The 55973-nt window shown below is 64.6% G+C and carries 53 protein-coding genes, 9 tRNA genes and 1 pseudogene (1 of these 63 running past the window's edge); 32 read left to right on the top strand and 31 right to left on the bottom strand.

What is annotated here, in order from left to right; translation table 11 throughout:
• Both GTP90_RS17325 and GTP90_RS17320 read left to right on the top strand, forming a co-directional pair.
• On the top strand, nt 1-1020 hold the 3' end of the coding sequence (locus tag GTP90_RS17325; RefSeq protein ID WP_161084722.1) for an AAA family ATPase. Its footprint begins 2835 nt before the window's first position; only the last 1020 of its 3855 coding nucleotides appear in the window; its start codon lies off the left edge, out of view; its stop codon occupies nt 1018-1020.
• 32 nt (nt 1021-1052) lie between these two features.
• Nucleotides 1053-2204: a serine hydrolase domain-containing protein gene (locus GTP90_RS17320; protein ID WP_161084721.1), complete on the top strand. Its 1152-nt coding sequence runs from the start codon at nt 1053-1055 to the stop codon at nt 2202-2204.
• Nucleotides 2205-2210: 6 nt separating this feature from the next.
• On the opposite strand, the gene GTP90_RS36440 is transcribed toward GTP90_RS17320, so the two are convergent.
• Nucleotides 2211-2366 carry a hypothetical protein gene (locus GTP90_RS36440; RefSeq protein WP_175048123.1) on the bottom strand — a complete coding sequence of 52 codons (156 nt, stop codon included), beginning with the start codon at nt 2364-2366 and terminating at the stop codon, nt 2211-2213.
• A 147-nt stretch (nt 2367-2513) separates the two neighbouring features.
• On the opposite strand from GTP90_RS36440, the gene GTP90_RS17315 reads away from it, so the two are divergent.
• From GTP90_RS17315 to GTP90_RS17290, 6 genes are all read left to right on the top strand, one after another.
• Entirely contained in the window at nt 2514-3092 is a 579-nt protein-coding gene (locus GTP90_RS17315; RefSeq protein ID WP_161084720.1) for a putative metalloprotease CJM1_0395 family protein, read from the top strand.
• 57 nt (nt 3093-3149) lie between these two features.
• Nucleotides 3150-3359 (top strand): hypothetical protein, encoded by a 210-nt coding sequence (locus GTP90_RS17310; RefSeq protein ID WP_008449977.1) that lies wholly within the window; start codon nt 3150-3152, stop codon nt 3357-3359.
• 77 nt (nt 3360-3436) lie between these two features.
• On the top strand, nt 3437-4345 hold the full coding sequence (locus tag GTP90_RS17305; protein WP_161084719.1) for a hypothetical protein: 909 nt from the start codon (nt 3437-3439) through the stop codon (nt 4343-4345).
• Nucleotides 4346-4458: 113 nt separating this feature from the next.
• Complete coding sequence (locus tag GTP90_RS17300; protein ID WP_161084718.1) at nt 4459-5628, top strand: methyltransferase; 1170 nt, start codon at nt 4459-4461, stop codon at nt 5626-5628.
• A 77-nt stretch (nt 5629-5705) separates the two neighbouring features.
• Entirely contained in the window at nt 5706-6299 is a 594-nt protein-coding gene (locus tag GTP90_RS17295; protein ID WP_161084717.1) for a DUF6630 family protein, read from the top strand.
• A gap of 104 nt (nt 6300-6403) precedes the next feature.
• Nucleotides 6404-6480 (top strand) — tRNA-Met (locus GTP90_RS17290).
• A 116-nt stretch (nt 6481-6596) separates the two neighbouring features.
• Here the strand turns inward: GTP90_RS17290 and GTP90_RS37600 are convergent.
• Together GTP90_RS37600 and GTP90_RS36975 are read right to left on the bottom strand one after the other, a co-directional pair.
• Nucleotides 6597-6791, bottom strand: coding sequence for an integrase core domain-containing protein (locus GTP90_RS37600; protein WP_161084716.1), 195 nt, complete (start codon nt 6789-6791; stop codon nt 6597-6599).
• Between the two features lie 43 nt (nt 6792-6834).
• Nucleotides 6835-7050: pseudogene (locus tag GTP90_RS36975) on the bottom strand (transposase); the annotation flags it as partial.
• Between the two features lie 189 nt (nt 7051-7239).
• Here GTP90_RS36975 and GTP90_RS17280 point away from each other — a divergent pair.
• From GTP90_RS17280 to dbpA, 6 genes are all read left to right on the top strand, one after another.
• Nucleotides 7240-8283: a type II toxin-antitoxin system RnlA family toxin gene (locus GTP90_RS17280; protein ID WP_161084715.1), complete on the top strand. Its 1044-nt coding sequence runs from the start codon at nt 7240-7242 to the stop codon at nt 8281-8283.
• Nucleotides 8280-8663, top strand: a complete 384-nt coding sequence (locus GTP90_RS17275) for a type II toxin-antitoxin system RnlB family antitoxin (protein WP_161084714.1) — start codon at nt 8280-8282, stop codon at nt 8661-8663. Before GTP90_RS17280 ends, GTP90_RS17275 begins: the two co-directional genes overlap by 4 nt.
• 321 nt (nt 8664-8984) lie before the next feature.
• Entirely contained in the window at nt 8985-9218 is a 234-nt protein-coding gene (locus tag GTP90_RS17270) for an AbrB/MazE/SpoVT family DNA-binding domain-containing protein (protein ID WP_161084713.1), read from the top strand.
• A 72-nt stretch (nt 9219-9290) separates the two neighbouring features.
• On the top strand, nt 9291-10955 hold the full coding sequence (locus GTP90_RS17265) for an acid phosphatase (RefSeq protein ID WP_161084712.1): 1665 nt from the start codon (nt 9291-9293) through the stop codon (nt 10953-10955).
• A gap of 136 nt (nt 10956-11091) precedes the next feature.
• Complete coding sequence (locus GTP90_RS17260; RefSeq protein WP_161084711.1) at nt 11092-11316, top strand: hypothetical protein; 225 nt, start codon at nt 11092-11094, stop codon at nt 11314-11316.
• Nucleotides 11317-11389: 73 nt separating this feature from the next.
• Complete coding sequence (gene dbpA / locus GTP90_RS17255; RefSeq protein WP_161084710.1) at nt 11390-12799, top strand: ATP-dependent RNA helicase DbpA; 1410 nt, start codon at nt 11390-11392, stop codon at nt 12797-12799.
• A gap of 6 nt (nt 12800-12805) precedes the next feature.
• Here dbpA and GTP90_RS17250 read toward each other — a convergent pair whose 3' ends face one another.
• A complete protein-coding gene (locus tag GTP90_RS17250; protein WP_217431994.1) occupies nt 12806-13960 on the bottom strand; it encodes an MFS transporter in 1155 nt (384 codons plus the stop codon).
• Between the two features lie 113 nt (nt 13961-14073).
• On the opposite strand from GTP90_RS17250, the gene GTP90_RS17245 reads away from it, so the two are divergent.
• Nucleotides 14074-14877, top strand: a complete 804-nt coding sequence (locus tag GTP90_RS17245) for an AraC family transcriptional regulator (protein WP_161084708.1) — start codon at nt 14074-14076, stop codon at nt 14875-14877.
• Here the strand turns inward: GTP90_RS17245 and GTP90_RS17240 are convergent.
• Nucleotides 14874-16367 carry a sensor histidine kinase gene (locus tag GTP90_RS17240; protein ID WP_161084707.1) on the bottom strand — a complete coding sequence of 498 codons (1494 nt, stop codon included), beginning with the start codon at nt 16365-16367 and terminating at the stop codon, nt 14874-14876. The genes GTP90_RS17245 and GTP90_RS17240 overlap by 4 nt on opposite strands.
• Nucleotides 16364-17080 carry a response regulator transcription factor gene (locus GTP90_RS17235; RefSeq protein WP_161084706.1) on the bottom strand — a complete coding sequence of 239 codons (717 nt, stop codon included), beginning with the start codon at nt 17078-17080 and terminating at the stop codon, nt 16364-16366. The genes GTP90_RS17240 and GTP90_RS17235 overlap by 4 nt, the downstream gene beginning before the upstream one ends.
• Nucleotides 17081-17231: 151 nt before the next feature.
• Between GTP90_RS17235 and msrB the strand changes: the two genes are divergently transcribed.
• The 9 genes from msrB to GTP90_RS17190 all read left to right on the top strand — a co-directional run bounded on the left by msrB (nt 17232) and on the right by GTP90_RS17190 (nt 25217).
• Complete coding sequence (msrB, locus tag GTP90_RS17230) at nt 17232-17726, top strand: peptide-methionine (R)-S-oxide reductase MsrB (RefSeq protein WP_161084705.1); 495 nt, start codon at nt 17232-17234, stop codon at nt 17724-17726.
• A gap of 15 nt (nt 17727-17741) precedes the next feature.
• Complete coding sequence (locus GTP90_RS17225; RefSeq protein WP_161084704.1) at nt 17742-19604, top strand: cytochrome c biogenesis protein DipZ; 1863 nt, start codon at nt 17742-17744, stop codon at nt 19602-19604.
• A gap of 15 nt (nt 19605-19619) precedes the next feature.
• Nucleotides 19620-20333 carry a peptide-methionine (S)-S-oxide reductase MsrA gene (msrA, locus tag GTP90_RS17220; protein WP_161084703.1) on the top strand — a complete coding sequence of 238 codons (714 nt, stop codon included), beginning with the start codon at nt 19620-19622 and terminating at the stop codon, nt 20331-20333.
• A 35-nt stretch (nt 20334-20368) separates the two neighbouring features.
• On the top strand, nt 20369-21418 hold the full coding sequence (locus GTP90_RS17215; RefSeq protein WP_161084702.1) for an ABC transporter substrate-binding protein: 1050 nt from the start codon (nt 20369-20371) through the stop codon (nt 21416-21418).
• Nucleotides 21415-21999 (top strand): SCO family protein, encoded by a 585-nt coding sequence (locus tag GTP90_RS17210; protein WP_161084701.1) that lies wholly within the window; start codon nt 21415-21417, stop codon nt 21997-21999. The genes GTP90_RS17215 and GTP90_RS17210 overlap by 4 nt, the downstream gene beginning before the upstream one ends.
• Nucleotides 22000-22040: 41 nt before the next feature.
• A complete protein-coding gene (locus GTP90_RS17205) occupies nt 22041-22445 on the top strand; it encodes a cupredoxin domain-containing protein (RefSeq protein ID WP_254451908.1) in 405 nt (134 codons plus the stop codon).
• Nucleotides 22446-22454: 9 nt separating this feature from the next.
• Nucleotides 22455-23213, top strand: a complete 759-nt coding sequence (locus tag GTP90_RS17200) for an ABC transporter permease (protein WP_161084700.1) — start codon at nt 22455-22457, stop codon at nt 23211-23213.
• Entirely contained in the window at nt 23203-23937 is a 735-nt protein-coding gene (locus GTP90_RS17195; protein WP_161084699.1) for an ABC transporter ATP-binding protein, read from the top strand. Before GTP90_RS17200 ends, GTP90_RS17195 begins: the two co-directional genes overlap by 11 nt.
• 113 nt (nt 23938-24050) lie before the next feature.
• On the top strand, nt 24051-25217 hold the full coding sequence (locus tag GTP90_RS17190; RefSeq protein ID WP_161084698.1) for a hypothetical protein: 1167 nt from the start codon (nt 24051-24053) through the stop codon (nt 25215-25217).
• Here the strand turns inward: GTP90_RS17190 and GTP90_RS17185 are convergent.
• From GTP90_RS17185 to earP, 3 genes are all read right to left on the bottom strand, one after another.
• The gene (locus tag GTP90_RS17185) at nt 25214-26821 is read right to left on the bottom strand and encodes an amidase (protein WP_161084697.1); all 1608 of its coding nucleotides are present in this window, start codon (nt 26819-26821) and stop codon (nt 25214-25216) included. The genes GTP90_RS17190 and GTP90_RS17185 overlap by 4 nt on opposite strands.
• 191 nt (nt 26822-27012) lie before the next feature.
• The gene (locus tag GTP90_RS17180; protein WP_161084696.1) at nt 27013-27588 is read right to left on the bottom strand and encodes an elongation factor P; all 576 of its coding nucleotides are present in this window, start codon (nt 27586-27588) and stop codon (nt 27013-27015) included.
• A 121-nt stretch (nt 27589-27709) separates the two neighbouring features.
• Nucleotides 27710-28864, bottom strand: coding sequence for an elongation factor P maturation arginine rhamnosyltransferase EarP (gene earP, locus GTP90_RS17175; RefSeq protein WP_161084695.1), 1155 nt, complete (start codon nt 28862-28864; stop codon nt 27710-27712).
• Between the two features lie 156 nt (nt 28865-29020).
• On the opposite strand from earP, the gene GTP90_RS17170 reads away from it, so the two are divergent.
• The 3 genes from GTP90_RS17170 to GTP90_RS17160 all read left to right on the top strand — a co-directional run bounded on the left by GTP90_RS17170 (nt 29021) and on the right by GTP90_RS17160 (nt 32456).
• Nucleotides 29021-30031 (top strand): hypothetical protein, encoded by a 1011-nt coding sequence (locus tag GTP90_RS17170; protein ID WP_161084694.1) that lies wholly within the window; start codon nt 29021-29023, stop codon nt 30029-30031.
• An 86-nt stretch (nt 30032-30117) separates the two neighbouring features.
• The gene (locus tag GTP90_RS17165; RefSeq protein WP_161084693.1) at nt 30118-30414 is read left to right on the top strand and encodes a hypothetical protein; all 297 of its coding nucleotides are present in this window, start codon (nt 30118-30120) and stop codon (nt 30412-30414) included.
• A gap of 11 nt (nt 30415-30425) precedes the next feature.
• A complete protein-coding gene (locus GTP90_RS17160; RefSeq protein WP_161084692.1) occupies nt 30426-32456 on the top strand; it encodes a S8 family serine peptidase in 2031 nt (676 codons plus the stop codon).
• Nucleotides 32457-32509: 53 nt separating this feature from the next.
• On the opposite strand, the gene GTP90_RS17155 is transcribed toward GTP90_RS17160, so the two are convergent.
• From GTP90_RS17155 to apbC, 13 genes are all read right to left on the bottom strand, one after another.
• Nucleotides 32510-32585 (bottom strand) — tRNA-Glu (locus GTP90_RS17155).
• A gap of 51 nt (nt 32586-32636) precedes the next feature.
• Nucleotides 32637-32712, bottom strand: a tRNA-Glu gene (locus tag GTP90_RS17150).
• A 151-nt stretch (nt 32713-32863) separates the two neighbouring features.
• Nucleotides 32864-32939: transfer RNA gene (locus GTP90_RS17145), tRNA-Glu, on the bottom strand.
• 22 nt (nt 32940-32961) lie between these two features.
• Nucleotides 32962-33037: transfer RNA gene (locus GTP90_RS17140), tRNA-Ala, on the bottom strand.
• A 56-nt stretch (nt 33038-33093) separates the two neighbouring features.
• A tRNA-Glu gene (locus GTP90_RS17135) sits at nt 33094-33169 on the bottom strand.
• Nucleotides 33170-33210: 41 nt separating this feature from the next.
• Nucleotides 33211-33286: transfer RNA gene (locus GTP90_RS17130), tRNA-Ala, on the bottom strand.
• Between the two features lie 121 nt (nt 33287-33407).
• A tRNA-Glu gene (locus GTP90_RS17125) sits at nt 33408-33483 on the bottom strand.
• A gap of 23 nt (nt 33484-33506) precedes the next feature.
• Nucleotides 33507-33582: transfer RNA gene (locus tag GTP90_RS17120), tRNA-Ala, on the bottom strand.
• 84 nt (nt 33583-33666) lie between these two features.
• Nucleotides 33667-35076: a glutamate--tRNA ligase gene (gene gltX / locus GTP90_RS17115; protein WP_161084691.1), complete on the bottom strand. Its 1410-nt coding sequence runs from the start codon at nt 35074-35076 to the stop codon at nt 33667-33669.
• Between the two features lie 54 nt (nt 35077-35130).
• On the bottom strand, nt 35131-35520 hold the full coding sequence (locus tag GTP90_RS17110) for a VOC family protein (protein WP_161084690.1): 390 nt from the start codon (nt 35518-35520) through the stop codon (nt 35131-35133).
• 142 nt (nt 35521-35662) lie between these two features.
• Complete coding sequence (locus GTP90_RS17105; protein ID WP_161084689.1) at nt 35663-36280, bottom strand: TetR/AcrR family transcriptional regulator; 618 nt, start codon at nt 36278-36280, stop codon at nt 35663-35665.
• 58 nt (nt 36281-36338) lie between these two features.
• Nucleotides 36339-36731, bottom strand: coding sequence for a DUF4399 domain-containing protein (locus tag GTP90_RS17100; RefSeq protein ID WP_175048122.1), 393 nt, complete (start codon nt 36729-36731; stop codon nt 36339-36341).
• A 14-nt stretch (nt 36732-36745) separates the two neighbouring features.
• The gene (gene apbC / locus GTP90_RS17095) at nt 36746-37834 is read right to left on the bottom strand and encodes an iron-sulfur cluster carrier protein ApbC (RefSeq protein WP_161084688.1); all 1089 of its coding nucleotides are present in this window, start codon (nt 37832-37834) and stop codon (nt 36746-36748) included.
• 122 nt (nt 37835-37956) lie between these two features.
• Here apbC and metG point away from each other — a divergent pair, with 122 nt between their 5' ends.
• A complete protein-coding gene (metG, locus tag GTP90_RS17090; protein ID WP_254451907.1) occupies nt 37957-40128 on the top strand; it encodes a methionine--tRNA ligase in 2172 nt (723 codons plus the stop codon).
• A 10-nt stretch (nt 40129-40138) separates the two neighbouring features.
• Nucleotides 40139-40618 carry a GNAT family N-acetyltransferase gene (locus tag GTP90_RS17085; RefSeq protein WP_161084686.1) on the top strand — a complete coding sequence of 160 codons (480 nt, stop codon included), beginning with the start codon at nt 40139-40141 and terminating at the stop codon, nt 40616-40618.
• 9 nt (nt 40619-40627) lie between these two features.
• Here GTP90_RS17085 and GTP90_RS17080 read toward each other — a convergent pair whose 3' ends face one another.
• The 6 genes from GTP90_RS17080 to GTP90_RS17060 form a co-directional block, all read right to left on the bottom strand.
• Nucleotides 40628-41095 (bottom strand): cache domain-containing protein, encoded by a 468-nt coding sequence (locus tag GTP90_RS17080; protein WP_175048121.1) that lies wholly within the window; start codon nt 41093-41095, stop codon nt 40628-40630.
• A 17-nt stretch (nt 41096-41112) separates the two neighbouring features.
• Nucleotides 41113-41247 (bottom strand): hypothetical protein, encoded by a 135-nt coding sequence (locus GTP90_RS37320; protein ID WP_256369109.1) that lies wholly within the window; start codon nt 41245-41247, stop codon nt 41113-41115.
• Nucleotides 41248-41408: 161 nt separating this feature from the next.
• Nucleotides 41409-42485, bottom strand: coding sequence for a porin (locus GTP90_RS17075; RefSeq protein ID WP_161084685.1), 1077 nt, complete (start codon nt 42483-42485; stop codon nt 41409-41411).
• A 69-nt stretch (nt 42486-42554) separates the two neighbouring features.
• On the bottom strand, nt 42555-46166 hold the full coding sequence (locus GTP90_RS17070) for a hydantoinase B/oxoprolinase family protein (protein WP_161084684.1): 3612 nt from the start codon (nt 46164-46166) through the stop codon (nt 42555-42557).
• Nucleotides 46167-46182: 16 nt separating this feature from the next.
• Nucleotides 46183-47454, bottom strand: coding sequence for an MFS transporter (locus GTP90_RS17065; protein WP_161084683.1), 1272 nt, complete (start codon nt 47452-47454; stop codon nt 46183-46185).
• Nucleotides 47455-47535: 81 nt separating this feature from the next.
• A complete protein-coding gene (locus GTP90_RS17060) occupies nt 47536-48309 on the bottom strand; it encodes a putative hydro-lyase (RefSeq protein ID WP_161084682.1) in 774 nt (257 codons plus the stop codon).
• Between the two features lie 156 nt (nt 48310-48465).
• Here GTP90_RS17060 and GTP90_RS17055 point away from each other — a divergent pair, with 156 nt between their 5' ends.
• Together GTP90_RS17055 and GTP90_RS17050 are read left to right on the top strand one after the other, a co-directional pair.
• Nucleotides 48466-49401, top strand: coding sequence for a LysR family transcriptional regulator (locus GTP90_RS17055; protein ID WP_117013642.1), 936 nt, complete (start codon nt 48466-48468; stop codon nt 49399-49401).
• A 116-nt stretch (nt 49402-49517) separates the two neighbouring features.
• On the top strand, nt 49518-51257 hold the full coding sequence (locus GTP90_RS17050) for an extracellular catalytic domain type 1 short-chain-length polyhydroxyalkanoate depolymerase (RefSeq protein WP_161084681.1): 1740 nt from the start codon (nt 49518-49520) through the stop codon (nt 51255-51257).
• Between the two features lie 11 nt (nt 51258-51268).
• Here GTP90_RS17050 and GTP90_RS17045 read toward each other — a convergent pair whose 3' ends face one another.
• Together GTP90_RS17045 and GTP90_RS17040 are read right to left on the bottom strand one after the other, a co-directional pair.
• A complete protein-coding gene (locus GTP90_RS17045) occupies nt 51269-53293 on the bottom strand; it encodes a 2Fe-2S iron-sulfur cluster-binding protein (RefSeq protein WP_161084680.1) in 2025 nt (674 codons plus the stop codon).
• A gap of 12 nt (nt 53294-53305) precedes the next feature.
• Nucleotides 53306-53929, bottom strand: a complete 624-nt coding sequence (locus tag GTP90_RS17040) for a glutathione S-transferase family protein (RefSeq protein WP_161084679.1) — start codon at nt 53927-53929, stop codon at nt 53306-53308.
• A 122-nt stretch (nt 53930-54051) separates the two neighbouring features.
• Between GTP90_RS17040 and GTP90_RS17035 the strand changes: the two genes are divergently transcribed.
• Nucleotides 54052-54957, top strand: coding sequence for a LysR family transcriptional regulator (locus GTP90_RS17035; protein WP_161084678.1), 906 nt, complete (start codon nt 54052-54054; stop codon nt 54955-54957).
• A 7-nt stretch (nt 54958-54964) separates the two neighbouring features.
• Here the strand turns inward: GTP90_RS17035 and GTP90_RS17030 are convergent.
• Nucleotides 54965-55973, bottom strand: a 1009-nt coding sequence (locus tag GTP90_RS17030; RefSeq protein ID WP_217431992.1) for a hypothetical protein, incomplete at its 5' end; no start/stop codon positions are given.

Raw genomic sequence — 55973 nt, 5'->3', positions numbered from 1 at the left:
GCCCAGGCCGCGCAACGGCTGGCGGCGCTGCAAGGCGCATCGGCTGCGGCGGCGACGAAGCTGTCCGACTGGGTCGCCGCATTCCAACAGCGCCAGCCCGACGCCGGCCTGCGCGACCTGGAGCACCTGCACGAACTGCTGGCCCATTCCGCCGACGACGTGGACGCCGAACGCGCCGCGCTGCAAGCCATCGACCGCGCCGCCGACAACGCCGCCGCCGTGCTGAATGAACGCCAGCGCCAGCGCGCCGAGCACCAGTTGTCCGCGCCGCCGGAACGCGCATCGCCGGCAAGCGCTCCGCCGGCCGAAGAACATGGCGGCCATGATGCGCCCACCGCCGCGCCGTCGCCGATCGCGCAACTGGCTGCGGCGCTGAACGCGCTCGCCACGGAACGCGGCACCGCGCAGGACCACGCGACCGCGCTGCAACTGGCGCTGGCACAGGACGACGCCAAACGCCGGCAATCGCAGGCCATGCTGGCGCAGATCGAACAGCAGGAAACCATCGAGCAGCGCTGGGCGCGCATGAACGACCTGATAGGCTCCGCCGACGGCAAGAAGTTCCGCAACTACGCCCAGCAGTTCACGCTGGACGTCCTGCTGGGCTACGCCAACGCCCACCTGAACCACCTGGCGCGCCGCTACCAGCTGGAACGCATCAGCAATCCGGCCAACCCGTCGCTGGCGTTGCTGGTGCGCGACCTGGACATGGGCGGCGAGATGCGCTCCGTGCATTCGCTGTCCGGCGGCGAATCGTTCCTGGTGTCGCTGGCGCTGGCGCTGGGACTGGCCTCGCTATCGTCCAACCGCGTGCGGGTCGAATCGCTGTTCATCGACGAAGGCTTCGGCAGCCTCGATGCCGAAACGCTGCGCGTCGCAATGGACGCGCTGGACGGCCTGCAGGCGATGGGCCGCAAAGTCGGCGTGATCTCGCACGTGCAGGAAATGACGGAGCGGATCGCCGTAAAAATACTGGTGCAGCCTTCGGCCGGTGGTAAAAGCGCGGTCACAGTGCAGTAGAATGCTGTTTTATTGCTAACGCACGCCAGCCCATGAAACTGCTGCTTCGCTTGTGCCTCTGCCTCTCGTTCGCGCTGCCCGCGGCGCATGCCGCGCCGTGCGCCGCGCCATCCACACTGGCCGATGGCTGGGAAGTGGCCGCGCCCGAGGCGGAAGGCTTCAACGCCAACGCCTTGTGCGTCACGCTGACCGCCCTGGCCGAGGGCGGAGACAATATCCACGGCATCGTCGTCGAACGCCACGGCAAGCTGGTGGCGGAAATGTACCGCACCGGCAAGGACCGCTCAATCCGGCGCGGCCTGGGCATCTGGCCGCCGTTCGCGCCGACGGTGGAATTCGGGCCGGATACGCTGCACGACGTGCGCTCGATCGGCAAGAGCGTCATCAGCCTGCTGGTGGGCATCGAGAAGCAGCGCGGCAAAATAGGCGCGCTCACCACGCCGGTACTGGACTACTACCCCGAGCTTCAGGACCTGCGCTCGCCGCAGCTCAACGCCATCAATCTTGAACACCTGCTGACCATGAGCGGCGGCTGGAAGTGGGACGAAGGCATGCAGCCCAATAACGAGCTGCGGTTGTACTGGAAATCCGACCAGCTGCGCTATGTGCTGGAGCGCCCCATCGTGGCGCCACCGGGCACCGTCTGGAACTACAACGGCGGCGGCACCACCATCCTGGCCGACATCGTCACCCGCGTCAGTGGGCAGCCGTGGATCGAGGTGGCGCGCAAGGACTTGTTCGAACCGCTGGGCATCGTGCAATGGGAATGGGTGACCGACCTGCGCGACCGGCCGGCGCCCTTCTCGGGACTGCGCATGCGTCCGCGCGACATGGCCAAGCTGGGACGGATGATGCTGAACCACGGCCGCTGGAACGGGCAGCAGATCGTGGCCGGGGAATGGGTGGATGAGTCGCTCAAGCCGCGCCTGAGCGTGGGCTTCAAAAGTCCCGGCAACCAGCCGGACGAGCTGCATTACGGCTACCAGTGGTGGGACGGCACGGCGGCCTGGCACGGGCACCGCACGCCGTGGAGCGCGGCCTTCGGCAACGGCGGCCAGCGCATCTTCATCGTGCCGGAGCTGGACCTGACGGTGGTGATCACCGCCGGCGACTACGGCTCCGAGGCGATGGCCGCCAAGGCCAACCAGCTGCTGCACACACTGATCGCCACCGTCAGCGACTAAAAAATCCTAGCGTTCGCCCCGCTCCTTCCGTTCCATCTTCAGCATATCCCAACCGAGTTCGCGGCGGATCTGCTGTGCATCCGGCGGCGGACGCCGCCCGGCGATCTGCGTCTGCAGCCATTGGCGAACGGACTCCTTGCTCGGTTGCTTGTTTTGGTTCATGGTCTTGCCTCTTTGCGGAAGAATGATCGCCAGTAGGCCTTCAACGCCGGCCGGCCCGCACAGTTGACGCGCCGGCCGCCGCGAATTTGCAACCATTTGCTACAATTTTGCTATCATTAAGACAAGCACGAGGCAGCGCGGGTCACCATGAGCATAGGCGCCATATCACCGAGTTCCGCCAACCAGCCACCGGCGCGCGCGACGCCGCCGGTGCAGGGGACGTCGCCTGCCGCTCCTGGGCGCACCTCGTCCGCCAGCGGCTCCACCACCAACCTGACGCCGGAAGCGCTGGCCCTCGTATCCCAGCTCAAAGCCCGCGACACCGAAGTGCGCCAGCACGAACAGGCGCACCTGGCCACCGCCGGCGGCCTGGCCACATCCGGCGCCTCCTACACCTACCAGCGCGGACCGAACGGCGTCGATTACGCCATCGGCGGCGAAGTGCATATCGATACCTCGCCCGGGCGCACGCCGCAGGAGACCATCGAACGCGCCCGCACCATCGAGGCGGCGGCGCTGGCGCCGGCCGATCCCTCCGGCGCCGACCGCTCGGTGGCGGCCCAGGCCCAGCAGATGGAGCTGCAAGCCCGCGCCGAACTGGCGACGCAGCAGGTGGAACAGGCAGCGGCCCGGCTGAACGGATCGGGGCCGGGCGATGCCGCCAAGGTCCGCCGCGCCTACGAGGCGCCGCCGGTGGCGCAGCCCAAGCTGGACATCTTCGCCTGAGCGGCCGAGCGTCCGAGTGATAAAATCCCGCCTTTGCAAGTCACTCGAAGAGCAACCATGTTAAAAGCACCACGTACCCTGACCTTCAAATGCGCCAAGTGCGCCAAAGCCGTGCAAGTCCGCCTGCAAAAGGTATCGGCCTGCTCGCACATCCAGCCTTACCTGGGCATTTGCGCCTGCGGCGAGGTAAAACACCACGCCATCGGCCAGAAAGACGCCGTCGCCTCCTACCTGGCCGCGCCGGAAGGCTGGACCCATCATCATTAATCTTTGCGCGGGCCTCAAGAAATCGGCGGGCGCACCGTTATAGAAGTATTATCAAACCGACTTCGCTGGAACCTGCCATGTCTATCCTACCTGCTCTCGGCCGCGCTTTGCCGTCGTCCCTCTACGGCGCCAATCCACACAACGACGGCAAGGCCACGGCAACCAACGCCGCCAAGCCGGTGAAAGCGCTGGATTCCTCGCCGACCTCCCTGTCCACGGACAGCCTGGAAAAGCACGTGGCGTCGGTCGGCAACGCCACCGTCGATTTCGCGCAGGACTTCCTGAGCAGCTTTGCCAAGTCGCTGTTCGGCGACTCTGGCAAGGATGCGACCATCAGTTTCGACTCGGCCAGCCTGGATACCAGCTCCACCTTCGCCGTCGGCGCGCAGCACACCTCGGGCCCGAACGGCAGCAGCGACGCCGCCGCCTTCGACCTGACCGACAGCTCGCACTTCATCGGCAAGGGCACGATCACCACCGCCGACGGCCGCAAGTTCGACTTTGAAGTGGAAGTGCAGTACGACGCGGAACTGAGCGGCGCCGCCAGCCAGGACACGACCACCGGCAGCAATAACACCGCCAAGCGTCCGGTGGCCAGCAACGGCGCCAGCGCCGACAACCTGCCGACGGTGCAGGTGCCGAACATCGACTTCCCCGGCACCCTGGCCGACCTGTTCAAACTGATCGGCCGCGACCTGCAATCGGCGCTGTCGACCGGCGACAGCGCGCCAGCCAAGACCAGCGACGGCATCGACCGCAACACGCTGCGCAACCTGTCGCTGCGCCTGCTCAACCTGGTCGACAGCAAGGATACCAACACCTACAGCGCGCCGACCGCCGCCGACAAGGTCAAATCGGCGGCCGATGCCTACGGCGCGCAAGCCCCGCAGGAACCCATCAAGGCCGGCCCTGCGGGCGTGAGCGCAACGCCCGCGCCGGCGGATGATCCGATCTCGCTCGCTCCCGTCAAAGACGCCAACAGCTAAGCGCCAAGTATAATAAGCGCCTCAACACCGAAACGCCGGCAGGGATGAACACCATCCCCGGCGTTTTTTGTGCTTGTCCATTCCGCTTATTACACCTACCGATTGCCCCGAACATGTCCGCACACACCACCGCCTCCCTTACGCCGCAACAGATCCACTGGGAGGAGAACGGCGTGCAGTGCGCCGCGCGCTGGCGCTCCGAAGCCGGTATGCCGCCGCCGAAGCGCGTCGTCATCGCCGACGACCGCACCAATGCGGACGTGGCCTACCGCCTGGCCTGCGAAGGCACGGCCCTGCTGTGGCGCGGTGACTTCCAGAACGCACGCCAGCTGCTGCAGGCCCTCGCGCGCCGCGCGGACCACAAGGGCAAGCCGTCGAAGAAGGCCAAGCCGGCCAAGACTCCGGCCACGCCGACCGAAGCGTTCCACCTGCATCGCCAGGCGCAGTCGCAGCGGGCGCGTACGCTGGCCATGCTGCTGATTCCTTTCGACGCCGGCTACGCCATCCCGCTGCGCCGCGCACCGGACGTGCAACTGGCCTGCAACGAGGCCTACGGCCGCTTCGAGGAACCGTTCGTGGCGTCGCTGCGCGAGCTGCTGGGCGTAATCGGCGCGCACGAATGGCGCCGCACCGGCGTCGAGATCCCGGCGCTGGACGCACGCATCCACCCGCACTACGGCGTGTTCTCGCCGGTGCGCGGCGAGTATGTGGAGCTGGTGGCGAACACGCCGCTGCCGGCCGGCGTCAAGCTGGCCTACGATATCGGCGCCGGCACCGGCGTGCTGTCGGCGGTGCTGGCCAGGCGCGGCGTGGCGCGCGTCATCGCCACCGACCAGGACCAGCGTGCGCTGAGCTGCGCGCGCGAAAACCTGGCGCGGCTGGACCTGGACGGCCAGGTCGAGCTGCTGGAGGCGGACCTGTTCCCGGAAGGCCGTGCGCCGCTGGTGGTGTGTAATCCGCCGTGGGTGCCGGCGCGTCCGAGTTCGCCGATCGAGTACGCGGTCTACGATCCGGACAGCCGCATGCTGCGCGGCTTCCTGGCCGGCCTGTCGGCGCACCTGACGCCGGGCGGCGAAGGCTGGCTGATTCTGTCCGACCTGGCCGAGCACCTTGGCCTGCGTCCGCGCGACCAGCTGATGGAATGGATCGCCGCCGCCGGCCTGAAAGTCATCGACCGCCACGACGTGCGCCCGACGCACCCGCGCGCCGCCGACGCCACCGACCCGCTGCACGCCGCGCGCGCCGCCGAGGTCACGTCGCTGTGGCGCCTGGCCGCCGCGTAGGGCCGGCGCCTCTCTGAAAGAGGCAAAGTTTGCAGTTCTGCTATGCTCGTATAAATCAACTTCGTGGAGAACCTCCCATGTTCAAGCGATTATTCGGGCTCATTTCCCCGCCGCCGGCGGCGCCCCTTCCGCCGCCCTCCGACCTGTTGAGCGATGAAGGGTATGCGCGCTACAAGGCCGGCGCCAGCGGGCTCACACGCCTGATCACGCGCCACCTCGGCGAACAGGAAAGCGAACGTCTGGTGCGGCATGTGGAAGCGAAGTACGATTCCAGCGGGCCGACCAACATCGACGAGATCTGCTGGCTGTTTTACGACGCCATGCTGGACGACGAAGGCCAGCGGCGCGGGCAGTGGTTCATGCTGCAGGTGGACTGGAAAGCCAGCGAGGAAGTCGCCTGGCAGGTGCAGGAAATGCTGGCGGCGCGTGGCATCGAACCCGTGTGGCAGTGGGATCACGAAGGCAAGACCGTCATGCAGGGGCTGCGCGACCTGTCGCACTGGCTGGCGTCACGGCCTTTGTCGCTGCTGATGGTGGACTATGATACCGATTCCTACTACGCCCTCATCATGGAGACCGCCTCGGTCGGGCAGACGATCACCCTGGGGTGGGAGGCTGGCGTGAAGATCCTGGGCTTCGAGGACTTCGCGGCCACGCAAGGCGAGGAATGATGCGAGAAACATAAGCGCCACTTAAAAAATCCAGCAAAATATAAGTGACTCTTATTTTGACCCTTGCGGAACGCCAAAGGTCTATGTATAATTCGGGCCTCAGACGCGGGGTGGAGCAGTCTGGCAGCTCGTCGGGCTCATAACCCGAAGGTCACAGGTTCAAATCCTGTCCCCGCAACCAGATTCGATAAGCCGTTGATTTCTTTCAGAAATCGACGGCTTTTTACTTCCCCTTGTGCGCCATTTAGTGATCCGCTGAGATTCCATAGACACTCTGGTTTCGAGAATTTTGCTCGCTCAACGGCCTATTTCAAGCCCTCCAGAAACCGCACTCCGAACGAAGACCATCGGGTTTTGGCCTTTGGGAACCAAGCAAGGCCGAACCTCATTGTCGTCCAAGCGCCATGTCTCCACGATGGCTTGGACCTCGATCAAACAGGTGAACCAGTGGACGTTGATGCATTCATCATGTAGCGATCCACTGAACCTCACGTTTCAGCGCGGACCGCCCCGCCTTTTTTTACGCAACATCTTACAGGATCGCTTTGCCCAGACTCAACTCAGCTACCAGTTTCTTTAACCGCGCGTTTTCTGGCTACATCTTGAGCTCCCGCATGCCTCCGGATTGCATACCGCCATACCATTTCTTCCAGCGATAAAAAGCCTACTCAGAAATGCCGAACTGCCGGACAACACCGTCAACCACAGTGCCCAGTTCGGCTTGTTTTAAGACGGATATTATTTGTTCTATCGGAAAATGGTTGCGCTTCCTGGTCAAACCCCTACCGCACAGTAACTATTGACCAAAAACCTCGCTTCCGGAGTGGCTAATTTCGTCAATGCAGATCAGACAAGTGATGATGGACGGAAAACTTCTGGTAAAATTGTAGATTAACTTATAACATCAATGTGCATCCTTTAGACATGGTGCCGGAATCTAATGACAGCAAAACTGAACTCCATTTTTCTTGATGCCAGCAAAATTGACGCTGCTATCAGAGACTTTCGTGGCGATATGAAGGTTGATGGCCCGACTGTTAAGGAAAAGTTCACCGAGTATCAACTGAGTACTCCTGATGCTTTGCCCGCTTTGCTGCACGTGTATCATCGCGTTGATGGCACTATAACGCTCACCCCCACCGTGGGGAAAAATCAAGATCTGTCGCGCGCAGTGGCTGAGCATGTCGCCAACACTTGCAAGAAGACGGAGTATGAGCAGCGTCCGCTTGTGCTTCAGCAGATTACTGAGAAAGACTGGCAGTTCATGCTAGATCATCTTAGCGATGATTGGAAATTCCAAGTGACGCAAGAGCAGCTAGAGCATGGAGTTCGCTTTAGAGTTAAAAAAGCTCATGGAGACGAGGTAGTCATTCACCGTTACAACACCGGACGGTTCTTGATGCAAGGCAAAGCAAGAGAAGTCTATGGCATAGTATCGTCAGTGTTGTGTGAGCTTGCTCCGGACAAGCAGGCAATTGTCCAAGCCCAACTGGTAGCGTTTGACCTTCCGCAAGTGAAAGCAAAAGACTTGCTGGAAGAGCTTAAACAGTGGACGCCTAGTGCCGTAGAAATACTTGGAGATGCCGGTGCCGCAATCATCGCACCGTCGCTCGCCCTGATGAAGCTGAACGTAGAGTTAACCGATTATTCGGCATTCGCTTACCCGGCGCTCAAAGGCTTGGAGGCCTATATGAAAGCACTCATGGCTGAGCATGGCATGCCCATCAAGAACGTTGTCGGCTTTGGCAGTAGTTTCAATGGCCCCAAGCTCAAAAGTGGCGTTTGTGCGAAAATCAACTGCCAGCACACTGTTGCCGCTGTGGAAAAGTCATATGACTTATATAATAGACATCGGCATAGCCTCTTCCATGCTGATGCAAATGTTGAGCTATCGCGAATTATTGAACAAAAACAAGAAGCTGTCAGTATCGTGCATGATGTTTTGAGGACAATCGAGCAGACCGCATCTCAGATCCCAAAATGAAACGACTCAGCAAACATTTCGAAGTCTTGGCAGCACCGGAGGGACAAGCAGTTATTTGCTTCTCTTTGGATAGTGCTCGCCCAGACTCCTACATGGCTGAGTTGGAAAAAACCCTTCTTTCAAGAGGATATGAGGGCGATGTTTTGCTTGATCTTCTGATCACCAATGGCGAATCATCCCGTCGCTTCCTACGCTTAAAGTTTGACGGTCATCAGCTACATTGGTTGAAGGCCAAACCAGCTTCTATCACTACATTGAGCAGTACTGTCCTTGAGTTCTGTCAACGCTTTTATGCAACGCATCCAGCGGCATTGAAAAATAGCGTCCTATCCTCTGCTGCACAGCACCGCATCAAATCGAGTGCTCACGCACTTGCCTAACATAGCTCGCATGAAGAGCATGTCACGCGGGAAGCGGTTACACTAGCCCGATTCCGGCCGTCTCTGACTTGGTCCCACCCTAAACAGGGTCAGCAAATCGCCTTTTTGATACCAGCATTGCAGGTAGACGCAGGTGACGCATTCGGCAAGATACTCAAAAAAACTGTGGCGTTTCGTAATTGAGCAGGAACAAAAATCACTCCCTGGCTTGGCCGCATGATGGACTAGCACTCGTCCATTTCAGCCCAAGGAGACCTCTCGGCCTATCAAGCCGCGCGCTTCTTTCTCCCTTTTTGTATAAAATACAAAATGGAGGTCGAGATGCTGGTCAAGGTTTCAAGATGGGGCAACAGTGCTGCTTTACGGATTCCTGCCACCGCGTTAAAGGCGTCTGGATTTCAGATCGGCCAAGAACTAAACCTCGAAGTCTCCATCGGACGACTATCGCTGGAATTACCAGCCGCCAACCTCGAAGATCTGATCGCCCGCATCACTCCCGAAAATCGTCACAACCTGCCGCTGGATGGCCCAGCCGCCGGAAACGAAGCATGGTAGCGGCCGCCCCCCCATACCCAACCCGCCATAAAACTGTCACAATCGCGTTTTCAGTCTGCCAAGGAGGCGCGTGTGAAGGATCAGGTCCAGTTATCAGCACAAAATGAGCAGGATGCTCCCGCCAATCCATCGCGCCGCCGCATCTTCCAGGCCGCTGCCGCCACCGGCATGGCTGCTTCCCTGCCCGCGCTGAGCGAAGCCGCCACCGCCACGCCGGCCGCCGTCAAAGGCTCGCTGGACGCCAAGCTGAAAGCCCACGTCAAGAACGTGGTCGTGATCTATCTGGAAAACCGCAGCTTCAACAACCTGTTCGCCAACTTCCCCGGCACCGCCGCGCCGCTGTCGACCGCCACCGCCGCCGCCTGCCAGCAGCGCGACCGCGACGGCTCCGTGCTGCCGGCGCTGCCCAAAGTCTGGGGCGGCATGGTGCCGAACACCCAGGACATCGGCGGCAAAAAATACGCGCTCAAGGAAGACGACATCAAGGGCCTGCCGAACGGCCCGTTCAAACTGGTCGACACCGAAGGCAAGCCGCTGCCCGAAGCCGTGATCACGCGCGACCTGTGGCACCTGTTCTACCAGAACCAGATGCAGATCAACGGCGGCAAGAACGACGGCTTCGCGGCCTGGGGCAACACCGGCGGCATGGTCATGGGCTACTACGGCGAGACCAGCAAGAACCTCGGCCTGTGGAAGATCGCCGAGCAGTACACGCTGTGCGATAACTTCTTCATGGCGGCCTTCGGCGGCTCCTACCTGAACCACCAGTTCCTGATCAGCGGCCGCACGCCCGAATACTTCAACGCCAGGGACACCGCCGCCAAGAAGAAGATCGCGGTGCTGGACGACGGCCCGACCGGCATGCGCCTGTCCGTGACCAAGGACAGCCCGGCGTCGGCGATGGACGGCATGCCAATCTACGTCAACAACGGCGCCATCACGCCGGACGGCTACGCGGTCAACACCATGGCCCCGCCCTATCAGCCCAGCTACATCCGCCCTGCCTTCGACGGCGACCCGCTGCTGGCCGATCCGAACGACGCCGGCACGCTGCCGCCGCAAAGCTATGACACCATCGGCGACCTGCTGTCGGCCAAGAAGGTCAGCTGGGCGTGGTACGGCGGCGCGTGGCAGGCCGCGCTCGACGCGCGCGGCGGCGGCGAGAAGCCGAACTTCCAGTACCACCACCAGCCGTTCAATTACTTCAAACAATTCGCGCCCGGCACCGCCGCGCGCGCCGAGCACCTGCGCGACGGCGGCCTTGGCGACAGCCCGATCTCGAACAAATTCCTGGCCGACGTTGTCGCCGGCAAGCTGCCCGCCGTGACCTTCTACAAGCCGCAAGGGAACCTGAACCTGCACGCCGGTTACTCGGATGTGGAATCCGGCGACGCCCACATCGCCAACGTGATCGAGCACCTGAAGAAGTCCCCGCAGTGGAAAGACATGGTGATCGTGGTGACCTTCGACGAAAACGGCGGCTGGTGGGATCACGTGGCGCCGCCCAAGGGCGACCGCTGGGGGCCGGGCTCGCGCATTCCGGCCATCGTCATTTCGCCGTATGCCAAGAAGGGCCAGGTCGACCACACCTTCTACGACACCACCTCGATCCTGCGCTTCATCACACGTCTGCATGGCCTGCCGCTGCTGCAAGGCCTCAAGCTGCGCAACGAAGCCTTCGCGGCCCGCAACGCGCTGCCGCCGGGCGACCTGACGGCCACGCTGAGCTTCCGCTAAGCTTCCGACGAGTTAGTGCGGGCGGTAGCACCTCTGTGTTACAATCCGCGACTTACTTACTGAGCCCGACTGCTGCAGCCGGGCTTTTGTTTTGAGCGGCGCATTTTCACAAGCGCCGTGGGCACGAGATTTAAGAATGAGAGATAAAAAAGACAACGCCACGTTCGACCTGCCCGGCTTCAGCCCGGCCGCGCCGCTCGAACCGGAAGCGAAGCGCCCGCCGGCGCCGCGCGGCAAGCGTTCCACACTCAAGCAGGTGCAGCTCGAACTGCTCGAGCCGACCGACACCACCGGCCTGCCGGTCTGGGTGCGCGACGAAAACCTGGACCTCACCGGCTTGCCGGTGTGGGCGCCAAACTAATACAACCCCGATATCACAGCGTCAGCGAGCCTGTTAGACTGTGACCACGTCCTTTTTGAACAGGTCTGACACCATGACATCCACCGCTTTTTCCAGCCTGCCGCTGGCCCAAACCCTGCTCGACAACCTCGATTCGCTCGGCTACAAGGAGATGACCACGATCCAGGCGCAAAGCCTGCCGTCGGTGCTGGAGGGGCGCGACCTGATCGCCCAGGCCAAGACCGGCAGCGGCAAGACTGCGGCCTTCGGCATCGGCATCCTGGCCAAGCTCAATCCCGCGTGGTTCGCCGTGCAGGCGCTGGTGCTGTGCCCTACCCGCGAACTGGCCGACCAGGTGGCCAATGAACTGCGCCGCCTGGCCCGCGCCACCGGCAACGTCAAGGTGCTGGTGCTGACCGGCGGCTCGCCGATGCGTCCTCAAATCGCTTCGCTGGAACACGGCGCCCACATCGTGGTCGGCACGCCGGGCCGCGTGCGCGACCACCTGGGCCGCGGCACGCTGGACCTGTCCAAGGTCGAGACGCTGGTGCTGGACGAAGCGGACCGCATGACCGACATGGGCTTCTACGACGAAATCGCCGGCATCGTCAGCGCCTGTCCGAAGCGCCGCCAGACCTTGCTGTTCTCGGCCACCTACCCGGACGACATCCGCCGCGCCACCGATTCCTTCCTGGCCGATCCGGTCGAAGTGACGGTCGAGGCGCAGCACGACAACAGCCAGATCGAGCAGCTGTTCTTCGAGATCGGCTTCGACGAGCGCAACGCCGCCGTGGCGCGCCTGCTGGGCCACTACAAGCCGGTATCGGCCATCGCCTTCTGCAACACCAGGGTGCAGTGCCGTGAGCTGGTGGAAGAGCTGCAATCGAAAGGCTTCTCGGCGCTGGCGCTGTACGGCGAACTGGAACAGCGCGAACGCGACGAGATCCTGGTGCTGTTCGCCAACCGCAGCTGCTCCGTGCTGGTGGCCACCGACGTCGCCGCGCGCGGCCTGGACATCCCGAACCTGGAAGCGGTGATCAACGTCGACGTGTCGAAGGACACCGAGGTGCACATCCACCGCGTGGGCCGCACCGGCCGTGGCGGCGAACAAGGCCTGGCCCTGTCGCTGTGCGCGCCGAACGAGAAGAAGTGGGTCAAGCTGATCGAGGAATACCAGAACGCGCCGGTCGAATGGTTCGACCTGAATTCGCTGGACGAAAACGACTACGGCGTCGATCCGGCGCCGATGATGACGCTGGTGATCTCGGGCGGCAAGAAGGACAAGCTGCGTCCGGGCGACCTGCTGGGCGCCCTGACCGGCGACGCCGGCCTCTCGAAGGAACAAGTCGGCAAGATCAACGTGTTCGAGTTCCAGACCTACGTGGCGATCGACCGCCGCGTGGCCTACGATGCCTTCGAGCGTCTCAGCAAGAACAACCCGCTGGGCGGCGACTTCGGCGCCATCAAGGGCCGCAACTTCAAGATGCGCTTCATCGACGCCTGATCCGGCCTAGCGGTGCTGCTGCGGTATATGCGGCAGCAGCACCGTCAGTATGCCCAGCAGCGGCAGGAACGAACACAGTTTATACACATAGGCGATGCCGGCCACGTCGGCGATATGCCCCATGGCGGCGGCGCCGATGCCGCTCACGCCGAACATCAATCCAAAGAAAATCCCCGCGATCATGCCGACCTTGCCCGGCATGAGCTCCTGCGCGAACACCACGATGGCGGAAAACGCCGACGAGATCACGAAGCCGATCACCACCGACAGCACGGCCGTCCAGAACAGGTCGACGTAAGGCAGCATCAGCGTGAACGGCGCCGCGCCGAGGATGGAGATCCAGATCACGCGCTTGCGGCCGATGCGGTCGCCGATCGGCCCGCCCATGAAGGTGCCCGCCGCCACCGCCGCCAAAAACAGGAACAGGTACAGCTGCGCCGACGATACCGACAGGCCGAATTTATCGATCAGGTAGAAGGTGTAGTAGCTGCTCAAGCTGGACATGTAGATGTACTTGGAGAAGACCAGCAGCGCCAGCACCGCCAGCGCGCCATAAACGCGGCCTTTAGGTAAAGGCGACACGGCATGCGAGGCGGCCTTGCGCGGCAGCCCGGCCAGGTGCGCGCTGTGCCAGCGACCGACGTGCGCCAGCACCATGATCGCCGCCGCCACCGGCAACGCGAACCAGGCGATATTGCCCTGTCCACGGCCGATGATGACGGCGGCCGCCAGCAAAGGCCCGAGCGCCGAGCCGACATTGCCGCCCACCTGGAACAGCGATTGCGCAAAACCGAACCGCCCACCCGAGGCGATGCGCGCCACGCGCGAAGCCTCCGGGTGGAAGGTCGAGGAACCGACGCCGATCAGCGCGGACGCCACCAGCAAGGCGGGGAACGTGCCGGCGACGGACATCATCAGCACGCCGATCAGTGTGGCGACCATCCCGAGCGGCAGCAGGAAGGGCATGGGACGGCGGTCGGTGTAGAGGCCTATCCACGGCTGCAGCAGCGAAGCGGTGCACTGGAAGGTCAGCGTGATCAGGCCGACCTGCGTGAACGTCAGGCCAAACTGCGCCTTCAGCATCGGGTAGATTGACGGCAGCATGGCTTGCGTCAGGTCGTTCAGCAGGTGGACCAGGGCGACCGCGCCGAGGATGGACATGACGGTGTCCCCGTGGGGACGGCTGGAGGAAGAGAGAGTGGATGTATTCATGCCGCCCAGTGTAATATGGCTGCAAACCCGATCTATTCCAACTTTCGTCGAATAAGTGACATATGAAAGCTCTCCACCGCAGCAGCGACCATCGCGATTACCAGCGCGTTCCGCGCGTCGTCACGGCGATGGCGCGCGACGCGGAACACGGCGTATCGGCACGGCCGCACAGCCACGAACGCGCGCAGCTGCTGTATGCCACCGAGGGGCTGATGAAGGTGAAGACCGACTTCGGCGTGTGGATACTGCCGCCGCGCCGTGCGCTGTTCATTCCGCCCGGCGTGGTGCATCAATGGACGTCGTTGGGCAAGGTGACAATGCGGACGATTTACGTCGAAGCCAAAACGGCGCAGGCCTTCGGCGATGTTTGCCGCGTGATCGAAGTGAGCCCGCTCTTGCGCGAGCTGATACTGGCGCTGCTGGATGAACCCATCGAATATCCGCTGCCCGGCCGCGGCGAGCATCTGGCGATGCTGATCCTGTCCGAGCTGGCGGCGGCGGAGACGGTGCCGATCGCGATCCCCTGGCCGCGCGACCGCCGCCTGCTGGCCGTGTGCGAAGCCATCATGGCCGATCCGGGCAGCCCGCGCACCATCGAGGACTGGGCCGCCGAAGCCGGCGCCAGCGCGCGCACCTTGATACGCCTGTTCCCGAAAGAGACCGGCCTGCATTACCGCCAGTGGGTGCAGCAGGTGCACCTGGCCGAAGCCTTCGGAAGGCTGGAACGCGGCGACAGCGTCGGCGAGATCTCGGCGGCGCTGGGTTACGCCAGCCCGAGCGCATTCAGCGCGATGTTCCGCCGCATCCTCGGCAAAACGCCGCAGCACTACCTGGGCAGCTGGCGCGCGCCGCTGCAGCGCGCCTAGACCGTCGCCAGCGTAAAGCGGAACACGGCACCGCGCTGCGGCACGCGGACCAACTCGATGCCGCTGCCGTGCAGCTGCAGGATGCGGCTGACGATCAGCAGGCCCAGGCCCCCTTCCCTGCGCTCGCCGCGCAGCGCGAATGGGCGGCGGAACAGCACTTCTTCCATGTCCGCCGGGATGCCCGGCCCGGTGTCGCTGACGGTGATGCTGATGTGGCCCTGCGCGTCCTGCTCCACCTCGATCTCCACCGTACCGCCGGGCGGCGTGTGGCGGATCGCGTTGTCGAACAAGTTGGTCAGCACGCGCTCTATCATGCCCAGGTCCGCACGCACCATCGGCGCGGGATGCGGCAGCACGGCGTTCAGCTGCAGCTGCTTTTCCTCCGCCCGCAATTCGAATTTCTGGAACACGTCCTGTATCAGATCGCTCAACGAGAAGGATTCGATTTCGGGCGCCACCGCGCCATGCTCCAGGCGCGCCAGTTCGAACAGGGCCTGCGCCAGGCGCCCCACCTTGCGGCTCTGCGCCAGCGCGATGCCAAGGTAGTGCTGGCGGCCAGGCGCGTCCAGCGTTTCATCCTTCAGCGACAGTGTCTCCAGATAGCCGTGCAGGGAACCGAGCGGCGTGCGCAGATCGTGCGAGATGTTCGCCACCACTTCGCGGCGTTCGTGGTCCAACTGGCGCACCGTCTGCCATTGCTCGTTGATGCGCGCGGCCATCTCGCCGTAGGCATGCTCCAGAATCGCGATCTCGTCGCGCCCCCCGCCGGCGTTGGGCGGCGGCAGCGCCAGTTGTTCGGCCTTGGTGTCCAGCTGGCGCATGGTGTCGGCCAGCCGGTGCAGCGGCCGCGTGATCAGGCGGAAGGCGACCAGGCCGGCCACCAGGCCAAGCAAGGCCACGATGGCCATCGACCACAGCGTCGTGCGCAGCACCGAACTGGCGGTGGCGCGGGCGGCAAGGCGGTCGTGCTCCTCGCTTTGCAGGATGACGTAGATGTAGCCAACCTTGCGCTCGCCCATGCGCAGCACGGCCGCGCTGAACACCTTGCGTCCCGTTTCGCTGCGCGGGTCGTCGCCCTGTATCGGCAAGGGCTGGTTGTCCAGCAGGCGTTGGATGGGCTCAAGGTTGACGTGGTCGCGCTTCAGGTGGCCGGCCGGCGCGGCGTGGCCGACGATGCGGCCTTCCAGGTCGAGCAGGTAGACCTCGACGTTGGGATTGACCACCATCAGTTGCCCGAACAGGCGGCGCACGGCTTCGGGGCCGAGGCCCTCGCTGGCCGGCGCGCCAGTTTCCGGAGCTGGATCGCTGTCCGCATGCATCAGCTGCGCGTCCAGCGCGATGCTGCGCGCCAGGCCGCGCGACAGGCCCTGCACCACCTCCTTCTCATGCATGATGTTGGCGCGGATCTGCAGCCACGCGGACGCGCCGCAGCAGGCCAGCAGCAGAACCGAAAACACCAGCGACAGGCGCTGGGAAAGAGTCAGGTTCATGCCGCAGGTCCGCCGTGCGCGAAGCGGTAGCCCTTGCCCCATACGGTCAGGATGCGGGCCGGATCGGCGGGATCGGCCTCGATCTTGGCGCGCAGGCGGTTGATGTGGGTGTTGACCGTGTGCTCGTAGCCGTCGTGCTGGTAGCCCCACACCTGGTTGAGCAGGTCCAGCCGCGAGAACACTTTTTCGGGATGCTTGACGAAGAAGTAGAGCAGGTCGAATTCGCGCGGCGTCAGGTCCAGCGGGCGGCCTTCGACCTGCGCCTGCCGGGTCAGTGGATCGAGACGCACGCCGTTCAGTTCCAGCGCGCCGGCTTCGTTGCGCTGGTTGCGGGCCATGGCGTCGGCCCGGCGCAGCAATGCCTTCACGCGTGCCACCAGCTCTAGCACCGAGAACGGCTTGACGAGATAATCGTCCGCGCCCAGCTCCAGGCCGAGGATGCGGTGCACTTCGCTGGAACGCGCGCTGGTGATGATGATGGGCGTGTAGGTCGCCATCGCCCGCGCCTGGCGGCAGATTTCCAGTCCGTCCACGCCGGGCAGCATCAGGTCGAGGATCAGCGCATCCCAGCCGCTGGTGCGCAACTGGGCCAGTCCCTGGTTGCCGTCGGCGCAGTGGGTGACCTGGTAGCCTTCGTCCTGCAAGTGCAGGCGCAGCAGGTCGGCGATGGGCATATCATCCTCTACGATCAGGACGCGTTTTGGTAAATCCATAGTCAGTCGGGCCGGGTAAAAGTCTTGGTGCCGCCATTGTGCGGGATTCCTGCGCTGGAAAGTATCACATTTAATTGAAGTTTACGTGAGGATTTCGCCATCCGCGCCGGGCCAAAATGGCTCCATCGACATTCCACTTCATGGAGTATGTATGACTTCCAGACGCAAATTTCTCCTCACTGGCGGCGCAGCCCTGATGGCGGGCGCCGCAGCTCTAAAATGGCGCGCGGCCAATGCCGGCCCGGCTCCCACCTGGGAAGTGACCCACACCGATGCCGAATGGCGCGCCCTGCTCTCGCCCGCGCAGTACGAGATACTGCGGCGCGGCGGCACGGAGCGGCCGTTCAGCAGCCCGCTCTACAAGGAGCACCGGGCCGGCAAGTTCATTTGCGCCGGTTGCCAGAACCCGTTGTTCTCGTCCGCCGCCAAATTCGACAGCGGCACCGGCTGGCCCAGTTTCTGGAAGCCGCTGGAACGCGGCGTGTTCACCAGCCGTACGACATCGCTGGGCTTCCGTGGCGTCGAGGTGCAGTGCCGCCGCTGCGGCGGTCACCTGGGCGACGTGTTCGACGACGGCCCGGAACCAACCGGCCTCCGGTACTGCATCGACGGCCTGGCGTTGACGTTCACGCCCGGCGCGGCTTAAGGGAGGGCCATAGTCATGCTGCTGATCCTTCTCTCTTACCTCGGCGGGGCGCTGACGATACTCAGCCCCTGCATCCTGCCGGTCCTGCCGTTCGTGTTTGCCCGCACCGGGCAGCCGTTCGTGCGCAGCGGATTGCCGCTGCTGGCCGGGATGGCGCTGACCTTTGCGCTGGTGGCGACGCTGGCTGCCGTCGGTGGCGGCTGGGTGGTGCAGGCCAATCAATATGGCCGCTGGCTGGCCATGGCGCTGATGGCGTTCTTCGCGCTGACCTTGATGCTGCCGCACCTGGCGGACCGCTTGACCAAGCCGTTGGTGGCGCTTGGCGACAGGCTGTCCAACAAGGCGCAGGCGGCCGATGGCGCGGACGGTGGCGCGTGGTCGGGAGCGCGGTCGTCGCTCCTGCTGGGGATCGCGACCGGCTTGCTGTGGGCACCCTGCGCGGGGCCGGTACTTGGCCTGCTGCTGACCGGCGCGGCGCTGAACGGCGCCAGCGCCCAGACGACGCTGCTGCTGTTGGCCTATGCGGCCGGCGCGGCGACTTCGTTGGGACTAGCGCTACTCATCGGCGGAAAAGTCTTCAGTGCGATGAAGCGCTCATTGGGCGCTGGTGAATGGATGCGGCGCGGCTTGGGCGTGGCCATGCTGGGCGGCGTGGCGGCGATCGCCAGCGGGCTGGATACCGGCCTGCTGACTCGGGTGTCGACGGTCGCCACGTCCGGCCTGGAGCAAAAGCTGATCGATACGCTGTCGCCGCGCGAGCAACAGGGCGGCGCGATGATGACCGGTGGCGCGACGCGTGGCGGCGACGCGGCGAACGGCTCGGGCGCAATGATGTCGCGCACCGCGATGAGCGGCAATGGCCCCGCCATGATGGCCATGCACGCCGCCATGCCGGCCGAGGACACGCTCCCAGTGGAAGGCAAGCTGCCGCCGCTGACGGGCGCCGTCGACTGGCTGAACTCCGCGCCGCTGACCGCAGCCCAGCTGGAAGGCAAAGTAGTGCTGGTCGACTTCTGGACCTACTCCTGCATCAACTGCCTGCGCTCCATGCCCTACGTGAAAGCCTGGGCTGAAAAATACCGCGACCAGGGCCTGGTGGTGATCGGCGTACACGCCCCCGAATTCGCCTTCGAGCGCGATATCGGCAATGTGCGCAAGGCGGTCAAGGACCTTGGCATCACCTACCCTGTCGCCGTCGACAACGACTACGCCATCTGGCGCGCCTTCGGCAACCAGTACTGGCCCGCGCACTACCTCATCGACGCCAAGGGCCAGATCCGCCACCACCATTTCGGCGAAGGCGAATACGCCCAGACCGAGCAGGCGATCCAGCAGCTGCTGGAACAAGCTGGCCGCAAGAACGTGGCCACCACCGTGGTCAGCGCGGAAGGCGCGCAAGGCGTGCAGCAGGCGTCCGACATGGGCCAGGTGGCCTCGCCGGAAACCTACCTGGGTTACGAACGGGCGCAGAATTTCGCCTCGCCGGAAGCCCAGGCCGCAGACCAGAGCCGCAGCTACACCGCGCCCTCGCAGCCGGCGCTGAACCAATGGGGCCTGGCCGGGAACTGGCTGTCGCAGCCGGACCAGGTCACGCTGAGCCAGGGCACGGGCCGCATCGTCTACCGCTTCCACGCGCGCGACCTGCACCTGGTGCTCGGCCCGGACAAGAACGGCAAGCCGGTACGCTTCCGCGTGACGATAGACGGCGCCGCGCCGGGCCGCAACCACGGCGCCGACGTCGCCGCCGACGGCAGCGGCACCATCAACGGCCAGCGTTTGTACCAACTGGTGCGACAGTCCGGCAGCATTGGCGACCACACCTTCAGCATCGAATTCCTGGATCCCGGCGTACAAGCCTACGCCTTCACCTTTGGTTGAAACGGAGAGCACAATATGAACAGCTTCTTGAAAAACTACGGCGGTCCCCTGGCGCTGGCCGGCGCCGCCATCTTCGGCGTGGCGCTGTGGCAGCAGCCGGCGGTATCGGCGGAAGTGGCGGTGGTGATCGCGCCGCCGGCCATCGATGAACCGGCACCCACCGGCCACACAGCCACCGCCATCTTTGCGGGCGGCTGCTTCTGGGGCGTGCAGGGCGTGTTCCAGCATGTCAAAGGCGTCAGCAACGCGGTCTCCGGCTATGCCGGCGGCGACGGCCGCAGCGCCAACTACGACGCCGTGAGCGGCGGCGACACCGGCCACGCGGAAAGCGTGAAGATCACCTACGATCCGGCGCAGATCAGCTACGGCAAGCTGCTGCAGATCTTCTTCTCGGTGGCGCACAATCCCACGGAGCTCAATCGCCAGGGACCGGACAGCGGCACGCAATACCGTTCCGCGATCTTCCCGCAGTCACCGGTGCAGCGCAGCGTGGCGGAAAAGTACATCGCGCAGCTCAACGCCTCGCATGTGTTCAAGAAGCCGCTGGCGACCAGGATCGAAATGGACAAGGCCTTCTACCCCGCCGAGGCCTATCACCAGAACTTCCTGACGCTTAACCCCAACCATCCGTACATCGCCTTCAACGACCTGCCCAAGGTCGAAAACCTGAAGCGTATCGCGCCGGATGTATATCGCGCTGACCCGGTGCTCGTGCGGAAAGGCCTGTAGTACAATTACAGGAAAATACGACACGGCCAAGTGCCATGGATAACAGAGACGACCCCACCCCCGATTCACCGCTGCGGCGCCGGCTGCTGGGCGGTTTGCTGACCGCCGCCGCACCGGCGCTGCCGCTGATACTGCCGTCCAGCGCCAGCGCGGCCGACTCGCCCATCCAAGTGGGCGGCCTGCCCGTCACCTGCAACCTCACGCTGCCGGTGGCCTGCATGGCGAAGGCCGCGGCTATCGGCAAGCCGGGCGCGCTGCCGCGCGGCTTCGAATACAGCAAGTACAACGGCTGGCCCGAGGTGAAAGAGTCCCTGATGACGGGCCGCATCCAGGCCGCGTACATGCTGGCGCCGTTGGTGATGGACCTGGCGGACAAGCGCATCCCGGTGAAGATCGTCTCGCTGGGCCACCGCTCGGGCGCCGTGATCATGGTGCGCACCGATTCCACTTACAAGAAATTCGCCGACCTGCGCGGCAAGCGCATCGCCATCCCGAGCCGCTTCGCGGTGGACTTCCTGTTCCTGCGCAAAATGCTGGCGCGCGAGAAGATGACGCCCAAGGATATCGAGATCATCGAGATGGCGCCGCCGGACATGCCGGCAGCGCTGTATGCCAAGGCGGTGGACGGCTACTGCACCGGCGAGCCTTTCGGCGCCGCAGCGCAGCGCGCCGGTTACGCGCGTCCGCTGGCGATGACGCGCGACGAATGGCGCAACTACATCTGCTGCGTGCTGACGGTGCGCGAAGAACTAATCAAGGAAAACCGCCCGCTGGTGCAGGAGCTGGTCAACTACGTGCAGGCCGCCGGCAGCTGGCTCGATTCCGCGGCCGCCAGCCGCGAGAAGGCCATCACCATCGCCGCCGGCCGCAAGTACTTCAACCAGGACCCGAACGTGCTGCGCTTCGTGATGCAGAATCCGTCCGACCGCGTGACCTACGGCGACCTGCGCATGATACGTTCCGAGTTCGACGAATTGATGCAGCTGTCGATCGAAGCCGGCACCATCAAGCGCCCCATCGCCTACGAATCCTACGTGGACGAGAGCTTCGTCAAGGCCATCAAGCCGGTCGCCATCAGCCTATGAGCAAGATAACGACCGCACTGCTGGCGATGACCATCACCTTCGGCGCGCAGGCGGCCGACACCCTCGGCCTGAAAGCCGGCGTATTCGATCCGCCGCGCATGGCGCCCGACTTCACGGTGCGCGGCTCGGACGGCAAGGAGCTCAAACTGAGCCAGTACCGGGGCAAGCTAGTGCTGCTGGAATTCGGCTACACCTCCTGCGTGGACGTATGCCCGGTGTCGTTGGGGATGCTGGCGGAAGCGCGCCGGCAGATGGGCGCGCAGGCCAGCCAGCTGCAGGTGATCTACGTGACCGTCGATCCCGAGCGCGACACGCCCGAGCGCATGCGCAACTACCTGCGCGCCTTCGACCCGACCTTCATCGGCGCCACCGGCACGCCGCAGCAGATGGCGCGCGTGCGCCAGGACTACGGCATCACCGCCACCCGGAAAATGATCGACGGCAGCAAGACCGATTACACCATCGGCCATTCCTCGTACCTGTACTTCGTCGACCGCAAGGGCAGCCTGCGTGCGCTGCTGCCGTTCGGACGCACCGCCGCTGACGTGGTGCACGACGCCACGCTGCTGTTGAAGAATTGAAGACGCGGCGTCTCCACAAATTCCTCGCACCGGGCCTGGCCATGGCAGGAGTAGCGCTGTGCGCTTGGGCCGCGCTGGCGCCCATCGCCCTGCCCTCGCGCGACGAGCTGTTTGAAATCCCCAACGGCACGTGGGCGCGCCGCATGGCCGGCGATAAGGTGGAGATCCTGCCGTCCGAAATCCATCTGACGCAGGGCGCGAACGACGTCCTCCTGCTGCGCAACAAGGACAACGTGCCGCAGATTTTCGGACCTGTGCTGATCATGCCGGGCCAGAGTTTCCGGCTGCCGTTTGAAACCGTCTCCGTCAACGACTTCGCCTGCACCGCGCACGCCAGCGGGCAAATGCGGGTGGTGGTCGACGCCATGCCGGCCGTGGGCTGGCAGCGATTGAAGTGGCGCGCCCTGCGCACCTGGGCGCGTGCGCCGCATCTATTCTCAACCTGATTGGACGCCATGGAAAAACTCAAGAAAATCCTGCCGCCGCTGGCGGTGCTGGCCGCGCTGATCGCCCTGTGGTGGATCGTCGTGGTGCAGACCGAAAGCGTGATCTTCCCGACGCCGCTGCAGGTTGTGACAGGCACGCTGGAACTGGCCGAAGACGGCACGCTGTGGGAGCACATCGGCGCATCGCTGTTCAGGGTCGGCACCGGCTTCGGGCTGGCGGCGCTGGTGGCGATTCCGCTCGGCCTGTGGATGGGGCGCGTGGACGGCGCCTACATCACGCTCAATCCCATCTTCCAGATCCTGCGGCCGATATCGCCGATCGCGTGGATACCGCTGGCCATCCTGTGGTTCGGCGTCGGCAACGTCTCGCCGATCTTCCTGATCTTCATCGCCGCCGTGTTCCCGATGATCGTGCAGACCGCGTCCGGCGTGCACACCATCGAGCGGCGCTACCTGCGGGCGGCCGAGAACTTCGGCGTGTCCAAGACCACCTTGTTCCGGCAGGTGATCATTCCGGCGGTGCTGCCGGAGATTATCGTCGGCATGCGCATCGCGCTGGGCGTCGCGTGGCTGGTGGTGGTGGCGGCCGAGATGATCGCGCTGCGCTCCGGCCTGGGCTACCTGATCATGGACTCGCGCAACGCCGGCAACCGCTATGACCTGGTCATCGCCGGCATGATCATCATCGGCGTCATCGGCCTGATACTGGACGCGGTGATGCGCAAACTCGAAGGCCTCAAATCGGTAAGGTGGCGCTATGGACGCTAAGATCGTCGTCAAGGAAATCAAGAAGAGCTTCAAGGAGCTGCCGGTGGTCGGCGGCGTATCGCTCGACGTGAAGGATGGCGAATTCGTCGCCATCGTCGGGCCATCGGGCTGCGGCAAATCGACGCTGATGAAGATCATCGCCGGCTTCGAGCAGCCCAGCGAAGGCGAGGTGCGGATCGACGGCACGGTGCGGCGCGGGCCGAACCCAAAGGGCATCGCGATCTCGCAGCATGGCTCGGTATTCCCGTGGTTGACGGTGCAGCAGAACCTGATGTTCGGCCTGACCGGCAACGGCCACGGCGACAAATCGGCGCTGGCCGATCACTACGCGGAGATGGTGGGGCTGAAGGGCTTCGAGAACAGCTATCCGCACGAGCTGTCGGGCGGGATGTTGAAGCGGGTGGAGCTGGCGCGGGCGTTTGTCGTCAAGCCGGAGATCCTGTACATGGACGAGCCCTTCTCCGCGCTGGACGCGTTGATGAACCTGAAGATGCGTACCGAACTGCTGCGCATCCTGGCCGAAGAGCGCCACACGGTCATCCTGATCACGCACGATGTGGAAGAAGCGCTGTTCATGGCGGACCGCATCCTGGTGCTATCGCCGAGGCCGACACGGATCCAGGCGACGTTCGAAGTGCCGCATCCCCATCCGCGCAAGCTGTCCCATCCCGAATTCCAGGAAATGAAAGACCAAATCCTGCGCGAACTCGGCGTGACCATCTGACCCGCCACGGCTGCCACATCGCCGCAGGCAAAATAAAGCAATATGACAATTGGTTAGATTTGCATTATTTCGCAGATCTATAATTGGAACGACATTCAATTTCCGGAGCACGTATGGCCAGAGATCCCGTTCCCGCCGTTGCCCCGCCGCCTGAAACGCGTCATCCCACGGTCGACTTTGCCATACGGGGCTCGCCGCAGCAGCTCCGGGAGGAGCAGAGACGCCGCGACAAGGAGGCTCAAGCTTATGTGCAACGGCATTTTGCTGAGACCGGCTACCTACCCAAGGAATACGAAATACGACGGGCGTCGGATCCCGAATTCAACCGGGCGGAACAGGCCGAAGGGCGAGCCGCGCTGCAAGAGGCGCTGACTCGGTTGAAGCTATGGGAGGCGCATTGGCGCGACGTCTATCAGTACAACGTCCTGAGCAGCGAGCAGGCGACAAGCTGGCAGGCGACATGGAACCGTGAAACCATCATCGGCATGCTCGGCGGCACCCTCAACTCCGTCAAGACACTGCCGGAGGAGTATCAGCTAAAGAAGTTGATCAAGGACGGGGCCAAAAAGAATAAGGATGTGTCGGCGCACAGAACCGCTCTGCGTGGCTTGCAGGGCGCGATCGACGCGCACCTCCGGGAAGCGCAGCGGGAGATTGACGCGCTGATCGACAACGTGATCAATCCGCTGGTCATGCCCAGCGAGACAGCGGCTCAGGTCGTCCGCTTCCTGGTGCGCTTCAATGTCATCGATGTCAACCTGATCAAGCGGTTGTCGGAACTGGTGAGCGCAAAAGCGCTGTGGTTCTCGTCGTTGACGCCGCTCGCGCTGCGCCCTGGGCCGGAGGCCAACGAGGAGGGCAAGCTGGCGCCGGATTATGTGGGCCATGAGCTGGTTGGCGATAACTTCCGCGTCGAGGGCATCAAGCGCGCCATTCCCAATGAATTCATCCAGATCCGCGGCCAAAAACCAAGAGCCAAGACCAGGCTGGTATTAGAGCCGCGCACGGCGAACGTCAAAGACCAGCGTGACACCCAGAGCGGCATCAACACCATCGTTAAAGGGGTCAAGGGAAAATATGGCAAATACAAGCGCACACAGGGCAGCAACCGCCTGGTCGTTACGGTGGATATCACCGACCTGCCGTGGGCACTTGAAGAACCTTACTTAGGCACTATCCTGACACTCATCGCGGCCATCCCCACGCCGGACGGACCGGCAGCGTTCGAGGTCTACTTTATCGTCGGCGGCCGTCCGCGCAAAGTCTGGCCGCCGAGTTAAGAGACCGCCAGGGAGACGCTGGGTGGGAATTGCGGGGCGCGACGGTGCAGTGTGGCTTGCTCGTAGCTGTAGGCCATGCGGATCAGCATCGCTTCGCTGTATGCTGCGCCAACGAATGAGAGGCCGACCGGCAGGCCGTGCACATAGCCCGCCGGCACGGTGATGTGCGGGTAGCCGGCCACCGCCGCCGGCGACGAGAAGCTGCCGCCGAAATGGTCGCCGTTGATGAAGTCCGTCAGCCATGCCGGCCCGCCGGTCGGCGCCACCAGCGCGTCGAGCTGGTGCTCGCGCATGACCTGGTCGATGCCTTCGGCGCGCGAGTAGCGCTGGTTGTTGGCCAGCGCGTCGCGGTAGGCCGGCGTGTCGAGGTCGCCCTTGGCCTGCGCCCGTTCCAGGTATTCCTGGCCGAAGTACGGCAGCTCTTGCTGGTGGTGCTTCTGGTTGAAGGCGATGACGTCGGCCATGTTGGCCACCGGCGCGTGCGGCGCGTATTCCTTCAGGTAGGCCGCCAGGTCGGCCTTGAATTCGTACAGCAGCACTTCGGTCTCGCTGTCGCCGTATTTGCTGGTGTTGGGCACTTCGATGTCGACCAGGATCGCGCCCTGCGCCTTCAAGTCCAGCAGCGCTTTCTCGATCACCGCGTCCAGCTCGTCATTGCTGCCGAAGAAGTTGCGCGCCACGCCGATGCGCTTGCCCTGCAAGCCGCCCTTCTCCAGCGCCGCGCGGTAGTCGCCCGCCTTGCCGGCGCCTTCCCGCGTGACAGGATCGCTGGCGTCGACGCCGGTCATCGCGGCCAGCATCAGCGCGGCGTCGGCCACGCTGCGCGCCATCGGGCCGGCGGTGTCCTGCGAGTGCGCGATCGGGATGATGCCGCTGCGGCTGACCAGCCCCAGCGTCGGCTTGATGCCGACCACGCCGCAGATCGAGGCCGGCGAGACGATCGAGCCGTCGGTCTCGGTGCCGACCGCCAGCGTGGCCAGCCCGGCCGCGATCGCCGCGCCCGAGCCGGAACTGGAGCCGCTGCAGTTGCGGTCCAGCGAGTACGGATTCAGGGTCAAGCCGCCGCGCCCGCTCCAGCCGCTGACCGAGTGCGTCGAGCGCATATTGGCCCATTCGCTCAGGTTGGTTTTGCCGATGATGACGGCGCCGGCCGCGCGCAGCCGGGCGGCCACATGCGCGTCGCGCGCGGCGCGCACGCCGTTCAGCGCCAGCGAGCCGGCGGTGGTGCTCATGCGGTCGCCGGTGGCGATGTTGTCTTTGAGGAGGACGGGGATGCCGTGCAGCGGACCACGCACGCGCTTGAGGTTGCGCTCGCGGTCCATCTCCAGCGCGATCTTCAGCGCTTCGGGATTGATTTCAATGATGGCGTTGAGGCGGGGGCCGGACTTGTCGATGGTCTTGATGCGGGCCAGGTATTGCGAGGTCAGCGAGTGAGAGGTCAGCTTGCCGGCCTCCATCATCTGCTGCTGCTCCCACACGCCCGCGTCGAGGATGCCGCCGGGACCGAGCTTGGATGCGGCACCGGCCGGCGCCGCCAGCACCCGGTTGCTGCCAGCCATGGCGCCCGCCGCGACGCCGATACGAACGAATTCCCTGCGATCCATGCCATCCCCGTGAGTAGTTTGAACTGATCACCAATGCGCACTATTTATTGCGTTGCATAAATATATCAGCGTGTTGCCACCTACACCACAAAAATTATTACAAATCAGAAAATAATTACCATTTTCCAATAAAAAAAGCACGCCGGCATGTATTTCACATGCTGGGCGTGCTTTTTAGCAACTAAAATCGATTAGTTACGAACGATACGCTTGTATTCGTTGGTACGGGTGTCGATTTCAATGACGTCGTCCTGGCTCACGAACAGTGGCACTTGCACGGTGTGGCGCTTGGATTCGATGGCGTTTTCGATCTTGGCTTCTTTCAGGACGTTGCCCGAAGTGTTGCCTTTAACGGCTGGTTCCGAGTACACCACTTGACGTGCGATGGTGGTTGGCAGTTCAACCGAAATTGCTTTGCCGTCGTAGAACACGGCTTCGCATTCCATGCCGTCTTTCAGGTAGTTCAGGGCGTCGCCCAGGTTTTCTTCTTCGATTTCGTACTGTTCGTAGTCGGCGTCCATGAAGACGTACAGCGGATCGGCGAAGTACGAGTAGGTCACTGGCTTCTTGTCCAGAACGACCACGTCGAACTTGTCGTCGCCGCGGAAGACGTTTTCCATCGGGGTGTTGGTCAGAAGATTCTTCATCTTCCATTTGTAGGTGAAGCCCGTGCGGCTCGAACCGTTGACGTCGGAGCGCAGAACGATCATAGGCTTGCTGTCAACCATGATGATGTTGCCAACACGAATTTCTTTTGCAGGTTTCATAGAGAGTGTACGTAAAAAGTAGGTTGCGTAAAAATCATCTGTCGCCAGGCGGAACGCCCAAAGCTCACGGTTGATCAGGTAGAGATTAACCCGGCATTATACTTTGTTTTTCCCGCACCGCCTATCTCAGCGTGGCAGCGAAGGCTATCAAATTGGCGGCCAGATCGCCGTTGCCGAGCATTTGCGTTTGCCACACATCCGCGCGCGCGGCCATGGCCGGCATCTCGCGCGCGAAGGCTCGCCACAGCGACGTCCAGTCGCTGCCCTCGCCCGCCGTCGGCGCGCCGTTCCAGCGCAGCGAGAACTCGTCGAGCGCATCGAGCCCGTCGGCGTAGCGCTGCAAAAAGGCGCGCAGTTTTTTGTGGTGCAGGTTCTCGTCCTGCGGGTAGATGTGCCAGACGAATGGCTTGCCCGCCCACTGCGCGCGCACGAAGGAATCCTCGCCGCGCACGAAGTTCAGGTCGCAGGCCCACAGCAACTTGTCGTAGTCCGGCTGCGGCACGAAAGGCAGCACGCGCAGCGTCAGCGCGCCTTGCGTGGCGCTGGCGCCGGCCGGGGCGTCGGCGCCAAGGAAGGCTTGCACCGCCTCGGCAGCCACGCCTTCCGGCACCAGGCAGGTGATCGCCTGGCCGCCCGCGCGCCACACATCCAGCAGCGCCGACACCGGCGCGTGCGGGTAGCAGAACAGCGAGACCTTGGTGGCCGCCATCTCGGCCGGCGTGACGCCGAAGCGCGCCAGGAACCGCGCCATCTCCGCCGGCGAGGATTGAAAGCTGCGGCGCTCCGCATCGAGCTCCGCCTCGCGCAGCAGGCCGCCGGTCTTGTCCGTAAAGCCGGGGAAGAAGAAGTGCTTGGTCAACGGCAGGCGCGGATGCGGCGACGTCAGGCGATGACAGCCTTCGACCCACTCCTCCGCCGTCAAACCCTCCAGGTTGAACCACACCGGACGCGGTTCGCACTGCGCCATCGCCTCGATGTAACCGGGCGGGATATCGACGGCGAAAAATTCGATGACGATGTCGGCCACGTCGGCCGGCGTGAACGCGCCGTCCTGGCTGGCCCAGTGGCGCACGGTGACGCCGTCCAGCTGCTGGCTGGCGGCGCCGGGGTCGACCTCGGGGCAGATGCGGAGGAAGCTGGCCAGGTCGTCGACCCACAGCGTGACGGCCAGGCCGTGCTCGCGCCGCAGCTGGCGCGCCAGGCGCCAGCAGATGCCGATGTCGCCGTAGTTGTCGACTACACGGCAGAACAGGTCGAGGCGGCGGAATGTCGTCATGGCGGATCGAGAAAAAAGAGAGGCTGGATGATACCTGATTAACGCGCAGCGGCCACCAAGAATACCAAAACTTTCATCCGGCTGGCCCGGTCCAATCCCTTCCAGCGCCGGCCCTCAAGCCGCGCTGGCCGACAGCAACCACAACAAGGAGATACCATGAACGAGTACCAACAATACTATGCACAACAACTAGCACCGCAACAGTTCGGCGGCCTGGCGCCGCAAGGCTTCTTTGGCAGTCTGATCGGCGCGCCGCTGGGTGGCTTGATCGGCCGCGGCATCGGCGGCCTGTTCGGCAACTCCCACCTGGGCAGCCAGATCGGCCAGGCGGCCGGCGGCATCGGCGGTTCCTTCCTGCCGCTGGGTGTGGACCCTGTGACCGCAGCCTACGCACAACAAGCACAACAACAGCAACTGCAACAGCTGCAACAAGCACAGCTCGCACCGCAGGGCTGGTTCGGCAACATCATCAAGAGCGTGGCCCAGCCCTTGGGTGGCGCCATCGGCGGCGCGTTCGGTAACGCCGGCCTGGGCAACACCATCGGCGGCATCGCCGGCCAGCTGGGCGGCATGCTGCCGTTCGCGGCCGATCCGGTCACGCAGGCCTATGCGCAGCAGGCGCAGCAACAACAGCAACTGCAACAGCTACAACAACTGCAGCAGCTGCAACAGCTGCAGGCGCAAGGCCTGGCGCCGCAAGGCTGGTTCGGCAACATCATCAAGAGCGTGGCCCAGCCGCTGGGCGGCATGATCGGCGGCGCCTTCGGCCACTCGGGCATCGGCAACACCATCGGCGGCATCGCCGGCCAGCTGGGCGGCATGCTGCCGTTCGCGGCCGACCCGGTGGCGCAGGCCTACGCACAGCAAGCGGCGCAGCAACAACAGCTGCAACAGCTGCAAGGCCTGGCGCCGCAAGGCTGGTTCGGCAACATCATCAAGAGCGTGGCCCAGCCGCTGGGTGGCGCCATCGGCGGCGCGTTCGGTAATTCCGGACTGGGCAACACCATCGGCGGCATCGCGGGCCAGCTGGGCGGCATGCTGCCGTTCGGCGCCGATCCGCTGACGCAGGCCTATGCGCAGCAGCAGGCGCAACTGGCCCAGCTGACGCAACAGGCGCAGCTGGCCAACGCCGCCAACTCGCTGTATGGCGGCCAGACCCTGCATTGATCCACCGCTGCGGCGCTGACCGCGCCGCAGCCCTGCCCTCCGTCGGCGGCGGCCACGGAGGGCGCTGCTCTTTTAAGGAGATCCCCATGACAGAAGCCCAAGCCGCGTCGGCCAACAAGGCCAGGTATCTGATCCATGCCGCCGACAGCGCGCCGCTGGCCGATTTCCTGGCGCTAGCCGACGTCGATCCCGAGATCGACGTGGTCGACGTCATCGGTCCGCGCGACCAGCCGCACACGGCGGTCGTTGAAATCAGTCCCGACAAAGCACGCCTGCTGGAGCTGCATTTCCGCAGCACCGGCAAGCCCTCCCAACAATTGACGATAGAACCGGACCAGCCGCTGTCGCTGTTCGACAGCACGCCGTCCGATCCGATGATGTGAAAGGAAAGTCCATGCCCAGACCAACTAACGACGGCGCCTCGTCGTCGCCGGACCCGACCCTCTCCGGCGGCGACAGCGGTCCCGCCTCCACTGAAAACGCGGGCCGCTCCACGCGCGGCGCGTCCGGCTCCTCCAGCTCCACCGGCGGCGAAACGCGCGCGGCGGCCGACACCGCCGATCCCGGCCGGCGCCCGGCCGATGGCCGCGGCCGCAACGTGGCCGCGCGCAAGAAGCAGTACGTGATCGCGCCGCGCCAGCCCGACGGCCTGCAAGCCATGAGCTTCCAGCCGCTGCAGTTCTCCGCGCTGGAGCAGGCGCTGCGCAGCAGCAACGATATCGAGGTGGTCGACACGGTCGGCCCGAAATCCGTGCTCGGCGCGCTGGCCGACGGCATGGGCGGTTCCCAGGGCGTGCTGGTGGCGCGCATGACGGAACAAAAGGCCGCCGTGCTGCACCAGCAGGGCCAGGGCCGGCTGCTGGTCGAGCACGACCAGCACCTGAACCTGATGGACCCGGCGCTGCGCCAGCCGGCCATGGTGACCGGCGTGATGCCGGCCGGCGGCGGCCCGGTGCTCAACGCCGTCATCAGCGTGACCGGCAAGGATGGCGCGCCGCAGGCCGAGGCCGAGGTGTCGCTGTTCGGCAGCATGCTGCCGGCCAGCGGCGTGACCGACGCCAACGGCCAGGTCACGCTGTCGCTGTATGGCGAAACGCCGGAGTCGGTGCGCGGCCTGTACGTCAAGCCCAAGGCCGACTACTGGAGCTTCTACCAGCGCGATCCCGACATCAGCACCGACGAGCCCAACGTGGTGGTGCTGCGCGCGCTGTCGGACTGGCCGTCGCTGGCCGGCTTCCCGCGCCAGCGCGCCTACGGCTGGGGCCAGAAGGCGATGCGGCTCGACCAGCTGCCCGGCAACTACCGCGGCCAGGGCATCAAGATCGCCATCATCGATTCCGGCGCGGCCACCACGCACGCCAACCTCACCGGCATCAAGGCCGGCTTCGACGTGCTCAACAAGAAGACCAACCCCGAGGGCTGGGACCAGGACACGCTGGGCCACGGCTCGCACTGCGCCGGCGTGATCGCGGCGGCCGACATCGCCTCGGGCATCCGCGGCTTCGCGCCGGACGCCGAGGTCCACGCCTGCAAGCTGTTCCCCGGCGGCCAGATCAGCCAGCTGATCGACGCGCTGGAGTACTGCATCGACAAGCAGATCGACGTGGTCAACCTGAGCCTGGGCGGGGCCGAGGTGTCGGAGGCGCTGGAGCAGCAGATCGTGCGCGCCAAGCGGGCCGGCATCGCCTGCATCGTCGCGGCCGGCAATTCAAGCGGCGCGGTGCAGTATCCGGCCTCGTCGCCCAACGTGCTGGCGGTGGCCGCCGTGGGCAAGCTCGACGAGTTCCCGGCCGACAGCTACCACGCGCAGACGCTGGACCAGAACGTCGACGCCTACGGCTACTTCACGGCCAAGTTCAGCTGCTTCGGGCCGCAGGTGGCGGTGTGCGCGCCAGGCGTGGCGATCACCTCCTGCGTGCCGCCGAATAATTTCGCGGCCTGGGACGGCACCTCGATGGCGACCCCGCACGTGACCGGGCTGGCCGCGCTGACGCTGGCGCACCATCCGGACTTCCAGACGCCGCAGTACAAGGCGCGCGGCGCCGAGCGGGTCGAGCGGCTGTTCCAGCTCATCCGCGCCAGCGCGCACCGCGTCAGCCTGGGCGACCAGAGCCGCACTGGTTTCGGCATGCCGGATGTGCTGGTGGCGGTGGGCTTGCAGAACGCCGCCAGCCAGCAGCCGGCGCAGGCCGTGGCGCCGCAGCAGGCCGGCGTGATGGCGATGCCTGCGCCGCAGCTGGGCGCCAATCTGGGCGGCGCGATCGGCGGCAACATGGGCGGCTTGATGGGCGGCGGCGCGGTCTACGATCCGCTGGGCCTGGACGTGGCGCGCGCGGCGCAGATGGCGGCCTACGGCACGCAATGGCCGCAGCTGCACGTGGGCCGCTTCCCGCTGCCGCAGCCGTACAACCCCATCATGTGGTAGGCCCGGAAATGCAAAAAGCCGCGCGAGGCGGCTTTTTGCATGCTTGCTTCAACTGGCGTCCCCAGGGGGATTCGAACCCCCGTACTCACCGTGAAAGGGTGATGTCCTAGGCCTCTAGACGATGGGGACAGAAATCTGTCCGAGCGCGTATCAACTGCGCTGACCTTGCTGGAAAAATCCTGGCGTCCCCAGGGGGATTCGAACCCCCGTACTCACCGTGAAAGGGTGATGTCCTAGGCCTCTAGACGATGGGGACTTTTCCAAGGCGCGAATCATAGCAGTCAAATTCGCGCTTGGCAATAGCAAACCCTTGTTTTTACAGGAAAAACCGGAAACATAGTCGGGCTTGCAACACGCTTGCAAAGGCCGCAAAAACAAAAAAGCCGCTCAAGGCGGCTTTGCTGTGCTGGCGTCCCCAGGGGGATTCGAACCCCCGTACTCACCGTGAAAGGGTGATGTCCTAGGCCTCTAGACGATGGGGACATGTCGGTGCTTCCTGCGCTAATGGTGGAGGTAAGCGGGATCGAACCGCTGACCTCTTGCATGCCATGCAAGCGCTCTCCCAGCTGAGCTATACCCCCCGGGCGCAGAAAGTCTTCTGTCGTACTACGTTCACTACTCATCAGCCTGGCAAAGCTGGCGTCCCCAGGGGGATTCGAACCCCCGTACTCACCGTGAAAGGGTGATGTCCTAGGCCTCTAGACGATGGGGACCTTGGAACTACGGCACTACGATCGTTATCACTTCCGCGCAGTGGTGGAGGTAAGCGGGATCGAACCGCTGACCTCTTGCATGCCATGCAAGCGCTCTCCCAGCTGAGCTATACCCCCCGGGCGCAGAAATAATAAAAGCCGCTTGCGCGACTTTTGTTCTCACTACTTGTATCTATCCAGCGTAACGCCAAACATCAAACAATCAGTACAAACAACGTCAACTACAACATCTACAACTTGGCGTCCCCAGGGGGATTCGAACCCCCGTACTCACCGTGAAAGGGTGATGTCCTAGGCCTCTAGACGATGGGGACTGCGAACAACCAATTCTGCAACGTGGTGGAGGTAAGCGGGATCGAACCGCTGACCTCTTGCATGCCATGCAAGCGCTCTCCCAGCTGAGCTATACCCCCGTTTGCTGCAGAAACAAGAGTATAGCAAAGAAGCTGCACTATGCAAATACCCTTTTGCAACTTTGCTCAGGATTCAATTCAGAATCACAGAAATTTCGCCAGGCGCGCAACAATGGCCTCGCGGCCGAAGATCTGCAACACCGCATCGATGGCCGGCGTTTGCAACTGGCCGGTGACGATCAGGCGCAGCGGCATGGCCATCTGCGGCATCTTCAGGCCGTTGGCGGCCAATACTTCCTTGATCATCGCGGCCAGCGCTTCCTTGGTCCACTCCACCGTGGCGCAACGCTCGGCAAACTGCGCCAGCGCCGGCTTGACGGCGTCGGTCAGGTGCTGGGTCATCAGCGCGGCGTCCGGCTGCGGCGCGCGGTAGAACAGCATGGCCGCGTCGGCCAGTTCGTTGACGGTGTTGACGCGCTCCTTCATCAGCGCCAGCACGGCCGGCAACGCAGGCGCGCCGTCGAACACGGCGCCAGCGGCCAGCATGCGCGGCTGCGCCAGCGCGGCCAGGCGTTCGTTGTCGGCCTGCTTGATGTAGTGGTTGTTGAGCCAGTTCAGCTTTTCAATGTTGAACTGCGCGGCCGAGTTGGACAGGTGGGTGCCGTCGAACCACGCGCACACCTGCTCCATCGAGAACACCTCGTCGTCGCCGTGGCTCCAGCCCAGGCGCGCCAGGTAGTTCAGGATCGCTTCCGGCAGATAGCCCTGCGCCGGATAGTCCATGACATTGACCGCGTCCTTACGCTTGGACATTTTCTGGCCATCGGCGCCCAGGATCATCGGCAGGTGGCCGTACAGCGGCAGCGGCGCACCGATCGCGCGCAGGATATTGATCTGGCGTGGCGTGTTGTTGACGTGGTCGTCGCCGCGCAGCACGTGGCTGATCTGCATGTCCCAGTCGTCGACCGCCACGCAGAAGTTATAGGTCGGCGTGCCGTCCGGGCGCGCGATGACCAGGTCGTCCAGTTCCTTGTTGCCGATGGTGATAGTGCCCTTGACGAAATCGTCCCAGGTCACCTCGCCGTCCAGCGGGTTCTTGAAACGCACGACCGGCTTGCGGCCTTCAGGAATGGCTGGCAGCGTCTTGCCCGGCTCCGGACGCCAGGTGCCGTCGTAGCGCGGCTTCTCGCCCGCTTCGCGCATGCGCTCGCGCATCGCCTCGACTTCTTCCGGCGACGAGTAGCAATGGTAGGCGGTGCCCGCCTCCAGCATCTGCGCCACCACTTCGCGGTAGCGGTCCATGCGCTGCATCTGGTAGAACGGGCCTTCGTCGTGGCTCAGGCCCAGCCACTCCATGCCTTCGATGATGGCTTGCACCGCCTCCGGGGTCGAACGCTCCAGGTCGGTGTCTTCGATGCGCAGCACGAAGGTGCCGCCGAAGTGACGGGCGTAGGCCCAGGAGTACAGCGCCGTGCGGGCGCCGCCCAGGTGGAGGTAGCCGGTCGGGCTGGGAGCGAAACGGGTGCGGACTGGCTTGGCTGGTGCAGTAGTCATCGAAGTAGGAATGCTTATGTGTAAAAGCCGCTATTTTACCCGCTCCGCGTCCACCTAGGCCACCGAAGCGAAACCGGCGCGGTAAGCCTCCTCTGCATCGGCGCGCGTGTTGATCTCGAAGAGCAGGCCGCCCGGCGCCTCGCAGAAGAAGCGCGAGCCGCGCGCGTGGTAGAAGACTTCGGTCTTCATGACGACGCCCTCCTCCTTGAAGCGGCTGTACAGGACGCGCACATCATCGATGCCCGGCAGCTCAAAGCCCAGATGGAAGTTGTGCGGCCAGTTGACGTCGCGATCTCTGGCGTCTTCGATGACGATGTCGAAGCCCGCACGTTTCAGCACGGCGGTGTCGCCGAAGCGCTCGGCGGTGCAGCCCAGTTGGCGGACAAAAAAGTCCACGGTGGCGGTGACGTCTTTCGATGGGAAGCTGAGGTGATTGAATTTCATGGTGTTTCTCCTGTTGTGAAGACAACAGAATACGGCCCGAAAACAGCGCCATCAACTCGCTTTCCGGCGCCGGCGCGCGGCGCAAAAAACGCTTTGCAAACAACTGCTTGCGGCTGTTTTCAAGCGCGCGCGGCGGGCTTGCTCACATTTGGCGCGGCGGCACGGCCAGATAGCCGAACACGGCGGCGCCGATGCGATAGGCCAGGTCATCCACATCGCGCTCGCCACGCTCGCCGGCGGCATCGGTCATGCCGCGTATCATCGCCGCCAGATCGTCGGCGACCAGGCGCCTGCGCGGTTCGTCGTCGCACAGGTGGGTGGGCGCGCCGGGCTTGGCCAGCATGGCCGACAGCACCTGGCGGAAGTTCGATCCATCGCCAAGCGCGGCGCGGAATTCGGGTCGCGCCTCCTCCTGATCCAGCAGGCGGGCCAGGTTGGGACGGGTCAGTTGCTGGCGCGCGGACAGGTCGACCAGGCTGGCGAGCGCCTCGCGGCAAGTCGGCAGCGCCTGCGCGGCGACCAGCGCCTCATGGAACTTGCGCTTCTCGCGCAGCACCAGGGCCAGGGTCAAGGCATCCTTGCTGGGAAAATATTGATACAACGAGCCGACACTGGCGCCGGCGCGGCGTGCGACCGCGTTGGTGTTGAAGCCCTCCAGGCCATCGGCCTCCAACACCAAAGCGGCGGCCTCCAGCAGCGCGTCGACGGTGTGGACGGCGCGGCGCTGGCGCGGGGCTTTACGGATTTGCAGAGCGGACAAGGCAGGTTCTCAAGCAAAGATGCGTGCGGCCGTGGACCGCACGCAAGCACACCACGTCTTACTTGACGGTGATCTTGATGTCCTTGGCCATGCCAGGACCGTAGGACTGGTGCAGGCCGTTAGCGAACTGCATCGACAAGGTGTAGGTACCCGGCGGCAGCTTGACTTCGGTCTCGGTCTGGCCCTTGCCGAAGTGGATGTGATGCTCGTCGGCCGGCACCACCTCGCCCGCCTTGACCGGCGCGGCATTGATCAGCAAGTGATGGTGGCCGGTGTTGGCCGTCATATCGCCGGCCGGCTTGACTTCCATGCCGCTGACGGCGAACTTGACCTTGAACGGGCTGGTGACGGTGGCGCCATCGGCCGGCTCAACGAACGATACCGATTGCTGGGCGTACGCACTGGCGCCCAGGGTCAGGAAGGCTGCTGCGGCAATTATTTTTTTCATCATAGGGAATCTCCGGGTTAGTCGTTTTTAATCACAATGCTAGGGAACTTACTGGTCATATCCTTGGCCTTCTCCGAGACCTGCACTGCAATCTTGCGCGCGATATCCTTGTAGATGGCGGCCACCTTGCCGTCCGGCTCGGCCACCACGGTCGGCTTGCCGGAGTCGGCCTGCTCGCGGATGGACAAGGTCAGCGGCAGCGCGCCGAGGAACTCGACATTGAAATCCTTGCACATCTTGGCCCCGCCGCCGGCGCCGAAGATTTCCTCCGCGTGGCCGCAGTTGGAGCAGATGTGGGTGCTCATGTTCTCGACGATGCCCAGGATCGGAATGCCGACCTTCTCGAACATCTTCAAGCCCTTGCGCGCGTCCAGCAGCGCGATGTCCTGCGGCGTGGTGACGATCACGGCGCCGGTGACCGGCACTTTCTGCGACAAGGTCAATTGTATGTCGCCGGTACCGGGCGGCATGTCGACCACCAGGTAATCCAGGTCGCGCCAGTTGGTCTGCTCCAGCAGCTGCTGCAGCGCCTGCGTGACCATCGGGCCGCGCCACACCATCGGCTCGTCCGGATCGATCAGGAAGCCGATCGACGACACTTGCACGCCGTAATTCTCCAGCGGCTCCATGGTCTTGCCGTCCTTGGTCTCCGGCCGGCCGGACACGCCCAGCATCATCGGCTGCGACGGGCCATAGATATCGGCGTCCAGCAGTCCGACCGAGGCGCCCTCGGCGGCCAGCGCCAGCGCCAGGTTGACGGCGGTGGTCGATTTGCCAACGCCGCCCTTGCCGGAGGCCACGGCAATGATGTTCTTCACGTTGGGCATGAGCTTCAGGCCACGCTGCACGGTATGCGAGATAATCTTGCTCGACACGCCCACGCTGACGTTGCCAACGCCCGGCAGCGCGCGCAGGCCGGCGATGACGGCGGCGCGGATGCCATCAAACTGGCTGCGCGCCGGATAGCCCAGCTCGATATCAAGGGAGACATCGCCGCCCTCGACCTTCAAATTCTTCACGGCCTTGCCGGTCACATAGTCTTTCGTTGTATTTGTGTCAACGATCTTGGACAGCGCGGCTTTGACGTCTTCTACTGTGATGCTCATGTAACTCTCTCCGTAAAATGTGCCCTCATTCTAGCGCATCGCGCCGGAAAACCCCTCGAACGTGCGCAGTTGCGGCTTCCACTGTTAAAATGTTCTTTTTCCACCCACAAAGTGCATCAACCATGACCCGCAAGCTGTTCGTCACCACTGCCCTGCCCTACGCAAACGCCGCTTTCCATATTGGCCACATGATGGAGTACATCCAGGCCGACATCTGGGTCCGGTTCCAGCGAATGCAGCGCGACGGCGACGCCCAACGAGTCGTGCACTTCGTCGGCGCCGACGACACCCACGGCACGCCGATCATGATCGCGGCCGAAAAGGAAGGCATCACGCCGCAGGAATTCGTCGCCAAGATCGCCGCCGGCCGCGCCCAGTACCTGGACGGTTTCCACATCGCCTTCGACAACTGGTATTCCACCGACTCGCCGGAAAACGTCGAACTGTCGCAGGGCATCTACCGCAAGCTGCGCGATAACGGCCTGATCCAGACCAAGATCGTGCCGCGCTTCTACGACCCGGTCAAAGGCATGTTCCTGGCCGACCGCAACATCAAGGGCGAATGCCCGACCTGCCACGCCAAGGACCAATACGGCGACAACTGCGAAGTCTGCGGCGCGGCCTACCAGCCAACCGAGCTGATCAATCCGTTCTCGGTGTTCACCAACGCCACGCCGGTGCTGAAGGATTCGGAACAGTACTTCTTCAAGCTGTCCGACCCACGCTGCTACCAGTTCCTCAAGGACTGGCTGAACACGCCCGGCCGCTTGCAGCCGGAGATGGTCAACAAGGTCAGCGAATGGCTGGGCGAAGCCGGCGAAAAGCTGGCCGACTGGGACATCTCGCGCGACGCGCCCTACTTCGGCATCCCGATTCCTGACGCGCCAGGCAAGTTCTTCTACGTGTGGCTGGACGCGCCGGTCGGCTACCTGGCCAGCCTGAAGAACTACTGCGAGAAGAAAGGCATCGACTACGAGGCGCTGCTGAAGGATCCGGGCACCGAGCAGATCCACTTCATCGGCAAGGACATCGTCTCCTTCCACCTGCTGTTCTGGCCGGCCATGCTGAACTTCGCCGACCATCCGGTGATCGACAAGCTCAAGGTCAACGTGCACGGCCACCTGACCGTCAACAATGAAAAAATGTCCAAGTCGCGCGGCACCGGCATCTCGCCGCTGCGCTACCTGAACCTGGGCATGAACCCGGAATGGCTGCGCTACTACATCGCCTTCAAGCTCAACTCCAAGGTGGAAGACCTGGACTTCACCGGCGACGATTTCGTGGCCCGCGTCAACAGCGATTTGATCGGCAAATACGTCAACATCGCCTCGCGCTGCGCCGGCTTCATCGCCAAGAAATTCGACGGCAAGCTGGCCTCGTCGCTGTCCGAAGGCGCGCAGGGCTGGATCAAGCGCGCGCTGGTCACCGCTGACGGCGTCGAGCGCCAGGCCAGCATCGCCGCCAATTTCGAGGCACGCGAGTTCGGCAAGGCGCTGCGCGAGATCATGGAAATCGCCGACATCACCAACCAGTACGTCGACGAGAACAAGCCGTGGATCCTGGCCAAGGACGACGCCAAGCTGGCCGAGCTGCACGACGTTTGCACCACCGCGCTGATCCTGTTCCGCCAGCTGACCATCTTGCTGTCGCCGGTGCTGCCGGGCGTGGCCGCCAACGTGGCCAAGTTCCTCAACGACGATCAATTGGTATGGGCCGACACCGACGTCGCCAGCGGCGTGGTATCCAGCGCCATGCTGGGCCGCACCATCGGCACCTACGCGCACCTGATGACGCGCGTCGACGCCAAGATGATCGAAGACCTGTTCGACGCGCCGGCCCAGCAAGCCGCGGCGGCCGCCGCTCCGGCAGCCGCCGCCAAGCCAGCCAAGCAAGCAGCCGCCGCGCCAGCCGCGCCGGCGCTGCCGATGCCGGAAGGCGTGGAAGAACTGGCGCCGCAGATCAGCATCGACGACTTCGTCAAGATCGACCTGCGCGTGGCCAAGATCGTCAATTGCGAACACGTGGACGGCTCGGACAAGCTGCTGCGCCTGACCCTGGACGTGGGCGAAGGCCGCCTGCGCAACGTCTTCTCCGGCATCAAGTCGATGTACCAGCCGGAAGAGCTGGTCGGCAAGCTGACCGTGATGGTCGCCAACCTCGCGCCGCGCAAGATGAAGTTCGGCGTGTCCGAAGGCATGGTGCTGGCCGGTTCTGCCAAGGACGAGAAAGCCAATCCAGGCATCTACATCCTCAACCCGTGGCCGGGCGCAGAGCCAGGCATGCGCATCCGCTAAGGACGTGGGCATGAACATCGTGGTTCGGGAAGCAAGGAATGACGATGCCCAGCTGATTGCCGAGCTCACGCGCGCCGCGTGGGCCGGCAAGGTCAGCGTCACCTCCAGTGGCCACCGCGAAACCGCCGTCCACGTCGCAGACCACCTGCGCGACGGCGGCGGTTTTATCTTGCTGGTCGATGAAAAGCCGGTAGGTTCGGTGCGCTGGCTGCCGCTGGACGCCGAGCCGGACGTATGGGAAGTGTGCCGCATGGGCGTGCTGCCCGAGTATCGGGGCAGCAACCTGTCGCAGCATTTGCTGGAGGCCGTGATCCACCACGGCCTGGCCAGCGGTGTCGAAGAAGTGCGGCTGGCCGTGCGCAGCGACCAGCCCAAGCTGATCGACTTCTACAGCGCCTTCGAATTCGAACTGGCCGAAGAACTCGAATACACGCACGCCAACCCGATGGAGCCGCCGCCGCTGGTGATGCGGCGCTCCCTCAAGTTTTAGTTGTAAAGACTAGTTGTAAATTCCGCAGCCGAGGATCACGTCGTCCACCCGCTCGACGTAGGTGCGCTTGCCGTCGATCTGGCCGGTGGCGGGATTGGGCCACTTGTAGTCGACCCAGCCCTTGCCTTCCTTACCCATCCCCACCGCCAGAATGTCCTTGATCAGGAATTTGCCGTCGGCATCCTTCATCTCCTTGACGTTTTTGCCCACCAGCTTGACGTTGGCGCCGTTGGCCAGCTCCACGCCGTCGCCATTGGCGCCGAAGGCGAAGATGTACAGGTCCTTCTGAATGAACTGCCCCTTGGGATTATTGAACTCGGCCAGTGCTTTCTCCTTGCCGTTCTTTTTCATGAATTCGGCGGCCTTCTTGACCATCGCCACCGCTTCATCGGCCGTGCCCTTCTCCGCCGCGCCGGCGCCCGCGTTGATCAACAGCGCCATGCAACCCACCATCAGGTACTTCAACAGGTTCTTCATTTTCCCAACTCCTTGGATTAACAACACGAACGTCGATTATTCGATGCCAGCCAGGCCAGCACCGGGCCCACCACATCCGCCGCGCGGGCGATGACCGCCTCGGTAACGCACCACGGATACGGCAGCGAGGCCACCCATTTCATCATTGCCACTGACCTTGTCCGTCATCGCCACCATCCACTCGCCGCTGAAGGCGAAGGCCCCAGGCAAAAAGTATAGGCGTTCTCGTAGCTTTGGCCGAAACGGCGTACCAAAATCTCGGCAATGGCGTCGCGTCCCTGCGACAGTGGCGGGTGGGCGCATGATAGCCGGCCTAGAAGACGTGGCGGATACCGAGGTTCAGGCCACGATTACCGGTGCCGCCCTCGATCGCGCTGCCGACCGTGTAGCCCGCGCCGTTCTTGTTGCGGATGTAGGCGTACACGCCGTACAAGTCCGTGCGCTTGGACAGGTAGTAGCGATACCCCGCCGCCAGCTGCTCCGCGTCCTGATTGAAGCTGGTCTTGTCGTTCTTGCGGATGTAGGAACCGATCCACGTGCCCATCCCCTGCGGCACGGTCACGCCCAGCAGCACCACGCTGCTGTCGATCGACGGCGTCGGCGCCACCGCGTAGCCGAACGGATTGTTCAGGTTACGCGGCAAGGCGCTGTTCATGCCCTTGTCCACGCCGTACGCGAAGTGCGCCTTCGCCACGCCGAAGTCGTACAACGCCGTCAGCACGGTGTTCTTTGCGCTGCTGTTGTTCTTCACGGTGGCCGTATCGTTGTTGCGGTTGTGATGCGCCAGGCGCACCACCAGCGGGCCGTTCGCGTAACCGACCGCGCCGCCGAACTGGCGCTGCGCCGTGCTGTCGCCCGCGACTTCGCCCACGCCGTAGACCACTTCCGCGTTGAAGCCGTTCACCACCGGCGACGCGTACTTGACCGCGTTGTCCATGCGGCTGGCGCTATTGCCGGTGGACGCCATCAGGTTCTTGGTGTCGCCCGCCGTGCCGGAGCCGAACGGATCGACCGCCGCCACCGCCAGGTATTGCGGCGTGTACTGGCGGCCCAGCGTCAGCGTGCCGGCCGACTTGCTCTGCAGGCCGACGTAGGCCTGGCGTCCGAACAGCAAGCCACCCTGCCCCATCGCGCCGGTATCGGCCTGGAAGCCATTCTCCAGCAGGAAGATGGCGGACAGGCCGTCGCCCAGGTCCTCGGTGCCCTTGAAGCCCAGCCGCGATCCGGACTCCACGCCGCTGGTCAGCTTGGTGCTGGAAGCCGCCGCGCCAACGCCGCCGCTCTCGCGCACCACCGCCATGTCGACGATGCCGTACACCGTCACGTTGGATTGAGCGGCCGCCGTTACAGCCAAGGTGCCCAGCGCCAGCGCAAATATAGTTTTTTTCATTATGTCCCCATTGTTCAGGCTCTGGAATGAGAGACGGGATAACGAGCCCTGGCCATCCCGCCCTTTAAATTATTTTATGCCGAAGCCGCCGCCGCCCGGCGTCTCAATTGCGAAAACGTCGCCTGCACGCATCACTGCCGTATGCGTGGCGCCGAATTCCTCGACCGATCCGTCGCCACGCTCGACCCAGTTGCGGCCCAGCGCTCCAGGCTCCGCGCCCTCCAGACCGAACGGCGCGATGCGGCGGTGGCCGGCCAGGATGTTGGCCGTCATCGCCTCCAGGAAGCGGATGCGGCGCAAGGCGCCATCGCCGCCGCGCTGCGCGCCCTCGCCGCCGCTGCCGCGCCGGATCGCGTGCGTTTCCACCAGCACCGGGAAGCGCCATTCCAGCACCTCCGGATCGGTCATGCGCGAGTTGGTCATGTGGGTCTGCACCGCCGCCGTGCCATCGAAGCCCGGCCCCGCGCCGGAACCGCCGGCGATGGTCTCGTAATACTGGTGCTCTTCGTTCCCGAAAGTGAAGTTGTTCATCGTGCCCTGCGAGGCCGACATCACACCCAGCGCGCCATACAGCGCATCGGTGACGTACTGCGACACTTCCACATTACCCGCCACCACCGCAGCCGGATAGCGCGGGTTGAGCATCGAGCCTTCCGGGATGATGAGGTTGAGCGGTTTCAGCACGCCCTCGTTCATCGGGATGTCGCTGTCGATCAGCGTGCGGAACACGTACAGCACGGCCGCCTTGCAGACCGACAGCGGCGCGTTGAAGTTGGTCGGACGCTGCTCGCTGGTGCCGGTGAAGTCCACCGTGGCGCTGCGGCTGGCGTGGTCGATGGTCAGCTTCACCTTCAGCACCGCGCCGTCGTCCATCTCGTAGGCGAAGCTGGCGTCGCGCAGGCCTCCGATGGCCTTGCGCACCGCCGCCTCGGCGTTGTCCTGGACGTGCTGCATGTAGGCCAGCACCACGTCCTCGCCGTAGCAGGACACGGCCTTCAGCAGCTCGTTGGCGCCGGTCTCGCAGGCGCCCAGCTGGGCGATCAGGTCGGCGATGTTCTGGTCGATATTGCGGCTCGGCCAAGGACCGGCGCCAAACAGCCCGCGCACCAGCGGCTCCAGGAACACGCCCTTGTCGACGATCTTGATGTTATCGAGCAGGACGCCCTCTTCCAGGATGCTGGTGCTGTTCGGTGGCATTGAGCCGGGCGTGATGCCGCCGACGTCGCCGTGGTGGCCGCGCGCGGCGACGTAGAACAGCGGCTTGTCGCTGTCGCCATACACCGGGCAGACGATGGTGATGTCCGGCAGGTGGGTGCCGCCGTTGTAAGGCACGTTGAGCACATAGGCGTCGCCCGGCGCCATCGTGGCCGCGTGCTGGCGGATCACGCACAACACGCTGTCGCTCATCGAACCCAGATGCACGGGAATGTGCGGCGCGTTGGCGATCAGGTTGCCGTGGCGGTCGAAGATGGCGCAGGAGAAGTCCAGCCGCTCCTTCATGTTGACCGAGTAGGCGGTGTTCTCCAGCGTGGTGCCCATCTGCTTGGCGATCGCCATGAACAGGTTGTTGAAGATCTCCAGGTGGATCGGATGCACGGCGGTGGTCATCTTGTGCGCGCTGCCGGCGGCTGCGGTGCGCTCCAGCATCAGCGTATGGTCGGGCAGCACGTGCGCGGTCCAGCCGGCGTCCACCACGGTGGTGGCGATCTCCTCGCGGATCAGCGCGGGGCCGGCCACGCGGCTGCCCACCGGCAGCTCGGCGCGCACATGCAGCGCGATCGGCACGGTCTGGCCATCGACGTAGCTGTAGACGCGGCCCGCCGCATCCCCGCCACCGCCGGCCGGCACTTCGATGACGAAGTCCGCGCCATCGCCCGTGCCGATCGCTTCGGCGGACACCGATTCGATCACCAGCGGCTGGCCTTCCATCACGAAGCCGAAGCGACCGCGATACAGCTCAGCAAAGGCCTCGCTCATTTCGGCCATGCTGGCCAGCGGGATGACGAAGGCGGAATCGCTGTCCTCATACTTCAGCCGCGCGCACAGCTCAACGCGGATGTCCTCCTGCGCGACCTGCTGCTCCAGCAGCTCGGTGGCGGCGTCGCGCGCCAGGGCCACCAGTTGCGGCCCCAGTTCGGCCAGCGTGGCTTCGCTGAGCGGCTGCTCGACCGCGCCTTCGCGCATGGCGCGGATGTCGGCCAGGCCCATGCCGAACGCGGACAGCACGCCGGCAAATGGATGAATCACGATCTTGGTCATGCCCAGTACATCGGCCACGCGGCAGGCATGCTGCCCGCCGGCGCCGCCGAAGCAGCACATGGCGTAGCGGCTGACGTCATAGCCGCGTTCCACCGAAATCGACTTGATCGCCTGCGCCATGTTATCGACCGCCACCGCGAGGAAGCCGTCTGCCACGGCGGACGGCGACAGCCGGGTGCCGGTTTCGCGGGCGATCTGCTCGGCCAGTTCGCCGAAGGCGCGCACCACCACGTCGCGGTCCAGCGGCTGGTCGCCATTGGGGCCGAACACGTGCGGGAAGTGCTCCGGCTGGATACGGCCCAGCATCACGTTACAGTCGGTGACGGTCAGCGGGCCGCCCTTGCGGTAGCTGGCCGGCCCAGGATTGGCGCCCGCCGATTCCGGGCCGACCTTGAAGCGGCCGTTCTCGAAGCTGCAGATCGAACCGCCGCCCGCAGCCACGGTATGGATATGCATCATCGGCGCGCGCACCCGCACGCCGGCCACCACGGTCTCGAACACGCGCTCGTAGGCGCCGTCGTAGTGGGCCACGTCGGTCGACGTGCCGCCCATGTCGAAGCCAATCACCTGTTTCAGGCCGATCGCCTCGCAGCTCTTGACCGCGCCGACGATGCCGCCGGCGGGGCCGGACAGGATCGCATCCTTGCCCTGGAAGCGGCCGGCGTCGGTCAGGCCGCCGTTCGACTGCATGAACATGATGCGCACATCGCCCGTATCGGCCGACACCCGCGACACATAATCGCGCAGCACCGGCGACAGGTAGGCATCCACCACCGTGGTGTCGCCACGGCCGACGATCTTCATCAGGGGGCTGACCTGGTGGCTGACGGATATCTGCGTGAAGCCCGCCTCCTCGGCCAGCGCCTGCAGCCGCTGCTCGTGCTGCGGATAGCGGTAGGCGTGCATCAGCACAATGGCGATGGCGTCGATGCCCATGGCGCGCAGTCCCACGAACTGGCCGCGCAGCCGCTCCTCGTCCGGCACCTCCAGCACCTCGCCGCGAGCGCCGATGCGCTCATCGATCTCGATCACTTTTTCGTAGATCAGGTCCGGCAGCTCGATGCGCATGGCGAAGATGTCCGGCCGGTCCTGGTAGCCGATGCGCAGCTGGTCGGCGAAGCCGCGCGTGATCGCCAGCGCGGTGCGCGCGCCCTTGCGCTCCAACAGCGCGTTGGTGGCGACGGTGGTGCCCATCTTGATCACTTCGATCTGCTCGGCCGGCAGCGGATCTCCGGTCTTCAGTCCGAGCATGTCGCGCATGCCCTGGGTGACGGCGTCGTCGTAGCGCTCCGGGTACTCGGACAGCAGCTTGTGCGTAACCAGCTTGCCGTCCGGGCGGCGAGCGACGATGTCGGTGAACGTGCCGCCACGGTCTACCCAGAACTGCCAGCGAAGTTGTTGGGCGGGGATGTCGTTTTTCATGGTCTTACCTCTAATTTCAAGATTCAAGTTGTTTGCCGGCGGTTTCGGGCAGCGTCAGCGCGGCCAGGATCATCACGCCGTACGCGGTGCCTGCAAATACGCCGATCGCCTCGCCCAGCGCCATCGACTGGCTGCTCATGCCGATCATCAGCGGGAACAGCGAGCCGATGGCGCGGCCCATGTTGTAGCTGAAGCCCTGGCCCGAACCGCGTATCTCGGTCGGGAACAATTCGGTCAGGAAGGCGCCCATGCCGCTGAACACACCGGACACGCAGAAACCCAGCGGGAAGCCGAGGAACAGCATCACGCTGTCCGTCACCGGCAGCCGGGTGTAGGCCAGCGCGATGCACAGCGAACCGGTGGCGAACAGGATGAAGTTCTTCTTGCGGCCCAGGTAGTCGGTCAGGAAGGCGCTGACGATGTAGCCCACATACGAGCCGACGATCACCATCGCCAGGTAGCCGCCGGTGCCCAGCACCGTCAGATGGCGCTCGGTCTTCAGGAAGGTCGGCAGCCAGGTGGTGATGGCGTAGTAGCCGCCTTGGGCGCCGGTGGTCAGCAGCACGGCGCGCAGCGTTGTGCTCAGCATCTTGGGTGCGAAGATTTGGGCGAACGAGGCGCGGTCCGCCGGCGCCACCTTCTTCTGCTGCGCCACGAACACCTCGGGCTCGTCGACAAAGCGGCGGATGAAGATCACGAACAGCGCCGGCAGGATCCCCAGCAGGAACAGCGAGCGCCATGCCCATTCGGCCGGCAGCAGCGAGAACATCAGCGCATACAGCAGCGCCGACACACCCCAGCCGATCGCCCATCCCGCCTGCACCATGCCGACCGCCTTGCCGCGGTCCTTGGCGCGGATTACCTCGCCGATCAGGATGGCGCCGGCGGTCCACTCGCCGCCCATGCCGAAGCCCATCAGGCCGCGCGCCACCAGCAGCTGCGTGAAGTTCTGCGCCAGTCCGCACAACACGGTAAAGAAGGCGAACCACAGGATCGTCAGCTGCAGCGTCTTGACGCGGCCGATGCGGTCCGACAGGATGCCGGCGATCCAGCCGCCAGCGGCGGAGGTCAGCAAGGTGACGGTGCCGATCAAGCCGGCGTCGCCCTTGGACAGGCCCCAGGTGGCGATCAGCGTCGGGATCACGAAGCTGAGGAATTGCGTGTCCATCGCGTCGAGCGCGTAGCCGATCTTGCAGCTCCAGAAGGTACGGCGTTCCTTGCCGGTCAAGGCGTGGAACCAGGCGAAGAATCCTTCCGGCTGGGTGGTTGATAGTGCTCTGGTGTTCATGGTGGTCCCCTTTTGTCAGGTGTAGCACTCCCCTGCGGACGCGCTGTGCGGGTCCGTCGCGGGTGCTACTTTGGTTTTAAATCAGAACGCTGCTAAAGATGAATTCAGTATGTCCGTCACCAGCATGTAGCCCGGCTGATGGGTGATTACCAGCGGCAGGCGCGCGTGGCGTATGGCTTCCTGCGGCGTCACGCCGCATGCCCAGAAGACCGGTATCTCGTCCGGCATGATCTCGACCGGATCGCCGTATTCGGGCCGCGCGATGTCGGCGATGCCGATCAGCGACGGATCGCCCAGGTGCACCGGCGCGCCATGCACGGCCGGATAGCGGCTGGTGATCTGGATCGCGCGGATCGCATCGGCCGCCTTCATCGGGCGCATCGACACCACCATCTCGCCGCCGAACGGGCCGGCGGCCTGGTTGCGGATATTGGTGCGGTACATGGCGACGTTGCGGCGCTGCTCGATGTGGCGCAGCTTGATGCCGGCCTCGATCAGCATTTGCTCGAACGAGAACGAGCAGCCGATCGCGAACACCACCAGGTCGTCGCGCCATACATCGTGCAGCGCGTGGGTTTGCGATGCCAACTGGCCACCGCGATAGACGTTGTAGCCCGGGACGTCGCTGCGCAGGTCCATGTCGGCGCCCAGGCGCGGCACGTTCCACTGGCCAGGCTCGCCCACCGCCAGCAGCGGGCAGGCGCGCGGATTGCGCTGGCAGAAGAGCAGGAACTCGTCGGCGTGCGCCTGCGGCAGGATCACCAGGTTAGCCTGGGCGTATGGGCCGCAGTAGCCGGAGGTCGGCAGGCGGAACTCGCCGCTGCGTACCTTGTGACGTAATTCGAGTGGGGTCATTGGATGGCTCTCTGTCAAATCATGAATAACTTGCATGAGTTAAGAATAAACTTGAATACCCCTACACGCTATCTAGTTATTTTTGCTGTTGTTGTATAGTTTTTCTTACCACTCTGCGCTATCTTGGTGCGTCAGGTTAAGGTATTCTTGTTTGCCATGAACACCCGCTTCCTGGAGACCTTCGTCACCCTCGCCCAATTGCGCAGCTTCCGCGCCACAGCCCGCGCGCTGCACGCGACGCCGGCCGCCATCTCGCTGCGCATCAAGACGCTGGAAGAGGAACTGCAAACGGAGCTGATCGACCGCACCAGCAAGGACTTCCGCCTGACCGCCAACGCCGAGTACCTGCTGGCCCACGCCAAGGCGGTGGTCGACGCCACGCGCCGGCTGATGGCGGCGGCGCAGAAGGACAGCGCCATCCGCGGCCGCCTGCGCGTGGGCGTGATCGAATCGGTGGTGCACAGCTGGCTGGCACAGTACATCCGCGAGTTGAACACCATGTATCCGGAGCTGGAGGTCGACCTGACCGTCGACATGAGCAATGTGCTGGAGCGTCGCCTGCGCGCGCGCGAGCTCGATCTGGTGATCCAGGTCGAAGGCGTCGAGAGCAGCGATATCGTCTCCGAAGCGCTGGCCGTGTATCCACTGCACTGGATCGCCCGCAAGGGACTGATCGACACGCGCAAGGAAGGCCTGAACCAGCGCCTGCTGGCCCTGCCCATCCTGACCTTCGGACGCGGCACCGCGCCGCAGCGCATGATCGAGGAAATCGTCAGCAAGATGGCCAACCTGGCGATGGTGCCGCTGGAGCAGACGCGCATCACCTGCTCGCCGTCGGTGGCGGCCATTGTGCAGCTGGTGAAGGATGGCTACGGCGTGGCGGCCATCCCCAGCCTGTTCGTGGTCGACGCGCTCAAGAACGGCGAGTTCATCGAACTGCCGGTGCAGCCGGAGCCGCCGGCCATCATCGTCTCGATGTGCTTCCACTCCAACGCCGAGATGCTGGTGCACGCCGCCGCCAACGCCGCCCGCCAGTCCTGCGCAGGCTACTGCGCACAGATCGATCCCCGCTACATCAAGTCGCTGGGCTGAGTTCACGTCCCGCCGAATGCACAACAGTAAAACTACTGGGGTGCGCGTGCGCGCGCGTTTTTGAACTACTATTTTCCTTCCGCCGGCGGCCCCTCAAAACGACAACGGAGACAATCATGGCCAACCACATCAAGCGATTGGTGTCGCACGTATTCGTCTGTACGATCCTGCTGGCGGCGGCTTGCTTCGCGCAAGCGGTGACGGCCGGTCCTGGCACCTGGAGCGCACAGCAGACCTGGGCCGCCGACAGCGTCAACGGCGGCAATCTCACCGGCTACTTCTACTGGCCGGCCTCGCAGCCCACGCTGGGCGGCAAACGCGCGCTGGTGCTGGTGCTGCACGGCTGCCTGCAGACGGCAAGCGGTGACGTGATCGACAGCGCCAGCGATGGCGGCTTCAATTGGAAGGCGATGGCCGATCAATATGGCGCCGTGATCCTCGCACCCAACGCCACCGGCAACGTCTACAACAACCACTGCTGGGACTACGCAAACACTACCCACACGCGCACTGCTGCCGGCCATGACGCCATCCTGCTCGACCTGGTCAGCCGCTTCGTCAACGATCCGCAGTACGCCATCGATCCCAAGCAGGTCTATGTGACGGGCCTGTCGTCGGGCGGCGGCGAGACCATGGTGCTGGGCTGCCTGGCGCCGGACGTCTTCGCCGGCGTCGGCATCAACGCCGGCCCGCCGCCGGGCACCACCACCGCGCAGATCGGCGCCGTGCCGTCGGGTTATACCGCCACCACGGCGGGCAATCAATGCAAGGCGATGGCGGGCGCCAACGCCAGTGCTTTCGCCACGCAGATCGCCGGCGCCATCTGGGGCACTTCCGATTTCACGGTGGCCCAGGCTTACGGGCCGATGGACACGGCCGGCATCCGCCTGGCCTACGGCGGCAGCTACAGCAAGGGTAGCGCGGTGTCCGTTGCAGGAGGTGGCAGCAACATCCCCTACACCGACAGCAACGGCAAGCTGCGCACGCACGAGATCACGGTGACCGGCATGGGCCACGCCTGGCCGGCCGGCAGCGGCGGCCAGAACACGAATTTCGTCGACAGCACCAAGGTCAACTACCCGGCGTTCGTGATGGATTTCTGGTTCAAGAATAATCTGCGTGCGTCGTCGGTGGCGGGGCCTGTGATGACTTCGTGCGGCACCACGGTGGTCAGCGGCAGCGGCGTGACCATCAGCGGCGCGGCCACGGCCAGCGGCGCCGTCGCCAGCTATGCGGTGCAGCTGAACGGGCCGACCGCGATCAACGATGCGATGGCCGGCAGCGGGGCAAGCTTCAGCAAGAGCTACAACGTGGCCAGCGGGTACTACACGGGCAGCGTCACCGCCACCGACACGCTTGGCCAGGTGTCGACCGCGTGTCCATTGGCGCAGTTCCTGGTCGGCAGCGCGCCGGTGCTGCCGCCGCCGACGGGACTGAGCGCCGGTACGCCAACCTCCAACGCCGTGGCGCTGGCCTGGAACGCCGTCAACGGCGCCACCGGCTATAACGTATATCGCAACGGCGGCAAGTTGAACGCGTCGCCGTTGAGCGCCACCAGCTATACCGCGACCGGTCTGGCAGCAAGCACCGGTTACAGTTTCGCCGTGTCGGCGGTTGGTTCGGCTGGAGAGAGTGCGCTGTCGGCCGCAATCAACATTACCACCGCGCCGGCGTGGAGTTGCACCGCCGTCAGCGCCAGCAACTACGCCCATGTGCACGCGGGCCGCGCGCACGACAGCGGCGGCTACGCGCTGGCCAATGGCTCCAATCAGAACATGGGGTTGGACAATCTGTTCTTCACCACGATGCTGGCGCAGACGGCGGCAGGCTACTACGTCATCGGCGCCTGTCCCTGAGGCGCGTGGCCTTACAACGCGAGCGTGATGGCCACGCTGCCGGCGGCGGGAACGGCGGAGCACAGCAGCACCTGCCCCGGTGCGATGTCGGCGGCACAGGCGCGGGTGTATTCGACCTCGCCTGCGATCAGGCCGACCACGCAGGCGCCGCACTGGCCCGAGCGGCAGCTTGATTCGGCCGGCACGCCCTTGGCTTCGGCCAGCGCCAGCAGGTTGTCCGCGCCGCCGTCCCACATCGCCGTCATGCCCGACTGCGCGAATTGCACCGCTACCGGCGGGCCGGCACGCACCGCGGCGTTGGCGGCCGGTTTGGCATCGCGGCGCACGCTGGCCGGGCCGAAGGCCTCGAAGCGTATGCGCGCATCGGCGACGTTCAGGCTGCGCAGGCCGTCGTACATCTGCTGCATGAACGCAGCCGGGCCGCACAGGTAGAAATCATAGTCGTCAAATGGCAGCTGGGACTTCAGCCAATCGATGTCGATACGGCCGCTGCTGGACTGCCAGTTGGCGATGTCGCTGCCCTCACCGTTCTCGCCGCTGTAGCGTATGTGGACATTGAGGTTGCGGTGGCCCGCCGCCATCGTTTGCAGATGCGCGGCAAACGCATGCTCATCGCGATTGCGCGCGCCATGGAAGAAGTGGATGGCGTGCCGATGGCGCGTACGGCTGCCGTTCACCAGCAGGCCGTTCAGCATGGCGATCATCGGGGTGATGCCGATGCCGGCCGACAGCAGCACCGCCGGACGCCGCGTGCCCTGCTCGAAGACGAAATCGCCCCCAGGCCCCAGCAGCTCGATGCGCGCGCCCGGCACCAGATGGTCGTGCAGCCAGCCGGAGACCGCGCCGTCGCGCTTGACGCTGATGCGGTAGCGGCGGCCGTTGGGCGCGTCGGACAGCGTGTAGCTGCGGATGCGCTGCGCGCCCTCGCCACCGGCCGGCGCGCGCAGCGAGATGAACTGCCCCGGCACATGCGCCGCGACCGCCATGCCATCGGCCGGCTCCAGGTAGAACGATTGCACGGTGGCGCTCTCGCGCACCACCTCGGCGACGGTATAGGGCCGCCACGCGCTGGTCAGCGCCGCAGCTTGCAGTACGCGGTCCGCCTCTTCCCAAATGCCGGTGCGCGCCACCTGCGCGGCCGGCTTCGGCGCGCTCCAACGGAACGGCAGCGCGCCCACATTGCGCACCACCTCGCGCACATGAAAGCGCAGCAGCTGCTCGGCGCCGGCGAAGGCCCGCAACTGCGCGCCTTCCCAGATGATCTCCGCCTCCACCGCCACATGCAGCATGTCGCCGCGCTCGAAGTCGATGAACAGCAAACCCGCGCGCGGATGCGCGAGCAGATTGCCCATCGTGTTGAAGAAGAAGTTGCCGACAAATTCGGGCGACGTCAGCGTGCGCTCATCGTCGATCCGCACAAAACCTGGCCTGCCGCCGCGATGCGACACATCCACGCCGCGCCCCGCCTCGGTCTCCAGGTTGGCGCTGGCGATGAAGAAGGTATCGGCGCGGGCGATCAGCTCGCGGTCCTGCTCACTCAATGCATCCGCGCGCAGCACCTGCGGCGTGGGCACGGCCGGCACCAGCGTCTGCAAGCGGTCCTGGATGTACTGAGGGCAGTTGCCGAAGCTCTGCGTCACCGCCATCTGCATGCGGCCCCCGTCCATCGCGGCGATCACGCCGTTGACGCGGTTGCGCCGGCGGGTAGTGGGAACCAGCCCCAAGCCACCGATGTGGGCGCCCACGCGCAACTGCCCTTGCAGCGGATCGCCCGCCAGCATGCCGCCATCGATGCGCAACGTCCGCTCATCGGGCGTCGAAATAAAACCGGCGTCGTTGACCAGCATGGTGGCCCACGGCTGCCCCGCCTCATCGAGCGCGCCGAGGAAGAACAGCGGCAGCTCGCCAAAAAACTGGCGATGCTGGTCCGGCATGTAATCGCGCACGCCGGCACTGCCGGCGCCCGCCATCTGTTCGCGCACGCCGACCCGCTGTTGGATGGCCAGTTCACCCGCATGGAACGGCGAGACGCTCATGATGGCCTCCGCTTAAATGGTTTCGGGCGCCAGGCCGCAGGCGGTGGGCTGCATCGGCACGAAGCCCGGCAGCGCGCGCACATTGGCCAGCCAGGCGCGGATGTTCGGATAAGGCTTGAGCGACACGCCGCCTTCCGGCGCATGCTCGATGTAGCTGAAAGCGGCGACATCGGCGATGGTGGCATGCTCGCCGAGCGCAAAGCGGCGTCCGGCCAGCTCGACCTCCATCGCGTCGAACAGCCGCACTGCGATGGCCTTGGCGCGCTCGTGATCGAACGGCAGGCCGAACGCCACCACCAGCCGCGCCACGCACGGGCCGTAGGCGATCTTGCCCGAGGCGTTGGACAGCCAGCGCTGCACCGTGGCCGCCGCCACCGGTTCGCGCGGCAGCCAGCGGCCGCTGTCATCGTACTTGGATGCCAGGTAGACCAGGATCGCGGTCGAATCGGGGATGGTTACGTCGCCGTCTTCCAGTACCGGCACTTCGCCGAAAGGGCTGCGCGCCAGGTGCTCGGGCGTGCGGTTCTCGCCGGCGCGCATGTCGAGCTGGACGAATTCATACGGCAAGTTCAACAGGCTGAGGAACAGGCGCACGCGGTGGGTGTGGCCGGAAAGGAGGGAGCCGTATAGTTTCATGGTGAATGTCCTGTGACGTTGGATAGTCTGGCCAGTATATTCAGCTACAATCGTGCCGATAAGCTGGACAAAACCGGACACTCAGTTCACCCTAAGTGGACAATCATCTTCACCACCCTGCCATGGCCGATTTAAGCACCGTCAACCTGAACCGCCTGATCACCTTCGTCGCCGTGGTGGACGCCGGTTCGCTGACGGCCGCCGCCGAGCGCCTGGGCCTGGCGAAGTCCATGGTCAGCAAGCACATGCAGCTGCTGGAGGCCGAAGTCGGCGTCGCCCTGCTGCTGCGCTCGACCCGCAAGCTATCCCTCACCGAGGCCGGCCGCGCCTTCTACGATTCCAGCCGCCAGCTGTTGCTGCAGGCCGAACAGGCCATCGAACAGGCCCGCAGCGGCCGCGCCGTCCCGCAAGGCACGCTGCGGGTGGCGGCGCCCATCGACTATGGCGTGATGGTGGTGGCGCCGGTGTTGTCGCAGTTGCGGCTGCGCTATCCGGCGTTGAAGGTCGAACTGGTGTGCGGCGACAGCCTGATCGACCTGATCGCCGAGGGCATCGACGTCACGGTCAGGCTGGGCAAGCTGGCCGATTCCGGCTACATGGCGGCGCGCGTCGGGCGCATGGTGCGCCTGCTGGTGGCCAGCCCGGACTTCGTGGCCCGCCACGGCATGCCGGCCGATCCGCAGGCGCTGGCGCCGCTGCCGTATATTTCGTTGACGGTGCTGCGCCAGCCCAACGTCTTCACGCTGGTGGACCAGGCCGGCAACCACAACGAGGTCAGGATGCGCAACATCGTGTTCTCGACCAACACCGCCCCCGCCTGCCGGGCCGCCGCGCTGGCGGGCGACGGCGTGCTGCGCGCGACCTGGTTTTCGGTGAAGGAGGACGTGGCGGCCGGCCGCCTGCTGCGGCTGCTGCCCGAGTGGTCGCTGCCGGAGGGCGACATCCACGCGGTGTTCCCGGCCACGCCGCACCTGCCGCAAAAGGTGCGCGTGTTCATCGACGCGCTGAAGGAAGCGGCGGGCGACTAGCGTGCGGCTATCGCGATGGCGAACGGCGACGGCGCAGGCGCGCCACCAGCGCAGCCGCCGCCACCGCCGCAAAGCCGAACCACAGCCACGTCGCCAGCACCGACGGCGGCTTGCGCTCGCTCGGCGCGGCGGCGTCGCGGAACGAGGCCGGCAGCACGCGCGGCGCCACCGGGACGATTTTCCAGTCCGCGTGGTTGGCTGGCGCGCGCTGCTGGTATTCGTGCAGCGACATCACCGGCTCGCTGCCAAACGCGCGTGACGACGGGAACTGCGGTATCCGCACGAACAACAGCGCTTCCAGATCCTGGCCCAGTTGCGCCTCCAGCTGCTCGCTGCCGGCGCGGCCCGGCACAGCCAGGCGCGTCAGCAAATCCTCGGCGATGGTGTTGAAGGCCACGAAGGGCAGCAGCTCGGTACGCTCGGTCTTGAGGTAGTCGTAGGCGCTCTGGCCGCTGGCGAGGCTGACCTCCTTGAAGGCCATGTACGGCAAGGCCACCGCCGCCTTCAGCGGGCTCTCGCCGCCCAGGCGCGGGATCTTCCAGCCCAGCGTGCGCAGCGTTTCGACGTTGATGCCGGCGCAGTTGGTGCTGGCGTGGCGGTAGTGGAAATCCTGCCGGTAGAAATGGTTGAACACCCGGCTGATCGCCTCCTGGTACAAGGCCGGCGCTCGCTGGTCCTTCAGCACGGCCACCAGCATGTAGGACGGCCGGTACCAGGCCTGGCCGCTGTTGAGGTCCCCCATGTAGGCGTCCATCGGCAGGATCGAGGCGACGATGCCTTTTTCGCTGACCGAGGCCAGGCTGTAGAAATTGTTCACCAGCCAGTTGTCCCATTCGCCGGCCGGGCCGAAGCGGCCGGTGGCGACGGCGAAGTGGCCGCCGTAGGATTCATCGTCGTCGCCCTGCGCGCCGTTGAGCATGAAGGCCAGCACCGGCTTGCCGGCCAGCGGCAGCGGCGCGCGGCCGCCGTCGCGCCGCCACAAGGTCCGGCTGTCGAATGGCGCGGTGGCGCCGCCA

It is taken from the genome of Duganella vulcania (genome assembly GCF_009857655.1).
Classification (GTDB): Bacteria; Pseudomonadota; Gammaproteobacteria; order Burkholderiales; family Burkholderiaceae_D; genus Rugamonas; species Rugamonas vulcania.
This window is presented reverse-complemented; position numbering and strand designations above follow the sequence as displayed.

Coding starts and splice junctions, on each gene's coding strand:
- GTP90_RS17045 (WP_161084680.1), bottom strand. CDS start 53,293: ATGAGCGTCTCGCCGTTCCATGCGGGTGAACTGGCCATCCAACAGCGG.
- GTP90_RS17300 (WP_161084718.1), top strand. CDS start 4,459: ATGTCCGCACACACCACCGCCTCCCTTACGCCGCAACAGATCCACTGG.
- GTP90_RS17170 (WP_161084694.1), top strand. CDS start 29,021: ATGAACGAGTACCAACAATACTATGCACAACAACTAGCACCGCAACAG.
- GTP90_RS17225 (WP_161084704.1), top strand. CDS start 17,742: ATGCTGCTGATCCTTCTCTCTTACCTCGGCGGGGCGCTGACGATACTC.
- GTP90_RS17035 (WP_161084678.1), top strand. CDS start 54,052: ATGGCCGATTTAAGCACCGTCAACCTGAACCGCCTGATCACCTTCGTC.
- GTP90_RS17185 (WP_161084697.1), bottom strand. CDS start 26,821: ATGGATCGCAGGGAATTCGTTCGTATCGGCGTCGCGGCGGGCGCCATG.
- GTP90_RS17315 (WP_161084720.1), top strand. CDS start 2,514: ATGAGCATAGGCGCCATATCACCGAGTTCCGCCAACCAGCCACCGGCG.
- GTP90_RS17165 (WP_161084693.1), top strand. CDS start 30,118: ATGACAGAAGCCCAAGCCGCGTCGGCCAACAAGGCCAGGTATCTGATC.
- GTP90_RS17190 (WP_161084698.1), top strand. CDS start 24,051: ATGGCCAGAGATCCCGTTCCCGCCGTTGCCCCGCCGCCTGAAACGCGT.
- dbpA (WP_161084710.1), top strand. CDS start 11,390: ATGACATCCACCGCTTTTTCCAGCCTGCCGCTGGCCCAAACCCTGCTC.
- GTP90_RS17250 (WP_217431994.1), bottom strand. CDS start 13,960: ATGTCCATCCTCGGCGCGGTCGCCCTGGTCCACCTGCTGAACGACCTG.
- GTP90_RS17100 (WP_175048122.1), bottom strand. CDS start 36,731: ATGATGAAAAAAATAATTGCCGCAGCAGCCTTCCTGACCCTGGGCGCC.
- GTP90_RS17055 (WP_117013642.1), top strand. CDS start 48,466: ATGAACACCCGCTTCCTGGAGACCTTCGTCACCCTCGCCCAATTGCGC.
- GTP90_RS17310 (WP_008449977.1), top strand. CDS start 3,150: ATGTTAAAAGCACCACGTACCCTGACCTTCAAATGCGCCAAGTGCGCC.
- GTP90_RS17070 (WP_161084684.1), bottom strand. CDS start 46,166: ATGAAAAACGACATCCCCGCCCAACAACTTCGCTGGCAGTTCTGGGTA.
- GTP90_RS17160 (WP_161084692.1), top strand. CDS start 30,426: ATGCCCAGACCAACTAACGACGGCGCCTCGTCGTCGCCGGACCCGACC.
- GTP90_RS17075 (WP_161084685.1), bottom strand. CDS start 42,485: ATGAAAAAAACTATATTTGCGCTGGCGCTGGGCACCTTGGCTGTAACG.
- GTP90_RS36440 (WP_175048123.1), bottom strand. CDS start 2,366: ATGAACCAAAACAAGCAACCGAGCAAGGAGTCCGTTCGCCAATGGCTG.
- metG (WP_254451907.1), top strand. CDS start 37,957: ATGACCCGCAAGCTGTTCGTCACCACTGCCCTGCCCTACGCAAACGCC.
- msrA (WP_161084703.1), top strand. CDS start 19,620: ATGAACAGCTTCTTGAAAAACTACGGCGGTCCCCTGGCGCTGGCCGGC.
- GTP90_RS17215 (WP_161084702.1), top strand. CDS start 20,369: ATGGATAACAGAGACGACCCCACCCCCGATTCACCGCTGCGGCGCCGG.
- GTP90_RS17245 (WP_161084708.1), top strand. CDS start 14,074: ATGAAAGCTCTCCACCGCAGCAGCGACCATCGCGATTACCAGCGCGTT.
- gltX (WP_161084691.1), bottom strand. CDS start 35,076: ATGACTACTGCACCAGCCAAGCCAGTCCGCACCCGTTTCGCTCCCAGC.
- GTP90_RS17200 (WP_161084700.1), top strand. CDS start 22,455: ATGGAAAAACTCAAGAAAATCCTGCCGCCGCTGGCGGTGCTGGCCGCG.
- GTP90_RS17305 (WP_161084719.1), top strand. CDS start 3,437: ATGTCTATCCTACCTGCTCTCGGCCGCGCTTTGCCGTCGTCCCTCTAC.
- earP (WP_161084695.1), bottom strand. CDS start 28,864: ATGACGACATTCCGCCGCCTCGACCTGTTCTGCCGTGTAGTCGACAAC.
- GTP90_RS17270 (WP_161084713.1), top strand. CDS start 8,985: ATGCTGGTCAAGGTTTCAAGATGGGGCAACAGTGCTGCTTTACGGATT.
- GTP90_RS17050 (WP_161084681.1), top strand. CDS start 49,518: ATGGCCAACCACATCAAGCGATTGGTGTCGCACGTATTCGTCTGTACG.
- GTP90_RS17260 (WP_161084711.1), top strand. CDS start 11,092: ATGAGAGATAAAAAAGACAACGCCACGTTCGACCTGCCCGGCTTCAGC.
- GTP90_RS17210 (WP_161084701.1), top strand. CDS start 21,415: ATGAGCAAGATAACGACCGCACTGCTGGCGATGACCATCACCTTCGGC.
- GTP90_RS17280 (WP_161084715.1), top strand. CDS start 7,240: ATGACAGCAAAACTGAACTCCATTTTTCTTGATGCCAGCAAAATTGAC.
- GTP90_RS17275 (WP_161084714.1), top strand. CDS start 8,280: ATGAAACGACTCAGCAAACATTTCGAAGTCTTGGCAGCACCGGAGGGA.
- GTP90_RS17065 (WP_161084683.1), bottom strand. CDS start 47,454: ATGAACACCAGAGCACTATCAACCACCCAGCCGGAAGGATTCTTCGCC.
- GTP90_RS17240 (WP_161084707.1), bottom strand. CDS start 16,367: ATGAACCTGACTCTTTCCCAGCGCCTGTCGCTGGTGTTTTCGGTTCTG.
- GTP90_RS17205 (WP_254451908.1), top strand. CDS start 22,041: ATGGCAGGAGTAGCGCTGTGCGCTTGGGCCGCGCTGGCGCCCATCGCC.
- GTP90_RS17235 (WP_161084706.1), bottom strand. CDS start 17,080: ATGGATTTACCAAAACGCGTCCTGATCGTAGAGGATGATATGCCCATC.
- GTP90_RS17180 (WP_161084696.1), bottom strand. CDS start 27,588: ATGAAACCTGCAAAAGAAATTCGTGTTGGCAACATCATCATGGTTGAC.
- GTP90_RS17195 (WP_161084699.1), top strand. CDS start 23,203: ATGGACGCTAAGATCGTCGTCAAGGAAATCAAGAAGAGCTTCAAGGAG.
- GTP90_RS17060 (WP_161084682.1), bottom strand. CDS start 48,309: ATGACCCCACTCGAATTACGTCACAAGGTACGCAGCGGCGAGTTCCGC.
- GTP90_RS17040 (WP_161084679.1), bottom strand. CDS start 53,929: ATGAAACTATACGGCTCCCTCCTTTCCGGCCACACCCACCGCGTGCGC.
- msrB (WP_161084705.1), top strand. CDS start 17,232: ATGACTTCCAGACGCAAATTTCTCCTCACTGGCGGCGCAGCCCTGATG.
- GTP90_RS17295 (WP_161084717.1), top strand. CDS start 5,706: ATGTTCAAGCGATTATTCGGGCTCATTTCCCCGCCGCCGGCGGCGCCC.
- GTP90_RS17320 (WP_161084721.1), top strand. CDS start 1,053: ATGAAACTGCTGCTTCGCTTGTGCCTCTGCCTCTCGTTCGCGCTGCCC.
- GTP90_RS17080 (WP_175048121.1), bottom strand. CDS start 41,095: ATGAAGAACCTGTTGAAGTACCTGATGGTGGGTTGCATGGCGCTGTTG.
- apbC (WP_161084688.1), bottom strand. CDS start 37,834: ATGAGCATCACAGTAGAAGACGTCAAAGCCGCGCTGTCCAAGATCGTT.
- GTP90_RS17110 (WP_161084690.1), bottom strand. CDS start 35,520: ATGAAATTCAATCACCTCAGCTTCCCATCGAAAGACGTCACCGCCACC.
- GTP90_RS17085 (WP_161084686.1), top strand. CDS start 40,139: ATGAACATCGTGGTTCGGGAAGCAAGGAATGACGATGCCCAGCTGATT.